This window comes from Nocardia flavorosea (genome assembly GCF_015477805.1).
GTDB lineage: Bacteria > Actinomycetota > Actinomycetes > Mycobacteriales > Mycobacteriaceae > Nocardia > Nocardia flavorosea_A.
The window spans coordinates 169,484-227,154 of sequence record NZ_JADLQL010000005.1 but is presented as its reverse complement, the minus strand read 5'-3'; the positions used below and the strand labels follow the sequence as shown (position 1 = coordinate 227,154).

General features: G+C 68.5%; 47 protein-coding genes (2 of these 47 running past the window's edge). 35 read left to right on the top strand and 12 right to left on the bottom strand.

Translation table 11 applies throughout. The annotated features are described in order from the left end of the window. The 18 genes from IU448_RS22635 to IU448_RS22550 form a co-directional block, all read left to right on the top strand. A protein-coding gene (locus IU448_RS22635) for a UDP-N-acetylmuramoyl-L-alanyl-D-glutamate--2,6-diaminopimelate ligase (protein ID WP_195057677.1) crosses the window boundary here: on the top strand, positions 1-1,197 show its 3' portion. It extends 399 nt beyond the left edge of the window; 1,197 of the gene's 1,596 nt are visible here — the last part of the coding sequence; the start codon falls outside the window, past its left edge; its stop codon occupies positions 1,195-1,197. A gap of 235 nt (positions 1,198-1,432) precedes the next feature. Beyond that, positions 1,433-2,965, top strand: a complete 1,533-nt coding sequence (locus IU448_RS22630) for a UDP-N-acetylmuramoyl-tripeptide--D-alanyl-D-alanine ligase (RefSeq protein WP_228814063.1) — start codon at positions 1,433-1,435, stop codon at positions 2,963-2,965. Continuing rightward, positions 2,962-4,038, top strand: a complete 1,077-nt coding sequence (gene mraY, locus IU448_RS22625; RefSeq protein WP_195057676.1) for a phospho-N-acetylmuramoyl-pentapeptide-transferase — start codon at positions 2,962-2,964, stop codon at positions 4,036-4,038. Before IU448_RS22630 ends, mraY begins: the two co-directional genes overlap by 4 nt. 49 nt (positions 4,039-4,087) lie before the next feature. Then, positions 4,088-5,554: a UDP-N-acetylmuramoyl-L-alanine--D-glutamate ligase gene (murD, locus tag IU448_RS22620; protein ID WP_195057934.1), complete on the top strand. Its 1,467-nt coding sequence runs from the start codon at positions 4,088-4,090 to the stop codon at positions 5,552-5,554. Further along, positions 5,551-6,984, top strand: coding sequence for a putative lipid II flippase FtsW (gene ftsW / locus IU448_RS22615; RefSeq protein ID WP_195057675.1), 1,434 nt, complete (start codon positions 5,551-5,553; stop codon positions 6,982-6,984). The genes murD and ftsW overlap by 4 nt, the downstream gene beginning before the upstream one ends. Positions 6,985-7,061: 77 nt before the next feature. Continuing rightward, on the top strand, positions 7,062-8,156 hold the full coding sequence (gene murG / locus IU448_RS22610) for an undecaprenyldiphospho-muramoylpentapeptide beta-N-acetylglucosaminyltransferase (RefSeq protein ID WP_324188697.1): 1,095 nt from the start codon (positions 7,062-7,064) through the stop codon (positions 8,154-8,156). A 68-nt stretch (positions 8,157-8,224) separates the two neighbouring features. Beyond that, entirely contained in the window at positions 8,225-9,664 is a 1,440-nt protein-coding gene (gene murC / locus IU448_RS22605; protein WP_228814060.1) for a UDP-N-acetylmuramate--L-alanine ligase, read from the top strand. Positions 9,665-9,730: 66 nt separating this feature from the next. Further along, positions 9,731-10,363: a cell division protein FtsQ/DivIB gene (locus IU448_RS22600; protein WP_280457869.1), complete on the top strand. Its 633-nt coding sequence runs from the start codon at positions 9,731-9,733 to the stop codon at positions 10,361-10,363. 385 nt (positions 10,364-10,748) lie between these two features. Beyond that, positions 10,749-12,041, top strand: coding sequence for a cell division protein FtsZ (gene ftsZ, locus IU448_RS22595; RefSeq protein ID WP_195057671.1), 1,293 nt, complete (start codon positions 10,749-10,751; stop codon positions 12,039-12,041). Between the two features lie 267 nt (positions 12,042-12,308). Continuing rightward, a complete protein-coding gene (gene pgeF, locus IU448_RS22590) occupies positions 12,309-13,037 on the top strand; it encodes a peptidoglycan editing factor PgeF (RefSeq protein ID WP_195057670.1) in 729 nt (242 codons plus the stop codon). 131 nt (positions 13,038-13,168) lie between these two features. Beyond that, positions 13,169-14,041 carry a YggS family pyridoxal phosphate-dependent enzyme gene (locus IU448_RS22585; protein WP_228813928.1) on the top strand — a complete coding sequence of 291 codons (873 nt, stop codon included), beginning with the start codon at positions 13,169-13,171 and terminating at the stop codon, positions 14,039-14,041. A 349-nt stretch (positions 14,042-14,390) separates the two neighbouring features. Beyond that, positions 14,391-15,167, top strand: coding sequence for a cell division protein SepF (locus IU448_RS22580; protein ID WP_195057669.1), 777 nt, complete (start codon positions 14,391-14,393; stop codon positions 15,165-15,167). A gap of 92 nt (positions 15,168-15,259) precedes the next feature. Further along, positions 15,260-15,562: a YggT family protein gene (locus IU448_RS22575; protein WP_068038887.1), complete on the top strand. Its 303-nt coding sequence runs from the start codon at positions 15,260-15,262 to the stop codon at positions 15,560-15,562. A gap of 63 nt (positions 15,563-15,625) precedes the next feature. After that, positions 15,626-16,471, top strand: coding sequence for a DivIVA domain-containing protein (locus IU448_RS22570; protein ID WP_195057668.1), 846 nt, complete (start codon positions 15,626-15,628; stop codon positions 16,469-16,471). A 56-nt stretch (positions 16,472-16,527) separates the two neighbouring features. Then, positions 16,528-16,725, top strand: a complete 198-nt coding sequence (locus IU448_RS22565) for a hypothetical protein (protein WP_062978654.1) — start codon at positions 16,528-16,530, stop codon at positions 16,723-16,725. Positions 16,726-17,083: 358 nt separating this feature from the next. Beyond that, the gene (ileS, locus tag IU448_RS22560) at positions 17,084-20,242 is read left to right on the top strand and encodes an isoleucine--tRNA ligase (protein ID WP_195057667.1); all 3,159 of its coding nucleotides are present in this window, start codon (positions 17,084-17,086) and stop codon (positions 20,240-20,242) included. Positions 20,243-20,632: 390 nt separating this feature from the next. After that, positions 20,633-21,565, top strand: a complete 933-nt coding sequence (locus tag IU448_RS22555) for a hypothetical protein (protein WP_195057666.1) — start codon at positions 20,633-20,635, stop codon at positions 21,563-21,565. Between the two features lie 280 nt (positions 21,566-21,845). Next, positions 21,846-22,361, top strand: coding sequence for a C40 family peptidase (locus tag IU448_RS22550; protein WP_280456501.1), 516 nt, complete (start codon positions 21,846-21,848; stop codon positions 22,359-22,361). 12 nt (positions 22,362-22,373) lie between these two features. On the opposite strand, the gene IU448_RS22545 is transcribed toward IU448_RS22550, so the two are convergent. Next, positions 22,374-23,249: a UTP--glucose-1-phosphate uridylyltransferase gene (locus IU448_RS22545; RefSeq protein WP_195057665.1), complete on the bottom strand. Its 876-nt coding sequence runs from the start codon at positions 23,247-23,249 to the stop codon at positions 22,374-22,376. A gap of 374 nt (positions 23,250-23,623) precedes the next feature. On the opposite strand from IU448_RS22545, the gene IU448_RS22540 reads away from it, so the two are divergent. The 6 genes from IU448_RS22540 to IU448_RS22515 all read left to right on the top strand — a co-directional run bounded on the left by IU448_RS22540 (position 23,624) and on the right by IU448_RS22515 (position 33,628). After that, on the top strand, positions 23,624-25,216 hold the full coding sequence (locus IU448_RS22540; RefSeq protein WP_195057931.1) for a DNA polymerase IV: 1,593 nt from the start codon (positions 23,624-23,626) through the stop codon (positions 25,214-25,216). 94 nt (positions 25,217-25,310) lie between these two features. Beyond that, a complete protein-coding gene (locus IU448_RS22535) occupies positions 25,311-25,817 on the top strand; it encodes a hypothetical protein (protein WP_195057664.1) in 507 nt (168 codons plus the stop codon). A gap of 231 nt (positions 25,818-26,048) precedes the next feature. Then, entirely contained in the window at positions 26,049-29,270 is a 3,222-nt protein-coding gene (locus tag IU448_RS22530) for an arabinosyltransferase domain-containing protein (protein ID WP_280456818.1), read from the top strand. A 34-nt stretch (positions 29,271-29,304) separates the two neighbouring features. Further along, complete coding sequence (locus IU448_RS22525) at positions 29,305-31,731, top strand: HAD-IC family P-type ATPase (RefSeq protein ID WP_195057663.1); 2,427 nt, start codon at positions 29,305-29,307, stop codon at positions 31,729-31,731. Between the two features lie 170 nt (positions 31,732-31,901). Continuing rightward, positions 31,902-32,516 carry a GNAT family N-acetyltransferase gene (locus IU448_RS22520; RefSeq protein WP_195057929.1) on the top strand — a complete coding sequence of 205 codons (615 nt, stop codon included), beginning with the start codon at positions 31,902-31,904 and terminating at the stop codon, positions 32,514-32,516. A 293-nt stretch (positions 32,517-32,809) separates the two neighbouring features. Next, a complete protein-coding gene (locus tag IU448_RS22515) occupies positions 32,810-33,628 on the top strand; it encodes a PhzF family phenazine biosynthesis protein (RefSeq protein ID WP_195057662.1) in 819 nt (272 codons plus the stop codon). Position 33,629: 1 nt separating this feature from the next. Here IU448_RS22515 and IU448_RS22510 read toward each other — a convergent pair whose 3' ends face one another. From IU448_RS22510 to lspA, 3 genes are read right to left on the bottom strand one after another with little or no spacing between them, the layout of a single operon-like run. Then, positions 33,630-34,367, bottom strand: a complete 738-nt coding sequence (locus tag IU448_RS22510; protein WP_280456819.1) for a hypothetical protein — start codon at positions 34,365-34,367, stop codon at positions 33,630-33,632. Between the two features lie 6 nt (positions 34,368-34,373). Next, positions 34,374-35,300 carry an RluA family pseudouridine synthase gene (locus IU448_RS22505; protein ID WP_195057661.1) on the bottom strand — a complete coding sequence of 309 codons (927 nt, stop codon included), beginning with the start codon at positions 35,298-35,300 and terminating at the stop codon, positions 34,374-34,376. After that, the gene (lspA, locus tag IU448_RS22500) at positions 35,297-36,037 is read right to left on the bottom strand and encodes a signal peptidase II (protein ID WP_416383038.1); all 741 of its coding nucleotides are present in this window, start codon (positions 36,035-36,037) and stop codon (positions 35,297-35,299) included. The genes IU448_RS22505 and lspA overlap by 4 nt, the downstream gene beginning before the upstream one ends. 133 nt (positions 36,038-36,170) lie before the next feature. Here lspA and IU448_RS22495 point away from each other — a divergent pair, with 133 nt between their 5' ends. From IU448_RS22495 to IU448_RS22465, 7 genes are all read left to right on the top strand, one after another. Next, positions 36,171-37,118, top strand: a complete 948-nt coding sequence (locus IU448_RS22495; protein WP_324188676.1) for a hypothetical protein — start codon at positions 36,171-36,173, stop codon at positions 37,116-37,118. Between the two features lie 93 nt (positions 37,119-37,211). Continuing rightward, positions 37,212-37,673 (top strand): VOC family protein, encoded by a 462-nt coding sequence (locus tag IU448_RS22490; protein ID WP_195057660.1) that lies wholly within the window; start codon positions 37,212-37,214, stop codon positions 37,671-37,673. A gap of 113 nt (positions 37,674-37,786) precedes the next feature. After that, on the top strand, positions 37,787-38,527 hold the full coding sequence (locus IU448_RS22485) for a LytR/AlgR family response regulator transcription factor (RefSeq protein ID WP_195057659.1): 741 nt from the start codon (positions 37,787-37,789) through the stop codon (positions 38,525-38,527). Further along, positions 38,524-38,892, top strand: coding sequence for a hypothetical protein (locus IU448_RS22480; RefSeq protein ID WP_195057658.1), 369 nt, complete (start codon positions 38,524-38,526; stop codon positions 38,890-38,892). Before IU448_RS22485 ends, IU448_RS22480 begins: the two co-directional genes overlap by 4 nt. 703 nt (positions 38,893-39,595) lie before the next feature. Continuing rightward, positions 39,596-41,347, top strand: a complete 1,752-nt coding sequence (locus tag IU448_RS22475) for a cation acetate symporter (protein ID WP_195057657.1) — start codon at positions 39,596-39,598, stop codon at positions 41,345-41,347. A gap of 173 nt (positions 41,348-41,520) precedes the next feature. Beyond that, positions 41,521-41,874 (top strand): DUF485 domain-containing protein, encoded by a 354-nt coding sequence (locus IU448_RS22470; RefSeq protein WP_195057656.1) that lies wholly within the window; start codon positions 41,521-41,523, stop codon positions 41,872-41,874. Next, positions 41,871-43,499 carry a cation acetate symporter gene (locus IU448_RS22465; RefSeq protein ID WP_195057655.1) on the top strand — a complete coding sequence of 543 codons (1,629 nt, stop codon included), beginning with the start codon at positions 41,871-41,873 and terminating at the stop codon, positions 43,497-43,499. The genes IU448_RS22470 and IU448_RS22465 overlap by 4 nt, the downstream gene beginning before the upstream one ends. Before the next feature lie 107 nt (positions 43,500-43,606). On the opposite strand, the gene IU448_RS22460 is transcribed toward IU448_RS22465, so the two are convergent. The 3 genes from IU448_RS22460 to IU448_RS22450 all read right to left on the bottom strand — a co-directional run bounded on the left by IU448_RS22460 (position 43,607) and on the right by IU448_RS22450 (position 45,641). Then, entirely contained in the window at positions 43,607-44,785 is a 1,179-nt protein-coding gene (locus IU448_RS22460) for a sensor histidine kinase (RefSeq protein ID WP_195057654.1), read from the bottom strand. A gap of 236 nt (positions 44,786-45,021) precedes the next feature. Further along, positions 45,022-45,195, bottom strand: a complete 174-nt coding sequence (locus IU448_RS22455) for a hypothetical protein (RefSeq protein WP_195057653.1) — start codon at positions 45,193-45,195, stop codon at positions 45,022-45,024. Next, positions 45,192-45,641, bottom strand: coding sequence for a hypothetical protein (locus IU448_RS22450; RefSeq protein WP_195057652.1), 450 nt, complete (start codon positions 45,639-45,641; stop codon positions 45,192-45,194). Before IU448_RS22450 ends, IU448_RS22455 begins: the two co-directional genes overlap by 4 nt. A 287-nt stretch (positions 45,642-45,928) precedes the next feature. On the opposite strand from IU448_RS22450, the gene dnaE reads away from it, so the two are divergent. Beyond that, on the top strand, positions 45,929-49,474 hold the full coding sequence (gene dnaE / locus IU448_RS22445) for a DNA polymerase III subunit alpha (RefSeq protein WP_267467226.1): 3,546 nt from the start codon (positions 45,929-45,931) through the stop codon (positions 49,472-49,474). Positions 49,475-49,628: 154 nt separating this feature from the next. On the opposite strand, the gene IU448_RS22440 is transcribed toward dnaE, so the two are convergent. Next, entirely contained in the window at positions 49,629-50,243 is a 615-nt protein-coding gene (locus tag IU448_RS22440) for a class I SAM-dependent methyltransferase (RefSeq protein WP_195057651.1), read from the bottom strand. 87 nt (positions 50,244-50,330) lie between these two features. Between IU448_RS22440 and IU448_RS22435 the strand changes: the two genes are divergently transcribed. Beyond that, positions 50,331-50,498, top strand: coding sequence for a DUF4236 domain-containing protein (locus IU448_RS22435; protein ID WP_081595447.1), 168 nt, complete (start codon positions 50,331-50,333; stop codon positions 50,496-50,498). A gap of 114 nt (positions 50,499-50,612) precedes the next feature. On the opposite strand, the gene IU448_RS22430 is transcribed toward IU448_RS22435, so the two are convergent. After that, entirely contained in the window at positions 50,613-51,338 is a 726-nt protein-coding gene (locus IU448_RS22430) for an amino acid ABC transporter ATP-binding protein (RefSeq protein WP_195057650.1), read from the bottom strand. A gap of 3 nt (positions 51,339-51,341) precedes the next feature. Beyond that, positions 51,342-53,135 carry an ABC transporter substrate-binding protein/permease gene (locus IU448_RS22425; protein WP_195057649.1) on the bottom strand — a complete coding sequence of 598 codons (1,794 nt, stop codon included), beginning with the start codon at positions 53,133-53,135 and terminating at the stop codon, positions 51,342-51,344. Positions 53,136-54,008: 873 nt separating this feature from the next. Here IU448_RS22425 and IU448_RS22420 point away from each other — a divergent pair. After that, positions 54,009-54,461, top strand: a complete 453-nt coding sequence (locus IU448_RS22420) for a hypothetical protein (RefSeq protein ID WP_195057648.1) — start codon at positions 54,009-54,011, stop codon at positions 54,459-54,461. Positions 54,462-54,479: 18 nt separating this feature from the next. Here the strand turns inward: IU448_RS22420 and IU448_RS22415 are convergent, their stop codons facing one another. Further along, complete coding sequence (locus IU448_RS22415; protein ID WP_195057647.1) at positions 54,480-55,340, bottom strand: helix-turn-helix domain-containing GNAT family N-acetyltransferase; 861 nt, start codon at positions 55,338-55,340, stop codon at positions 54,480-54,482. A 340-nt stretch (positions 55,341-55,680) separates the two neighbouring features. Between IU448_RS22415 and IU448_RS22410 the strand changes: the two genes are divergently transcribed. Beyond that, positions 55,681-56,904, top strand: a complete 1,224-nt coding sequence (locus tag IU448_RS22410) for a serine hydrolase domain-containing protein (protein ID WP_195057646.1) — start codon at positions 55,681-55,683, stop codon at positions 56,902-56,904. A 25-nt stretch (positions 56,905-56,929) separates the two neighbouring features. Here IU448_RS22410 and ilvA read toward each other — a convergent pair whose 3' ends face one another. After that, positions 56,930-57,671: the 3' portion of a threonine ammonia-lyase IlvA gene (ilvA, locus tag IU448_RS22405; protein WP_195057924.1), read on the bottom strand. Its footprint extends 614 nt past the window's final position; the window shows 742 of its 1,356 coding nt (coding positions 615-1,356); its start codon lies beyond the right edge, outside the window — the gene reads right to left on this strand; it ends in the stop codon at positions 56,930-56,932.

Here is a 57,671-nt window from a genome sequence, read left to right as displayed (position 1 = left end):
GGTAAGACCACCACCTCCTATCTGGTGGAGGCCGGACTTGCCGCCGCGGGCCGCGCCACGGCGCTGATCGGCACCATCGAGACCCGGATCGGCGGCCGTCGGGTACCCAGTGCGCTCACCACGCCCGAAGCGCCGCAATTGCACGCCATCTTCGCGCTGATGGTCGAACAGGGCGTGGACGCCGTGGTGATGGAGGTGTCCAGTCACGCGCTGGCGCTGGGCCGGGTGGACGGTGTGCGATTCGCGGTGGGCGCGTTCACGAACCTGTCGCAGGACCACCTGGATTTCCACGCCGATTTCGAAGACTATTTCGCCGCCAAACGCCGGTTGTTCGAACCGGATTCGCCGGTGGCGGCGCGTACCGCGGTGGTGAACATCGACGATGCGTGGGGGCGCCGGCTCGCCGACGGCCTGGCCGCACCGGTGCGGGTTTGTACGACCGGCCCGGCGGACTGGTCGCTGGCCGGGCCCGCGCGCATGCACGGCGGTGAACAGGAGTTCACCGCGGCCGGGCCCGCCGGGGAGACGACGGTGCGGTTGCGGCTGCCGGGTGACTACAACGTCGCCAACGGACTGCTCGCCCTCGCGGTATGCGCGGCGGCCGGGGTCGATCCGGCCACCGCCGCCCCCGCGCTGGCCACCGTGGACGTACCGGGCCGGATGCAGCGGGTGGATCGGGGGCAGGACTTCCTGGCCCTGGTGGATTACGCGCATAAACCGGCCGCCGTGGAATCGGTGATCGCGACCCTGCGTGCCCATCTGGCCGCCGCGGGCGGCGCGGGCCGGCTGGCGGTGGTAGTGGGCGCCGGCGGCGATCGCGATACCGGCAAACGTGGACTGATGGGCGCGGCCGCGGCGCGGGGCGCAGACCTGCTGATCGTCACCGACGACAATCCGCGCAGCGAGGATCCGGCCGCGATCCGCGCGGCTCTGGTGGCGGGGACACAGAGTGTGCCCGCCGAACAGCGCGGTGAGGTGCGCGATATCGGCGACCGGACGGCGGCGATAGAGGCCGCTGTGGCCTGGGCGCGCGCCGGGGACGTGGTGCTGGTGGCTGGTAAAGGACATGAGGTTGGACAGGAGATCCAGGGCGTGAAATATCCGTTCGACGACCGGGAGGCGCTCACCGCGGCGATCGCGTCGACCCGGCCGGACCGTCCGCAGGGTGCGAATGCGGAGGACATGACGATTCCATGATCGACATCATCTCGAGGCGCGGTATACGCGGAGCAGGGTCCGGCGCGGTCGAAGCGCGGGCGGGGCGGTCGTCGCTGCCGGAGCGTGGTCATGGTCGTGGCTGGGCCGGCGGAGTCGGCTACCGGTGCAGACCGCGTACGGACGGGATCATTTCTGGCGGTGGTCGGTGAACCAGGAACCCACCGAGACACCGGACCCCGGCACGGCCGCGGGTCCGGTCCCGGCCGGATTCACCTTGCGGGAGGTCGCCGAGATCGTGGGCGGCCGGCTGTACGATGTCGGCGATCCCGAGGTGACGGTCACCGGTACGGTCGAATTCGATTCGCGCCGTATCGGTCCCGGCGGTCTTTTCGTCGCGCTGCCCGGAGAACGGGTCGACGGCCATGATTTCGCGGCGACCGCGCTGGCGGCGGGGGCTGTGGCGGTATTGGCCGCCCGGCCGGTCGGTGTTGCGGCCGTCGTCGTCCCGCCGGTACCGGCCGGGTCGTCGAATGCGCTTGCTCTCGAACACGATTCCGACGGTTCCGGTGCCGCGGTTTTGGCGGCGCTGGCCGCGCTGGCCCGGGCGAGCGTACAGCGACTGGTCGCCGCGGGCGGACTGACCGTTATCGGTGTCACCGGTTCCTCCGGGAAGACCTCGACGAAGGATCTGCTGGCGGCGGTCCTGGCTCCGCTCGGTCCGGTCGTGGCCCCGCCGGGATCGTTCAACAACGAACTCGGGCATCCGTGGACTGCGCTGCGCGCCGGTCCGGACACCCGGTTCCTGGTGCTGGAGATGTCGGCCCGCGGCCCGGGCCATATCGCCGCGCTCGCCCGGGTGGCGCCCCCGAGTATCGGTGTGGTGCTCAACGTCGGCACCGCCCATCTCGGCGAATTCGGCAGCCGGGAGGCGATCGCCAAGACAAAGGGCGAGCTGGTGGAGGCGCTGCCCGGAACCGGGCTGGCCGTTCTCAACGCCGACGATTCACAGGTCAGTGCGATGGCCGCGCGGACGTCGGCGCGGGTGGTGATGGTCGGTCAGGGCCCCGCGGCACAGATCCGAGCCGAAGCCATCACGCTCGACGAGCAGGCCCGCGCCTCGTTCACCCTGCGCACCCCGCACGGCGACCGCGACATCACCCTGGCCGTCCACGGCGAACACCAGGTGGGCAACGCGCTGTCGGCGGCCGCGGTGGCGCTCGAATGCGGCGCCGATCTCGACACGCTCGCCGCCGCACTCGCCGGGGCCCGTGCGGCCTCGGCCCGCCGGATGGACGTGCGCACCGGTGCCACCGGGGTCACGGTGATCAACGATTCGTACAACGCCAACCCCGATTCCATGCGCGCCGCGCTCAAAGCGCTGGTCACCATGGCCCGGTCGGGTGACACACCGCGCCGCAGCTGGGCGGTGCTGGGGGAGATGGCCGAACTGGGCCCGGAATCGGTGGTCGAACACGACGGTATCGGCCGGCTGGCGGTCCGCCTGGATGTGGACCGGCTCATCGTGGTCGGCACCGGACGGCCCTCCCGGGGCATGCACCAGGGAGCGGTCATGGAAGGCTCATGGGGTGAGGAGTCGGTGCTCGTCCCGGATATCGAAGCGGCCGTACGGTTGCTCGACGCCGAAGTCGAAGCAGGTGATGTGGTGCTGGTGAAAGCATCGCAGTCGGTCGGACTGTGGGCGGTGGCCGAGAAGCTGCTGGCCGCGGGAAGCAAGAACACGGGTGCCGGTACGTCGGCGCCGGGCGGCTCGGCCGCCGATGGGGCAGGCACGGAGGCAGTGCGTTGAGACAGATCTTGTTCGCGGCGGCGATCGCACTGACGGTGTCGATCCTGTTGACCCCGCTGCTGATCCGGATATTCGCCCGGCGCGGTTTCGGGCAGGAGATCCGGGTCGACGGACCGGCCAGCCACCAGTCCAAGCGCGGCACCCCCACGATGGGTGGGGTCGCGATCATCATCGGTATGTGGGCCGGGTACCTCGGCTCGCATCTGATCGGTATCGGCTACGACGCCGAAGGGCCCACCGCCTCCGCGCTGTTGGTGCTCGGCCTGGCCACGGCGCTGGGCGTGGTCGGCTTCATCGACGATTTCATCAAGATCCGCAAGGGCCGCAACCTCGGGCTCACGGCCGCGGGTAAGTACCTGGGACAGGTCACCGCCGCGGTCGTGTTCGGTGTGCTGGCCCTCCAGTTCCCGGGTGGTAACGGGCTGACCCCGGCCGGCCGGCAACTGTCGTATGTGCGCGATATCAACACCGTCACCATGAGCGTGGTGGTGTTCCTGGCCTTCATCTGCTTCATCGTCGTGGCCTGGTCGAACGCGGTGAACCTCACCGACGGCCTGGACGGTCTGGCCGCCGGGTCGATGAGCCTGGTGCTGGGCGGCTATGTGGTCATCACGTTCTGGCAGTACTACCACTCGTGCGAGACCAAACCCGAAACCGGCTGCTACAACGTGCGCGACCCGCTGGATCTGGCGCTGGTCTGCGCGGCGGGGACCGCGGCGTGTATCGGATTCCTCTGGTGGAACGCCGCGCCCGCCAAGATCTTCATGGGCGATACCGGTTCGCTGGCGCTGGGCGGTCTGCTCGCCGGAATTTCCGTCACCACCCGCACCGAACTGCTGATGGTCGTCATCGGCGCGCTGTTCGTCGCCGAGGCGGCGTCGGTGGCGCTGCAGGTCGCGGTTTTCCGCACCACTCGCAACCGGTTGTTCAAGATGGCCCCGTTCCATCATCATTTCGAACTGAGCAAATGGGCAGAGACCACGGTGATCATCAGGTTCTGGTTGCTGGCCGCAATGGCCTCGGCAGCCGGGCTCGCCTTGTTCTACAGCGAATATCTCTCGGCGGTCGGGTGAGCTGACGATGGAGGATCATGCACCGCGGGCCCTGCGTTCGCCGGGGCCCATGCTGGAATTCTTACGCGGCCGGGAGGTCCTGGTCGCCGGCTGGGGAGTGTCGGGCCGATCGCTGATCGCGCCGCTGCGCGATATCGGCGCCCGCCCGGTGGTCACCGACAACGGGGCGAACGCGCTGGCCGAGGCGGCCGAACTGGGGCTCGATATCGCCCCGGCACCCGAACTGGAGAGCACCGACTGGTCACGGTTCGCGCTGGTGATCACCAGCCCGGGCTGGCGGCCGGATTCGCCCGTACTCGCCTCGGCGGTGGCCGAGGGCATCCCGGTCTGGGGCGATGTGGAGTTCGCCTGGTGGGTGGATCAGGCCCGGCTCTACGGTCCGGTCCGGAAATGGCTGGTGGTCACCGGAACCAACGGTAAGACCACCACCACCGCGATGACCCATTCCATCCTGCGGGCCGCCGGTATCCCGAGCGTGGCCTGCGGGAATATCGGCCTGCCCATTCTCGACGCGTTGCGCCGCAACCCCGGTCCGCAGGTACTGGCGGTGGAATTGTCCTCGTTCCAGTTGCACTGGGCGCCCTCGGTGCGCCCGGAGGCCGGTGTGGTGCTCAACGTGGCCGAGGACCATCTGGACTGGCACGGCGGCCTCGACGCCTACGCCGCGGCCAAGGCGCGGGCTCTGCTGGGCCGGATCGGGATCGTCGGACTCGACGATCCCATCGCGGCGGGCCTGGCCCGCCGGTCCAAGGCACGCCGCACCGTGGGTTTCCGAATCGGTGTGCCCGCCGACGGCGAACTCGGCGTCGTCGACGGCAAACTCCTCGACCGCGCGTTCACCAAGGCGGCGATCCTGGCCGAGGCCAAAGAGATCAGCCCACCCGGTCCGGCCGGAATCGCCGACGCCCTGGCCGCGTCCGCGCTCACGCGGGCGATCGACGTCGCACCGCAGTTCGTCCGGGAAGGGCTGGTGGAGCACAAGGTCGGCCCGCATCGGTCGGCGCTGGTGCGGGAACTGGGCGGGGTCGAGTTCGTCGACGATTCCAAGGCCACGAACCCGCATGCCGCGCGTTCGTCGATCCTGGGCCATCAGCATGTGGTCTGGCTGGCCGGTGGTCAGCTGAAGGGCGCCGGTGTCGAGGATCTGGTGGAGGAGGTGGCCGAGCGCCTGGTCGCCGTGGTGTTGTTCGGTGTGGACGCCCCCGTGCTCGCGGCCGCGCTGGCGCGACACGCGCCGGAAGTCCCCGTCGTGGAGTTGGATACGCGAGACCATTCCGGCATGGGTCGGACCCTCAGGAACGAAGCGATCACCGGCACGCGGGATACCGATATCGCCGACGCGGTCATGGCCCGCGCGGTGCGGGAGGCGGCGGCGTTCGCCGGACCGGGCGATACCGTGCTGCTGGCACCGGCCGCGGCGTCGCTGGATATGTTCACCGATTACACCCACCGGGGCCGCAGTTTCGCCGGCGCGGTCGAGGAGCTGAAGGACGAGGACCTCGGGCGGCGGTTATGAGACCGCGCGGTACGCGACAGGTGCAGGCCGGCCGGTTCGGCGCCTGGCTGGCGCGACCGCTCGCCTCGTTCCACCTGGTGCTCACCATCGCAACCCTGCTCACCGTGCTGGGACTGGTGATGGTGCTGTCGGCGTCGAGCGTCGAATCCTACGCGGACGGTGGATCGGCGTACGCGCTGTTCGTACAGCAAGCCATGTACGCGGTGATCGGCGCCGTGCTGTTCTATCTGGCACTGCGGATCCCGCTGCGCTGGTTGCGGCAGGTGTCCTTTCCGCTGTTCGCCGTATCGGTGCTGTTACTGGTGCTGGTGCTGATTCCCGGAGTGGGCAGTACGGTCAACGGCGCGCGCCGCTGGATCGACCTCGGCCTGTTCTCGATCCAGCCCTCCGAGGTCGTGAAGGTGACCTTCGTGGTCTGGGGCGCCCACCTGCTGGTCTCGCGGCGCGCGGCGGCGCGCGCCGCGAACGATCCGGGCGGGCTCAAGAACATCCTGGTCCCGCTGGTGCCTGCCGGGCTGCTGGTCTGCTTGCTGATCGTGCTGCAGCCGAACCTTTCCACCACCATCGCGATGGGTATCGTGCTCTTGGCGCTGCTGTGGTTCGGCGGTCTGCCGCTGCGGCTGTTCCTCGCCATTCTCACCTCCGGGGCCGTCGCCGCCCTGGTACTGGCGCTGTCGGCCGGATACCGTTCCGACCGGATGCGGGCCTTCTTCAATCCCGGCGACGATCCACAGGGCATCAACTATCAGGCCCGTCAGGCTTTGTACTCGCTCGCCGACGGCGGGCTGTGGGGACGCGGACTGGGCCAGAGCCGCGCCAAATGGAGCTATCTGCCCAACTCGCACAACGATTTCATCTTCGCCATCATCGGTGAGGAGCTGGGATTTCTGGGTTGTGCGCTGGTATTGGGGCTGTTCGCGCTGTTCGTCTACACCGGTTTGCGGATCGCGGCACGCTCGGTGGACCCCTTCCTGCGGTTGCTCACCGCCACCGCCACCACCTGGATCACGGGGCAGGCACTCATCAATATCGGATACGTGGTCGGCCTGCTGCCGGTTACCGGGCTGCAGTTGCCCCTGGTCTCGGCCGGTGGTTCGTCGCTGGCGCTGACCCTGCTGATGTTCGGCATCATCGCCAACGCCGCCCGGCACGAACCCGAGGCGGTGGCGGCCCTGCATGCCGGGCAGGACGGCCGGGTCAGCCGGCTGCTGCGCCTGCCCAAACCGGAGATCTACCATCCGCCCCGGTCGCGTTCGGGTACGCCGGCCGCGGGCGACAGATCACCCGCCCGCGCGACCCCGCGCGACGGTGACCGGCCGCGTACCCGCACCCGGGCCAACAGTCGCGGTACCGATACGCTGCGGGCGACGCGGGCCTGGGAACCCAGCTATTCGGTGACACACGGACGAGAACGGGGAAAGTACAGGTGAGCGCAGCTCAGTCCGCCCACGAGGATTCGACCCGGCCGGAAGCGGGCCGGGACGGTTCGGCGCCGCGCGCGGACGGGATATCGGTGATCGTCGCCGGCGGCGGCACCGCGGGACATATCGAACCGGCCCTGGCCGTGGCCGATGCCCTGCGCCGGCTGGCCCCGGGCACCCGGGTGACCGCGCTGGGTACCCAGCGCGGTCTGGAAACGACCCTGGTCCCCGAGCGCGGCTATCCACTGGAGCTGATTCCGCCGGTGCCGCTGCCGCGGAAACCGAGTATGGATCTGCTGCGGTTGCCGGGCCGGGTGCGGGCTTCCGTGGCGCGTACCCGGGAGATCATCGACGCGGTCGACGCCGACGTGATCGTGGGTTTCGGCGGTTACGTCGCATTGCCGGCGTATCTCGCCGCCGGTCCCGGTGTGCTGCGCCGCCGGCGTGCGGTACCGGTCGTGGTGCACGAGGCCAATGCCAAAGCCGGTATTGCGAACAAGGTCGGCGCCCGCCGCGCGACCCGGGTTCTCGCGGCGGTACCGGATTCTGGACTGGCCGCGGACGTCGTCGGGATCCCGGTGCGTTCGGCGATCACCTCACTGGACCGGGCCGGGCTGCGGGCGCAGGCCCGCGACCATTTCGGGCTACCTGCCGAGGGGCCGGTGCTGCTGGTGTTCGGCGGGTCGCAGGGCGCGCGGTCGATCAACGACGCGATTTCCGGCGCCGCGCCGCAACTGGCCGCGGCCGGTATCTCGGTGCTGCACGCGCACGGTCCCAAGAACACCCTCGAGGTGCCGTCCCCGGACCCCCGCGCCCCCTACGTCGCGGTGCCCTATCTTTCGCGGATGGATCTGGCCTATGCGGCCGCCGACGCGGCCGTCTGCCGCAGCGGCGCGATGACCGTCGCCGAAGTATCGGCGGTGGGCCTACCTGCCGTGTATGTGCCGCTTCCACACGGAAACGGCGAACAGGAACTCAACGCCCGGCCCGTTGTCGCCGCCGGTGGTGGCAGAATCGTCGGTGACCCGGAACTGTCCGCGAAATATGTGATCGACGAGGTGATACCGCTGCTCACGGATCCTGCACGCATTGCCGAGATGGGCCGCGCCGCGGCCGGCGCCGGCCACCGCGATGCCGCCGACGAGGTCGCGCGGATCGTGTTGCGGGCGGCGGGCCGGTGAGCGAGGACCAGGTGGCGGCGGCTCCCGCCGGACCGGGCACACTTCCGCCGGAACTGCTCCGGGTGCATATGGTCGGAATCGGTGGCGCCGGGATGTCGGGGATCGCCCGGATCCTGTTGTCGCGCGGGGGTGCGGTCTCCGGCTCCGATGCCAAGGAGAGCCGCGGTGTGCTGGCGTTACGGGCCCGCGGGGCACAGGTGCGTATCGGTCACGACGCCGGCGCCCTGGATCTGCTGCCGGGCGGTCCCACGGTGGTGGTGACGACCTACGCCGCCATTCCCAAAACCAATCCCGAACTGGTCGAGGCCCGGCGCCGCGATATTCCGGTGCTGTTGCGGCCGGCCGTCCTGGCCGCCTTGATGAACGGTCATCGCACCCTGCTCGTCTCGGGAACCCACGGTAAGACCTCCACTACGTCGATGCTCATCGTCGCGTTGCAGCACTGCGGGCTGGACCCGTCGTTCGCGGTGGGGGGTGAACTCAACGAGGCGGGCACCAACGCCCATCACGGCAGCGGTGCCACCTTCGTCGCCGAGGCCGACGAGAGCGACGGTTCGCTGCTGCAGTACGACCCGGATGTCGCCGTGGTCACCAATATCGAATCCGACCATCTCGACTTCTTCGGCTCCGACGAAGCCTATGTGCAGGTATTCGACGATTTCACCGACCGGCTCACCACGGGCGGCCTGCTGGTGGTGTGCCTGGACGATCCCGGCGCGCGGGCACTGGCCGAACGGGTCGGGCCGCGGCTGGCCGAACGCGGTGTCGGGGTGCTCGGTTACGGGTCCGGTGATCTGCCCGATGCGCCGGTCCCGGTCGGGGTCCGGCTGCACAGCTGGGAACCGCGGGATGTGGGCGGTATCGCCCAGTTCCAGCTCACCGGCGAACCCGCGCCGCGTACTCTGCGACTGTCGGTGCCGGGCCGCCATATGGCGCTCAACGCCTTGGCGGCGCTGCTGGCGGCGCGGGCCGCGGGCGCCGATATCGACGAGATCATCCAGGGGCTGGAGGGTTTCGGCGGGGTGCATCGCCGTTTCCAGTTCGTGGGCCGGGAGAACGGTGTCCGCGTCTTCGACGATTACGCCCACCATCCCACCGAGGTCCGCGCCGTGCTCGGCGCCGCCGCGGAACTGGTGGACCAGGAGGCCCGCGACGGCGCGCGGTCGCGCCGCGGCCGGGTGATCGTGGTCTTCCAGCCGCACCTGTACAGCCGCACCGCGACTTTCGCCGCCGAATTCGGGTCCGCCCTCGACCTGGCCGACGAGGTCGTGGTCCTCGATGTGTATGGGGCGCGGGAGGAGCCGTTACCCGGTGTCAACGGTGCGCTGGTCGCCCAGGCGGTCGGCAAACCCGTGCACTACCAACCGGATATGTCGCGGGTGGGCCGGCAGGTGGCCGGGCTGGCCCAGCCCGGCGATGTGGTGATCACGATGGGCGCCGGAGATGTCACCATGCTCGGCAGCCAGATCCTGGACGGACTACGCGCACGTCCGCAGTACGGGCGGTGACGCGGAGTGCGATCCGGGACGCGGCGATTCGGGATGTTCCGGTCACGGCGTTTCCGGTTGTGGGCGGTGCCCGCGGTAGCACTGGTGATCACCTTCGCCGCGTTGGCGTGGTTCTCACCGATGCTGTCGGTACGCGAGGTGCGGATCGAGGGGGCGGGCGCGATCCCGGAGGATCGTATCCGGGAACTGCTGCAGATCCCGGACCAGGGATCGATTCTGCGGATCGATACCGCCGCAATGGCCCAGCGCGTGGCCACTATTCCGAAGGTGCGCAGTGTCCGCGTGCAACGGGTGCTGCCCTCGACGGTGCGGGTGCGGATCGAACCGCGAACTCCGGTGCTGTATTACGACACCGCCGAGGGCGCGCATCTACTGGACGCGGACGGGATCGAGTACGCCATCGAACCGGCGCCGATCGGGGTGCCGGAACTGGTGACCGAGAAGCCGGGCAGTGCCGATGTACTGACCCGGGCGGCGGTTGCCGTGGCGAGAGCGCTGCCGCCGGAATTGACGGTGCAGGTGGACACCGTGCATGCCGAAACCGTCTCGGATATTTCGCTGACACTGCGCGACGGTCGCACGGTACTGTGGGGCAGCAGCGAGGACGGCGAACGCAAATCGGCGGTGGTGCTACCGCTGCTGACGCGTCCGGGAACCGTGTTCGACGTCTCGAGTCCCAGTCTGGTCACGGTAAGATGAACTCCAGCAATCTTGTTCGGTTCGGCCCTGTCCGGTCCGCCGCCTCGCGGCGTCCCCGGACGATCGCGCGGCGATTACCTGCCGCGGGTGCCGGGGGCGTACCACGATGTGGGCGCGGGCCGTACGGCAACCGTTCACGATACGACGGGCACCGCCGGGTCGGCGGCGAGTTCGCCGAAGAAACTGCTGATCGTCTCGGCGCGCCTGCGAGCGGATCGAGACGGCGGCGAATAGCGTTCGGCACCAGTCGGATACTTGACATAACTCCAACCCTATGGTTGAGGTTCAGGGTTCGCCCGGACCGCGGTTCGCGGATTGCGATCACACGGACCGGTACGGGGTATCCGGAAACGACAGACTTTGGATCGAAGGAAGGCGAGAGCTCATGACGCCCCCGCACAACTACCTTGCCGTGATCAAGGTCGTCGGTATCGGCGGCGGCGGCGTGAACGCCGTCAACCGAATGATCGAGCAGGGCCTGAAGGGCGTGGAGTTCATCGCGGTGAACACCGACGCCCAGGCACTGCTGATGAGCGATGCCGACGTGAAGCTCGATGTCGGGCGTGAGCTCACCCGGGGACTCGGCGCGGGCGCCGACCCGGAAGTCGGCCGCAAGGCCGCCGAGGATCACAAGGACGAGATCGAAGAGGTGCTCAAGGGCGCCGATATGGTATTCGTGACCGCCGGCGAAGGTGGCGGTACCGGTACCGGCGGGGCCCCCGTGGTCGCGAGCATCGCGCGCAAACTGGGTGCGCTGACCATCGGTGTGGTCACCCGGCCGTTCTCGTTCGAGGGCAAACGCCGCGGTAACCAGGCCGAGGTCGGCATCAATATGCTGCGCGAATCCTGCGATACGCTGATCGTGATCCCCAACGATCGGCTGCTGCAGCTCGGCGATGCGGCAGTGAGTCTGATGGACGCCTTCCGTTCCGCCGACGAAGTACTCCTCAACGGTGTGCAGGGCATCACCGATCTCATCACCACCCCCGGTCTGATCAACGTCGACTTCGCCGACGTCAAGAGCGTGATGTCGGGCGCCGGAAGCGCGTTGATGGGTATCGGTTCCTCCCGCGGCGAGGGCAGATCGGTGAAAGCGGCCGAGGCGGCGATCAACTCGCCGCTGCTGGAGGCTTCGATGGACGGTGCGCACGGCGTACTGCTCTCGATCGCCGGCGGCTCGGATCTCGGATTGTTCGAGATCAACGAGGCTGCGTCGCTGGTGCAGGAAGCCGCTCATATCGAGGCCAACATCATTTTCGGTACGGTGATCGACGATTCACTCGGCGACGAGGTCCGGGTGACCGTTATCGCCGCGGGATTCGACGGCGGCGGCCCGACCAGACGCACATTCGATACGGCGAGCAGCCGGGGATCGCTCGGTTCCGGGCGGACGGCGGAGATCTCCGCGCAGTCCGCACGCAGTGCCGAACTCGGCCATTCCCGTACTGCCGAACTCGGCGCGGCCCGCGGTCACTCCGAGGAGTCCGCGTCCATCCGGTCGTCCGATACCGGTTCGTCGATCGCGCGCGGCCCGGCGCCGAGTTACCGCGATACCGAACGCAGCCGCCCGCCGGTGGACCCGACCCTCGCACACAACACCCGGTCGCATATCCAGCCGTCGTCGGATCTCCCCGACGATGACGACGACGTCGATGTACCGGATTTCATGCGCCGCTGACCCGGCGCGGCCGGGCCGGCGGGCGAAGTGACCGATCGCGGCGCCGGAATGCCGCCGGGCGCCCGCGGCGCATCGGTAACGTCCGGTCACATCTCCCGGATGCCGGTTCTCGGCCGCCGGGGTGATAATTCCGGGCGTGCCCCGGAGCCCTGTCGGTCTCTTCGGGTCCGGGCACTCGCCGACGGGCCCGTGGTACCCCCGTCACGTTCCGTGCCGGTGCGCTGTCGGTGAACGGGAACCCCCGCTGCGCCTACTAGGCTCGACATCATGACTGCGCCACCGGTACTCACCGTTCGACGGGTAGTGACCACGCGCGCGGGGGGTTTCTCCGCGCCGCCCTACGATTCGTTCAACCTCGGCGACCATGTCGGTGACGATCCGGAAGCGGTGCGGCGCAACCGCGCCCGCCTGGCCGCCTCCCTGGACCTGCCGGCCGATCACCTGATCTGGATGGACCAGATCCACGGGCGCACCGTGGCTACGGTCGACGGTCCGCGCACCGAACCGGTACCGGGCACCGACGCACTGGTCACCACGCGGCCCGGGCTGGCCCTGGTGGTGCTGACCGCCGATTGTGTACCGATCCTGCTCTCCGACGACGAAGCCGGGGTGATCGCGGCGGTCCACGCGGGCCGGGTCGGGGCGCGGATCGGGATCGTGCCACGCGTACTGGAGGCGATGACCGCCGCCGGGGCGCGGCCCGAGCGGATCGGGGCGTTGCTGGGGCCCGCGGCGAGCGGCCGCCGGTACGAGGTGCCCGCCGAGATGCGTGCCGATGTCGAGGCGCACCTGCCCGGCAGTGCCACAACAACGGTACGGGGTACGCCCGGACTGGATCTGCGCGCCGGGATCCGGCGTCAGCTCACCGCGGCCGGCGTCGGCGCCATCGCCGAGGATCCGCGCTGCACCATCGAGGACACCACCTTGTTCAGCCATCGCCGCGGCGCACCCACGGGCCGCCTGGGCAGCGTTATCTGGATGGAGCCCGCGACCTGAGCGCTCTGACGCCCGGGATGTGAATCGGCGGGCACCCGGTACCGCACGGGTCGCGACGCCGGGGACCGCAAGGCCGGTAGCCGAGTGCGGAGAAGGAGATTCATGATCACAGCGATACGCGGTGACAGTCGATGAACGGCATGGGGCGTGCGGGGCAGCGCGACCGTATCGGGTTCCCGGCGGATTCGGCGGGTGGTATGCCCCGTAGCGGACCGGCGGAGACGACCGGGGCCGGGGCGGTCACCGGCCGTGCTGTCCCGGACAGCGGCCGGACGGAATCGGGAAGCGCATCCCGCGCCGATGTGCTGGCTCGCCGGCTCACCGGTCTGCTTGCCCGCATCGATGCTGCGTGTGCGGCTGCGGGCCGCGATTCCGGCGAGGTACGCCTGCTGCCGGTGACAAAATATTTTCCGGCCTCGGATATCGCCGTGCTGCATCGTCTGGGCCGCCACGACTTCGGCGAAAACCGGCCCCAGGAGGCCGGTGCCAAAGCGGACGAACTACGCGATCTGCAGCCCCTGCGCTGGCATCTGATCGGCCGGTTGCAGCGGAACAAGGCGCGGCAGGTGGCGCGTTGGGCCCAGGCCGTCCATTCGGTGGACAGCGAACGTCTGGCGACCGCATTGGAAACGGCCGTCGCCGCGGCGCTGGACGCCGGTGAGCGGCAGGGGCCTTTGGAGGTGTTGATCCAGGTGAGCCTTGACTCCGATCCTGCTCGCGGCGGCGTGGCGCCGGCCGGTGTTGCGGCGCTGGCGGACCGGATCGCGGCATCCGCGGAACTGCGGCTGGCCGGAATCATGGCAATTCCGCCGCTGGCCACGGACCCGGACGCGGAATTCGCGCGACTGGCCGAGGTCCATACCCGGTTGCGGGCCGTGCATCCCGAGGCCACGGAACTGTCCGCCGGAATGTCCAATGATCTTGAAAGAGCTATTGCCCATGGATCGACCTGTGTGCGTGTCGGTACCGCCCTCATGGGCGAGCGACCGATAACCTCGGCGTAGCAAACAAACCTCATCAGTCACATTCGACACATATGCTGGGACACGACGAGGGCTGAGCAAGACTTCAACACCCGGCCGCCACCGGGGCCGAAGGAAGGTCGACCAGAATGAGCGAGCGCAGCGAGCGTATAAACGACGCAGCCACGAGTGTGCTCGTGACGGAGCCGAGCGGCAGCGAGGCGCAGTCACCGAGTGAGCGCAGCGAGCGAGTTATGGGCGCAGCCACGAGTGTGCTCGTGACGGAGCCGAGCGGCAGCGAGGCGCAGTCACCGAGTGAGCGCAGCGAGCGAGTTATGGGCGCAGCCACGAGTGTGCTCGTGACGGAGCCGAGCGGCAGCGAGGCGCAGTCATGAGCACACTGCACAAGTTCAAGGCGTACTTCGGCATGGTTCCGCTCGAGGATTACGAGGACGACTACGTCGACGACCACACCCCCCGCGGGGTCGAGGATCGTGGCGGACGCCGGCCGCGTGACTACTCCGACCGCGCTCCCCGCGACTACGACGACCGTCCGGATTACGACCGGTACGCCGAGGACCGCTACGACGGTCCCGACTACCGCGAGGCTCCGTACAAGTCCTCGTACCAGCCCAGCTATCCGTCGCCGCGGCGGGACGACTACCCGGGCGACGCCTACGCCGACGACTACGAGGGCCCGCGCCGCCCCACCCGGATCGACGCCGCCGCCTCCGGCCGGTATCGTCCGGGCGGCGGCGCCTCCCTGCGCGGCGCGACCAGGGGGGCGCTGGCAGTCGATCCCGACGCCGAGGAGCGACGGCTGGCCGAACGGGTTCGTCCCGAACCGGCCGCCGCCCGCCGTCCCGCGATCTTCGAGGACGGAGGTCCCTTGTCCAAGATCACCACGCTGCGCCCGCGTGACTACAGCGAGGCGGCGATCATCGGCGAACGGTTCCGGGAGGGCAACCCGGTGATCATGGATCTGGTCGATCTCAGCAACGCCGACGCCAAACGCCTGGTCGATTTCGCCGCCGGGCTGGCGTTCGCCCTGCGTGGTTCGTTCGACAAGGTGGCCACCAAGGTGTTCCTGCTCTCTCCGGCCGATGTCGACGTATCGGCCGAGGAACGCCGCCGGATTGCCGAAACCGGTTTCTACAACCAGAAATAGCGGCTGTCGCGCCCGCGGCGGGCGCGACCCGGGCGGGAACGAAGTCGGCGCGGGCATTTTGCACCGCGCCGATTTTGCGGCAGAGTGAGACCGTGGCCTTGTTCGCGGTGCTGTACTTCGTACTGTTCATCTTCTGGCTGTTGCTGATCAGCCGGGTGATCGTCGAGTTCATCCGTAGTTTCGCCCGCGACTGGCGTCCCACCGGGGTGATCGTCGTGATACTCGAGGTGATCTTCACGATCACCGATCCCCCCGTGAAGCTGCTGCGACGGCTGATACCACCGGTCTCGCTGGGCGGAATTCGACTGGATTTGTCGATTATGGTCCTGCTGTTCCTGGTGTTCATCCTGATGTCCGTCGTCAGCGGCCTCGGCGGGTCGGTAGCTCCGGTGTGACAGAATGGTCCGAGAAGACTTGCCAGAGCCGCTAGATCTGACAACGCGCGAAGGGATCCTTCCATGCCGCTGACCCCAGCCGATGTGCACAACGTCGCGTTCAGCAAACCGCCTATCGGGAAACGCGGCTACAACGAGGACGAGGTCGATGCCTTCCTGGATCTGGTCGAGCAGGAACTTTCCCGGCTGATCGAGGAGAACGCAGATCTTCGCCAGCGGGTTGCCGAACTCGATGCGGAGCTGGCCGATGCCAAGAGCAGCCGTGGTCCGGCCGGTGCCGGGCTCGGTAAACCGGTGCAGCAGGCACCGCCGCCGGAACCGGTGAAACCGCCGGTCCAGGCACCGCCGTCGGTTCCCATACCGGTGGTTCCGGCAGCGCCCGCCGCGGCGGATGCCGGTGCCGACGCGAATATGCAGGCCGCGAAGGTGCTGAGCCTGGCGCAGGAAATGGCCGACCGGCTCACCAGTGACGCGAAGAGCGAAGCCGAGAATTTGCTGGCCAATGCGCGCACCAATTCCGAGCGGCTGGTCAACGATGCGCGGGCCCGGTCGGAAGAGATGATCGCCGACGCCCGGCACAAATCCGATGCCATGCTCTCCGATGCGCAGACCCGGTCCGACAGCCAGCTGCGGCAGGCCAAGGAGAAGGCCGATGCGCTGCAGGCCGATGCCGAGCGTAAGCACACCGAGATCATGGGCACCATCACCCAGCAGCGCAATGTTCTCGAGAGCCGGATCCAGACCCTGAAAACCTTCGAACGCGAGTATCGGGTGCGGTTGAAATCGTATCTGGAATCGCAGCTCGAGGAGCTGGAGAACCGCGGGTCGGCCGTACCGGTGGACGAGGGTGACACCTTCGATACCGGGGCCAACCAGCTCGCTCCCGCATCGTTCGGCCAGGGCGAGTAAGCGCTCGATACCGCTGGGCGCGAACGGGCACCCGGCTTGCTGTCCTGGGGGTCATCATGCTTGTCTTGACACTGGCGCTCGCCGCGATCGGGCTGGTTCTACTGATCCTGTCACTGACCACCGGCTCGGTGGTCTGGGCCTGGGGCTGCATCGTGGTGTGCGGTCTCGGTGCTGTGGTGTTGCTGGTGAGCGCGCTGTCGATGCGCGCGCCCGAGGAGGAGTTGCCGCCGCGGGACCAGCACGCGAAACACTGACGAGGACTTGCTACGAGCGAGAACCGAACTGTCCTTCCGTGGTGTGCGGCGGGGCGGGCTGTATTAGTGGTTGACCGCCACGGCTAGAATCAAACCTGACAGGCGACGATCCGGCCATCACCGGGGAGCCTTCGGAAGAACGGCGCAGTGCGGCGGATAGGGTGCGCTGTCGTACACGCTCAGTAGAACCGAACGGGGTCAGCCCGTTACAGCTGGTAACGAGTGGTCCGCCCGGCCTGCCGGGCCGGCGGACAAGCGGGGTGGTACCGCGGTACCGGAGCACCGATTGCGCCGGTCGTCGTCCCCGTGCCGACATTGGAGCGCTGCGGCGCCGGGCACGAGGAGATGTGAATCCGCGATGGCGGACGAGAATTCCAGCAGCAGCGCATATCCGCGCGTCGATCTCGGCGGTGGATCGGGCGTGACCTTCCCCGAGTTGGAACGGGCCGTCCTGGACGTATGGGCCGCCGACGGAACCTTCCGCGCCAGCATCGACAACCGTGCCGTCGCGCCGGATGCGGCCGGCGCCGGCGAGTTCGTCTTCTACGACGGCCCGCCGTTTGCCAACGGTCTGCCGCATTACGGTCATTTGCTGACCGGATACGTCAAAGATGTCATCCCACGTTTTCAGACCATGCTCGGGAAACGGGTCGAACGGCGCTTCGGCTGGGACTGTCACGGGCTGCCCGCGGAAATAGAAGCGGAGAAGCAACTCGGTATCACGGACAAATCACAGATCGACTCGATGGGCCTCGCGGAATTCAATGCGGCGTGCAAGAGTTCGGTCCTGCGCTATACCGGGGAATGGCGCGACTATGTGACCCGCCAGGCGCGCTGGGTGGACTTCGACAACGATTACAAGACCCTCGATCTCGACTTCATGGAGTCGGTGATGTGGGCGTTCAAATCGCTGTACGAGAAGGGCCTCATCTACCAGGGGTTTCGGGTGCTGCCCTACAGCTGGTACGAGCAGACGCCGCTGTCCAATCAGGAGACCCGGCTCGACGACGCCTACAAGATGCGCCAGGACCCGGCGGTCACCGTCGATATGGTGCTGCGGGTACCGGCCGAGCATCCACTCGCCGACCTCGACGGTGTGGCGGCGCTGATCTGGACCACCACCCCCTGGACCCTGCCGTCGAACCTGGCGATCGCGGTGCATCCGGATGTGCGCTACGTGCAAGTGCGCGGCGTCGACGGTAAGCGATATCTGCTCGCCGCCGAACGCCTCGGCCACTACGCCCGCGAACTCGGCGAGGAACCGGCGGTGCTCGGTGAGTACGACGGCGCGGCGCTGGTGGGCCTCGAGTACCGGCCGCCGTTCGATTTCTTCGCCGGCCATCCCCGGGCGCATCGCGTGCTGTCGGCCGACTATGTCGCCACCGACTCCGGTACCGGCCTGGTGCATCTGGCGCCCGCGTTCGGTGAGGAGGATATGGAGGTGTGCCGCGCCAACGGGATCGAACTGGTGCAGCCGCTCGACCCAGGCGGGAAGTTCACCTCGATGGTGCCTCCGTACGAGGGGATGATGGTCTTCGACGCCAACCCGGTGATAATCAAGGACCTCAAGGCCGCCGGGAAACTACTGCGGCACGAGACCATCGAGCACTCGTATCCGCACAGCTGGCGGTCGGGGCAGCCGCTGATCTATATGGCGGTGCCGTCCTGGTTCGTCGCGGTGACCGAGTTCCGCGATCGGATGGTGGAACTGAACAAACGAGTGAACTGGGTGCCGGAGCATATCCGCGACGGTCAGTTCGGCAAATGGCTCGAGGGGGCGCGAGACTGGAACATCAGCCGCAACCGCTACTGGGGCAGCCCGATCCCGGTGTGGACCTCCGACGATCCCGCCTACCCCCGGATCGACGTCTACGGTTCGCTCGACGAACTGGAACGCGATTTCGGGGTGCGGCCCACCGATCTGCACCGGCCGATGATCGACGAGCTGACCCGGCCCAACCCCGACGATCCGACCGGGCGCTCCACCATGCGCCGGGTGCCGGAGGTGCTGGACTGCTGGTTCGAATCGGGTTCCATGCCCTTCGCCCAGGTGCACTACCCGTTCGAGAACAAAGACTGGTTCGACTCGCATTTCCCGGGCGATTTCATCGTCGAGTACAACGGGCAGACCCGCGGCTGGTTCTACACCCTGCACGTACTGGCCACCGCGCTGTTCGACAGCCCCGCGTTCTCGAACGTGGTCGCGCACGGCATCGTGCTGGGCGACGACGGCCTGAAGATGAGCAAGTCCAAGGGCAACTACCCGGATGTCAACGAGGTGTTCGAGCGCGACGGCTCCGACGCCATGCGCTGGTTCCTGATGAGTTCGCCGGTCTTGCGGGGCGGCAACCTCATCGTGACCGAACGCGGTATCCGGGAGGGCGCGAGTCATGCGCTGCGGCCCCTGTGGAACGCGTGGACGTTCCTGCAGCTGTACGCATCCGAAGCCGGTACCTGGCGGACGGATTCGGCGAATGTGCTGGATCGCTACATCCTGGCGAAGCTGGCGCAGACCCGCGACGTGATGACCGCGGCGCTGACGGAGTTCGATATCGCCGGGGCCTGTGAGGAGCTGCGCACCTTCGCCGATGCGCTCACCAACTGGTATGTGCGCCGGTCGCGTTCGCGCTTCTGGGCCGAGGACCGGGACGCGGTCGATACTCTGCATACGGTGCTGGAGGTCGCGAGCAGGTTGGCGGCGCCGCTGCTGCCACTGGTGACCGAGGTGATCTGGCGCGGTCTCACGGGCGGGCGGTCGGTGCATCTGGCCGACTGGCCGGCCGCCGATACGCTGCCCGCCGACCCGGAACTGGTCGCGGCGATGGATGAAGCGCGCACCGTGTGCTCGACTGTGCTGAGCCTGCGCAAGGCGCAGCAGCTGCGGGTCCGGCTGCCGCTGGCGGAGGTGACCATTGCCGCCGCGGACGCGGATCGGCTGGCGCCCTACGCCGATATCATCGCCGACGAGGTGAACGTCCGAAAGGTGGATCTGACCACCGACGTCGCCGCGCACGGCCGGTTCGAGCTGGCGGTCAACGCGCGGGCGGCGGGGCCGCGGCTGGGTCGCGATGTCCAGCGGGTGATCAAGGCGGTCAAGGCCGGGGAGTGGTCGGAGAGCGCCGACGGTGTGGTCACCGCGGCCGGAATCGAGTTGCTGCCCGAGGAATACACGCAGCGCCTGGTGGCCGCCGAACCGGATTCCACCGCGGCGCTACCGGGCAATGCCGGGCTGGTGGTGCTCGATTCGGTGGTCACCGAGGAACTGGAGGCGGAGGGCTGGGCTCGCGATATCATTCGCGACCTGCAGGAAACCCGGAAATCGTTGGGCCTGGACGTCTCCGACCGGATCACTGCGACACTCGAAGTACCGGCCGACCGGCAGCAGTGGGCGCGGACGCACCGGGATCTCATCGCCGGTGAGATCCTCGCGGTGGAACTGGAATTCGGTCCGGTCGGGTCGGACGGCGCCGAACTGACGGGCGGGTCGCGGGCCCGGATTGCGAAGGCGAGCCGGTAGACGGGGCCGGGCCCTTCCGGTGATCGGCGGTGTGCGAGTACACCACGGCACACCGCCGATCCACCTGTGTTCCTCGAATGAGAGAGTCCGGGGGCCCGGTGACCAGCCTTTACGCCGCCAACCCGTACCGCGTGCACCCCGCCGATACCGAAGCCCTGCGCTACGTGCGGTGGTTCACCTTACGGCGAGGAGAAGCCGAAGCGTCGGTGAGGACCGTGTTCCGGGGCACCGGACGCCCTGCGCCCGTCTACCGGAACCGGCTGTGCCCGGGCTTGTACGCATGGCCGGCGACGGTGCTCCGGCGCTTCGCGTGATTGTCCCCGGAGGGTGCGGGTGCCCGCGAGGTTGTGGCCATGACCGGGATCGGGTGGCGCACTAGGGTATGCACCTATGACTTCGGACAATCCCGACGAGTGGTGGCAGCACGCGCCCGAAGGGCAACAGAAGAGGGACTCCCCGTCGGGGCAGTGGCAACAGGGTTATCAGGCGCAGGGCGGCCAGCCCGGGGTGCAGTGGGGACAGACCGCAGGGCAGGTCCCGCAAGCTGTTCCGCAGTCGGGCGCTTGGGAGGTACCGCCGCTGGGCTCCGGTGGGCAGGGAGGCCCGCCGCGGAACAACAACGCCACGCTCATCGCGGTGCTGGCCGTGGTGGTGGTACTGGTGCTGGCCGGTGTGGCCGGGTTGGTGATCCTACGGTCGGGGGGATCGGAGGAGAACACCGCGGCGGGGACGAGCACCACCACGGAAACGACCCGTGCGACAACGACTACGGCCACATCGACCACCACCACGAGCGCGGCCCCGCCGGCCGCGGGCACACCGGCGTGGAAGGAGGGGCTGTCGCCGGTGGTGCTGTTCGGCCCCACCTTCGCGGACGGCGAAGACACCTACACCATGGCTTTCAAGGATTGGCCGTTCGCGTTCCGGACGCCGGGATCCTGGGGCTGTATGAAGGGTTCGATCGATACGATCCCGGATGCCCAGGCGTGGGGATGTATCGATGAGGGGGATTCCTCGGCCGGTCAGCGCGTGAACCTGATCCTGCGTAAATGCCCAACTACCTGTGATGCGGCCACCCGGACCCGGTTCGATGCGGATTGGTTCGACAACGAAGGTGCGGCCGAGCAGTTCGACCCCAGCACCTCGTACGTGGAAACGCCCACGAACGACAAGGGCAAGTACACCATCGATCTCAGCCGCTACTTCGCCGCCGAACCGGGCGGTGAACCGGTCTGGCAGGTGGGTGTCTACGTGGAGTCGCCGTCGGCCACCAAGGACGCGGTCCTGAAGACCTTGAACGACATCCTGACGCAAACGCAATAAACATTTTTGTGATTTAGATCACATGCTAGATGTTTGCCAGGTTGCTTGGTGAACGCCCTTCTGCCGGGCACAATCATCGCGATGCCGCTGCGACCGTCCTCTTGGGAACAGCGGAAACGGTGATCATTTCGTTCGGTTCTACCTGAGTGGAGTCACCTCGGCGCGAGTTCGCTCCGATGTAGCTCCAATGGTCCGCGGTAGCCACCTGCTCGGCGGATGCCGCGCGTAAACCGGGGCGCCGCACGGTGTCTCGCGCATCGACCGGCAGAAGGGTGGGCACGTGATCGGAATTGCACTGCGGCGAGGTATCGCCGGTTTACTCCTCACCACGGCCGTCACCGCGATCGCGGCCGCACCGGGGTGGGCACAGCCCTCCGGCAGCGCCAGCGGGTCGGCCTCCGGATCCAGTTCGCTCAGCGCCAGCGGATCGGCCGGACTCCCGGTATCGACCCTCACCGGCCTCGGCGCCCTCGCCGCCGCCACCACACAAACCGGGAAGATGTACGAATGGGGCGCCACCGGACCGGACACCTGGGACTGCTCAGCCCTGGTGCAGTGGGCATTCCGCCAGGTCGGAGTGCTGTTGCCGCGCACCACCTGGGAACAGGCGGAGGTCGGTGCGGCCGTACCCCCGTACGCGCTGGCTCCCGGTGACGTGGTGATCATCAACCGCGATGCGTCCCATGTCGGCATCTACGCCGGATCCGGGCAAGTTCTCAACGCCTACGGCGCCGGTGTTCCGGTCGGGCTCACGCCGCTCGAACACTTCTATGTGCACAGCATCCGGCGATTCTGAGGCCGGCTCCGCTCACTCCACCTGACGCCGCAGCAGCGGACCGTAATCGGGATGGGCCAGCGCGGAGGCGAACTGCGCGACGAGGTAGTCGCCCGGGTTGCCGGTGTCGTACCAGCGGCCCTGGATGACCTGCCCGTATACGGCGTGGTCGGCGGCGTAGGCGTTGATCGAATCGGTCAGGTACACCTCACCCGTGCGATGGGTGTACCAGTTCTCGGTCTGGGCGCGCAGTTCGTCGATGATGCCGGGCGTGACGACGTAGCCGCCGATCGCCGCGTAGGCCGAGGGCGCATCGGCAGGTTTGGGCTTCTCCACCAGACCGGAAATGCGCAGCAACCCGTCGTCCAGATCCTCCCGCACCACCGGGACGCCGTAGCGCTGGGATTCGTTCGGGTTCATCGGCATCAACGCCAGCACCGGACAGCCCGTGGCCTCGTAGGCGCGGATGAGCTGCTGGGCACGCGGAACCTCGGCCACGAACACATCGTCGGGCCACAGCACCAGCATCGGCTCGTCTCCGGCGGCGCGGGCCGCATTCAGCACGGGAGTGCCGTTGCCGTACGGGCCGTGCTGGTCCAGGTAGGTGATATGCCCGAGCCGTGACAGTTCACCGACCTCCTCCACCGCGTCGGCGTAGGCGGTCTTACCATCGGCGCGCAACTGGGCGACCAGCGCCGGGTTCGGCCGGAAATGGTCCTGAATCAACGATTTTCCGCCACTGACCACGATGGTGATATCGGTGATACCGGAAGCCACCAGCTCGCGCACCGTATGCTCGATCACCGGCTTGTCGCCGACCGGCAGCATCTCCTTGGGGATCGCCTTCGTCAGCGGCAGCAGCCGGGAGCCGATACCGGCGGCGGGAATGACAGCCTTGCGGATCATCATGGGCCGAGTTTATGGCGCGCCCGGGTCGCGCGGGGGTTCCGGCCCCGAGCTCGCGCGTCTCCGCTCGGGGATGTCCCGCCTGACCTCGCCGAACGCGCTGTCGATTATGCGGTCCGAATCGGCGGGGACCGGCGGAGCGGTCGCCGCTGCGGCTCGGCACGGCCCCGCGGGACCGGGATCCGGCTGCCTGTCGGTGCGCGCGCGTAGATTGCGCGGTATGAGCCGACAGGGTCGTGACCAGTGGTGTGAGTGAGGTGGAACCAGGTGTGGCGGACTCTCCGGTGGTGAGTGAGGCCCGCTCCGAACCCGGGGCCGGAGCAGCTCCGCAGGCGTTCGCCGGGGAAACAGCGCGGCGCTGGGTGCTGCATATCGATATGGACGCGTTCTTTGCCTCCTGTGAGCAGCTCACCCGGCCTACATTGCGGGGCCGGCCGGTGCTCGTCGGCGGGACCGGGGCGCGCGGAGTGGTGGCGGGGGCCAGTTATGAGGCGCGGGTGTTCGGGGCGCGGTCGGCCATGCCCATGCATCAGGCACGGCGGTTGGTGGGGGTGACGGCGGTGGTGGTGCCGCCGCGCGGAGCGTTGTACGGCGTGCTGAGCGGACGGGTGTTCGATACCTTGCGGGAGCGGATCCCGGTGCTCGAAACCCTGTCGTTCGACGAGGCGTTCGGTGAACCGGTGGAACTGGCCGGGGCGCGGGTGTCCACGGTGATGGATTTCTGCGCGGAGTTACGGGCGGCGGTACGGGAAAGCACCGGGCTGGTGGCTTCGGTGGGCGCGGGGACGGGCAAACAGCTCGCCAAGATCGCGTCGGGAATGGCCAAACCGGACGGGATCAGGGTGATCGCTCCCGGTGAGCAGCAGGAGTTGCTGGCCGGGTTGCCGGTGCGCAAACTATGGGGGATCGGGCCGGTGGCGGAGAGCCGGTTGCGGGCACTGGGGATCGAAACGGTCGGGGCGTTCGCGGCCCTGCCCGAAGTGGAGGCCGTATCGATCCTGGGCGGAAGTATCGGCGCCGCGCTGCACCGGCTGGCCCGCGGTATCGATGACCGGCCGGTCGCCGAGCGCGCCGAGGCGAAACAGATCAGTGCCGAAACCACATACGAGACCGATATCGTCACGCTGGAACGGTTGCGGCCGGCGATCGCCGAGATGGCCGCGGCCGCGCACCGGCGGCTGGTGCGCGACGGGCGGGCCGCGCGCACCGTGGTGCTGAAACTCAAACGCGCCGATATGAGTATCACCACGCGTTCCAGCACCCTGCCCTATGCGACCGAAGACCTTGCCACGCTCACCGCCGCGGCCCAGCGCGCGGCGCTGGACCCGCGGGAACTGGGACCGGTGCGGCTGGTGGGAGTGGGGTACGCGGGATTGTCTGCGATCCGGCAGGAATCGTTGTTTCCCGAATTGGATCGGATGGGCGCGGATCCCGCGGACCCCGGCACGGATGTCGCAGGCCACGGTGAAACGACAGCGGCGGCGCGTGATCTCGCGACGGGAGCACCGGACGCGGACACGAGTGGACCGGCCGGCCCCGACTTCCCGGCGGCGCCATCGGTTGCGGGCCCGGCAGAGCGCGATTCCGGTCCGGCCGGTGAGCGCCGGCCGGTGATCGCGCCCGAATTCGTGGCACCGGAGCAAGAGAGCTCTGTGGATTCCGTGAGATCTACTGTGGGCGGTTCTTCGTCCGCTGCCGCGGCCGGGCCTGCCGCCGGGCCGCGCGCCGAGGCCGCCGAAACCCTCGGCGCGGCGCGGGATTCGGGAGTAACCGCTGGTGACGTCGTGAATTGGCCGGCCGGATCGGATGTCGTGCATCCCGGGTTCGGCTTCGGCTGGGTGCAGGGATCGGGGCACGGGCGGGTGACCGTGCGATTCGAGTCCCGCTCGACAGGACCGGGGATCGCGCGTACTTTCGCTGCCGACAACACCGAGTTGCGCCCTGCGGACCCGCTCGGCAGCCTGTCCTGAACCCCGCCGGGTAGGTTGGTGCCGGGCAGCGTCGCCGGTCCGGTGGGGCTGCCGCAGCGCACGACACCGAACCCCGAACGCAAAGGACGAGCAGTTGAAGCTTCGCAAAACCGGACGTATCGCGATCGCCGGCCTGGCCGCCGCGGCCGCGCTGACCATGACGGCGTGTGGTAGCGATGATTCCGACTCGGACACCGCCGCGGCGACGAGCACCACGGCCGCGGCCGAGACCACCGAGGCGGAGGCCGATACGCCGCCCGTCCCGACCCCGGCCGACCTGAACACCCAGCTCCAGCGCGCACTCGATCCGAACGTTCCGAACGAGGAAAAGCTGGAGATGGTGCAGGGCGCCGAGGCGGACCCGGAGCTGCCGTCGAAGCTGAGCCAGTTCTACGCCCAGTCGGGTGCCACGATCGAGGTCACCGAGGTGCAGGATTTCGGGACCGAGATCCAGGCGAAGGCCAATCTCACCCTGAACGGCCAGACCAGTGTGGCGGATGTTCCGTTCGTGGCCGAGGACGGGGTGTGGAAGGTCCAGCAGCAGTGGACCTGCACGATGCTCGCGAACGCGCAGATCCAGTCGCCGGCCTGCGCGGCCTGAGACAAGTAGGGTGCCGAATCGGCCGGTCCGCACAGTGCGGACCGGCCGATTCGTTTTCTGTGGGTCTCCGCGCCGCCCCGTAGGGACCCGGGTGGGCGGTCTATCCCGGTGGGCTCCCGTCTGCGGATGCGCTGGTCCCGGCCCCGCGCCGGTGCGCCGCGCAGGCGTCGCTCGTATCCCGGGTATCTGTGGGTGAGCTCGCCGTGATCGGGCCCGATAGGATGGCGCTCCGTGGCTGACACGATGGTGGTGGCGGCGCCCGAGCCGGCAGAGATCTCCGAAAGTCCGCGACCCCGAATGCGGGGCGGCTGGGCACGGCCGGTGGCCCTGGTGTCGGCACTGATCGGGGCGTTGCTCGCGGTGGCGGTTCCGTTTCTGCCGGTACGGGTGGACGCCGCGGCACTGTCCTGGCCGCAGGCCGGTTCCGCCGAGTCGATCGAGGCGCCGCTGGTCGCCTACGCGCCGCTGAGTTTCGAGGCCACCGTGCCCTGCGCGGCGATCCAGCAGTTGCCCGCCGGCGGGGTGCTGACCGCCACCGCGCCCTACGGCGCTCCCGATCTGGAGCGGTACGGGTTCCTTGCGCAGGTGCGGCCGCCCACCCCCGAATCCGGACCCGTGCTCGATGTGGTGCTGCGCAACCAGTCGCTGTTCAGTGTGCCGGTGGCCGAACTGGCGCCCGGATGCGAACTCACCGTGGGTGCGGGGATGACCGAATCCGTGGCCACGCTCACCGGACACGAACCCGTTGTCCTGGGCGGGGATTACCGGCCGCAGATGGTGGGGGTGTTCAGCGATCTCGCCGACCCGGCCGGCGCCACCGTCACCGCGGAGGTGGACAGCCGGTACAGCTCCACCCCGACGCTGATGAAACGCCTCGCGATCTGGGGGGCCGTGCTGGCGACCGTGATCGCGCTGGTGGCTCTGCATCGCCTGGACAACCTCGACGGCCGCCGTGCCCGCCGTTTCCTGCCCGCCCGCTGGTGGACTTTCCGGCCGGTGGATTTCGTGGTGCTCGGCACATTGGTGCTCTGGCATTTCATCGGCGCCACCACCTCCGACGACGGCTATCAGTTCGGGATGGGCCGGACCTCGCAGGTCGCCGGCTATATGGCGAACTACTTCCGGTACTTCGGCGTGCCGGAGAATCCGATCGGCACCCCGTATTACGACCTCATCGGTCTGATGGCGGATGTGAGTACCGCCAGCCCGTGGGTGCGGTTGCCGACCTTGCTGGCGGGGATCGTGGCCTGGCTGGTGATCAGCCGGGAGGTGGTGCCCCGGCTCGGGGCCGCGCTGCACCGCAACCGGTTCGTGCCGTGGACCGGTGCGCTGGTCTTCCTGGCGGTCTGGTTGCCGTACAACAACGGTCTGCGCCCGGAACCGATGGTCGCGCTGGGTGTGCTGCTGACCTGGTGTTCGGTGGAGCGTGGGATCGCGACCCGGCGGCTGCTGCCGTTCGCGGTCGCCATTCTGATCGCGGCGTTCAGCTGTACGGCCGGTCCGCACGGACTCATCTGTCTTGCCGCGCTACTGGCCGGGTTGCGCCCGCTGATCAAGATCATTATGGCGCGGGCGCGGCGGGTCGGCTGGTTCGCGCAGTTGCTCCCGCTCGGGGCCGCGGGCGTGCTGGTGCTCGTCGTCGCCTTCGCGGACCAGACCTTCAGCGCCATGATGGAAATGCGCCGGGTGCACGAACTGGCCGGGCCGAACGTGCTGTGGTTCGACGAATACCTGCGATACCAATACCTGTTCATGGGCACGGTGGACGGTTCGCTGGCCCGCCGGTTCGGCATCTTCGTGATGGTCGCCGGGCTGGCGGTATGCCTGCTGACGCTGCTGCACAAGGGCGGCCGGATCCCGACCGCCGCGGTAGGACCGTCGCGCCGGATCCTCGGGGTCACCATCGGCGCCATGGTGCTCATGATGACGACGCCGACCAAATGGACCCATCACCTCGGGGTTTTCGCCGGGCTGGCGGGTGCGGTCGCGGTGCTCACCGCGGTGGCGGTCGGGCCGCGGGTCATGCGCGGGCCGCGTAACCGGGCATTGTTCGCCGCCGGGGTGGCGTTCCTGATGGCGCTGGTGTTCTCCGGGCCCAACGGCTGGTGGTACGTCTCGGCCTTCGGTATTCCGTGGTGGGACAAGCAGCCCTCGATCGCCGGGATCGCATTCAACAAGGTTTTCCTGCTGGGCGCGCTGGTGCTGCTGGTGCTGGCCGCGTGGTGGCATGTGCGGGCACCCGATACCGGACATCACCGGATCTCGCGCTGGGGCTGGCGCTTCGCGAAGATACCGCCGCTCACGGTGGCGGCGGCGTTCATGTTGCTGTTCGAGGTCGCCTCGTTCGCCAAGGGGGCGGTCGCCCAGTATCCGGCGTTCTCACTGGCCAGTTCGAATCTGGGTGCGTTCGCCGGGAATACGTGCGGGCTGGCCCCGCACGTCCTGGTGGAAACCGATCCGAACCGCGGCATGCTCGCCCCGCTGACCGGTGACCCGGCCACCACCCTGGCCGGTAACGGCACCGGTTTCACCCCGACCGGTGTGGCGGCGGATCTGAGCGCCGACGCCGAACAGGGCGCCGATGCCGCCATCGCCGATTCGGTGGGGGATGGCAGCGGTGCGACCGGGGTCGCGACCGAAACCGCAGGCCCCGCCCTGCCGTTCGGGCTCGACCCCGCCACCCCGGTACTGGGCAGTTTCCGGGCCGACGGTCCGGCGGAACTGACCAGCGGCTGGTTCCGGTTGCCGCCCGTCGCCGAACGCGCCGATATCCTGGCGGTGAGCGCCGCCGGCCGGATTTGGTCGCGCAATGCCGACGGGGTTGTCACGCACGGCCAGTCGTTCGAACTCGAATTCGGGTCGACCACCGCCCCCGGCGCCTCCGCCGGTGAGCCGGTGGCGCTGCGGCGGGTGAATCCGATCGATATCGGTCCTGCGCCGTCCTGGCGTAACCTGCGGGTTCCGCTGGAGCCGTACGCCGATGCGGATACCGTGCGTATCGTCGCCCATGACCGGGACCGCGATCCACGGCAGTGGCTCGCGTTCACCCCGCCGCGGATGCCGCAGACCCAGGATCTGAACACGGTGGTCGGTTCCACCGATCCGGTGCTGCTCGACTGGGCCGTCGGCCTGCAGTTCCCGTGCCAGCGGCCGTTCGACCACCGCATCGGTATCGCCGAGGTGCCGAAGTACCGCATCCTGCCGGACCGGGTCGGCGCCCACGACACCAGCCTGTGGCAGAACCACGACGGCGGCGGACCGCTCGGCTGGACCGAACTGCTACTGCACGCCCGCACCCTGCCGACGTACCTGAACCACGACTGGGACCGCGATTGGGGCCAGCTCCAGCAGTTCCTGCCGCGGGATCCGGACGCTGTTCCCGCCCGTCCGCAGGTCACCCAGGAGGAACATCCGGGCACCTGGACACCCGGTCCGATCAACGTCGCCTGGTGAGCCGTCGCATGCCGCGCTGGTTACGCTGACCGTCATGTCGACAACTGTGGAGGCTGTCGGGTCGTCCGGGCTCACCGCCGCGGAAGTGGACCGACGGCGCCGGGACGGTCACACCAACGATGTACCGGACCGGGCCGGCCGTTCGGTCCGCGATATCGTGCGCGCGAACGTGTTCACCCGGATCAACGCGATCCTGGGCGTGCTGTTCGTCCTGGTCATGTCCACCGGTTCGGTGATCGACGCAATGTTCGGGCTGCTGATCGTGGCCAACAGCGCGATCGGCATCATCCAGGAGGTCCGGGCGAAGCGGACGCTGGACCGGCTGGCCATTGTGGGGCAGGCCCGGCCCACGGTGCGCCGCGACGGCCGCGCCGAGCAGATCGCGCCCAAGGATGTGGTGCTCGACGATCTGATCGAACTCGGTCCCGGCGATCAGATCGTGGTCGACGGTGTGATCGCCGAGGCCGAACTGCTCGAGGTCGACGAATCGCTGCTCACCGGCGAATCCGACGATGTGTCCAAAGAAGTGGGCGCACAGGTGCTCTCGGGCAGCTACGTGGTGTCCGGTTCGGGCGCCTACCGCGCCACCAAGGTCGGCAAGGACGCCTACGCGGCGAAACTGGCCGACGAGGCCAGCAAGTTCACGCTGGTGAATTCGGAGCTGCGCAACGGGATCGACACGATTCTGAAGGTCATCACCTACCTGCTCATTCCGGCCGGTGCGCTGAGCATCTACAACCAGCTGGTATCCAGTGGGGAGTCCTGGCGGCCCGCGGTCACCGGGATGGTGGCGGCGCTGGTGCCGATGGTGCCGGAGGGCCTGGTGCTGATGACCTCGATCGCGTTCGCGGTCGGCGTGGTGCGGCTGGGGCAGCGCAAATGCCTGGTGCAGGAACTGCCCGCGATCGAGGGCCTGGCGCGGGTGGACGTGGTGTGCGCGGACAAGACCGGCACACTGACAGAGAACGGGATGCGCCTGGCCGAACTTCGTATGCTCGACGACAGCGCGGGCGCGGAAGCCGCCGCCCGGCAGGCGCTGGCGGCGATGGCGGCCGACGATCCGCGGCCGAATGCCAGCGTGCAGGCGATCGCGGAGGCGCTGGCGGAGACCCCCGGCTGGAAATACACCTCGGTGGCGCCGTTCTCGTCGGCGAAGAAATGGAGCGGTTTCTCCTACGGGGAACACGGTGACTGGCTGCTCGGCGCACCCGATGTGCTGCTGGACGCAGGGTCGGCCGACGCCCGCGCCGCCGAAGAACTGGGTGCCACCGGTCTGCGAGTGCTGCTGCTCGCCCGCGGGGACCGGGCTGTGGACGCACCCGATGCGCCGGGGACGATAACCCCCGTGGCGCTGGTGGTGCTGGAGCAGAAGGTCCGGCCCGATGCCCGCGACACGCTGGACTACTTCGCGAGCCAGGACGTTTCCATCAAGGTCATCTCCGGGGACAACGCCGTCTCGGTCGGCGCCGTCGCCTCCTCGCTCGACCTGCCCGGCGGCGAGCACGCCGTCGACGCGCGAACCCTGCCCGAGGACCGGGACGAACTGGCCGGGGTACTGGCGGAACAGACCACCTTCGGCCGGGTGCGGCCCGATCAGAAACGCGCCATGGTCGGCGCGCTGCAGTCACGCGGGCACACCGTCGCGATGACCGGTGACGGAGTCAACGATGTGCTGGCGCTGAAGGACGCCGATATCGGTGTCGCCATGGGAGCCGGCAGCCCGGCGACCCGCGCGGTCGCGCAGATCGTCCTGCTGGACAACAAATTCGCCACCCTCCCGTACGTGGTGGGCGAGGGCCGGCGGGTGATCGGCAATATCGAGCGGGTCTCGAATCTGTTCCTCACCAAAACCGTGTACTCGGTCCTGCTGGCATTCCTGGTGGGGGCGGCGGGAGTGGGCTCGCAGATCTTCGGCTACGACCCGATCGGCTATCCGTTCCTGCCGCGGCACGTCACGATCGCGGCCTGGTTCACCATCGGTATTCCCGCCTTCATCCTGTCGCTGGCTCCGAACAACGAACGCGCCCGGTCCGGTTTCGTCGGCCGAGTGATGCGGCTGGCGATCCCGTCGGGGGTGGTGATCGGCACGATGACCTTCATCGCCTATCTGATCGCCTACGCCGGGCCCGAGGCCGGCGACGCACAGCGGATGCAAGCCGGTACCACCGCGCTCATCACCCTGATCATGATCGCGGTCTGGGTGCTGGCGATCGTGGCCCGGCCGTACAACTGGTGGAAGATCGTGCTGCTGGCGGTTTCGGTGATCGCGTACCTGCTGCTGTTCACGGTGCCGTTCACGCGCGAGTTCTTCGCCCTCGATCCGTCGAATATCGCCCTCACCGCCGCCGCTTTCGGCTGCGGCGCCGTCGGGATCGTCCTGGTCGAAATCGCCTGGTGGGTGAGCGCGACGCTACGCGGTGAATCCCGCAAACTGGTTCCCGCGGCGCCGGGCGAATCCTGAATCGCCGCCGGTGGATACATCGTGCGCCGGAAGCGATGTCTGTCACCGTGCCCGGCTACTGTCACACAGGTCTGCGCCGGCGGCCGGCGCCGCTGCGCGCCGAGCCGTGAGTGCCCGGCCGGCACGGCGCAGGCAACACTTCGACGAGAGATAGGACACCGCAGATGCCGATGGAGCCCGATGTCCGGGCGGCACGTCGTGACGAGATCGCGGCGCTGGCACGCACGCTGGCCGCCGCTTTCCAGGACGATCCGGTGATGGCATGGATGCTGCCCGATCCACGACGGCGGGCGAAGGGCCTGGTGCGGCTGTTCGACGCCCAGACCAGACACCAGCATTTCGCGTCGTCGGGGGTGGATATCGCCGTGGATTCCGCGGGGGCGATCGCCGGCGCCGCGCTGTGGGATCCACCCGGTCGCTGGAAAACCTCGCCGCGCACCGAGTTGCGGATGCTCCCGCAAATGGTGCGGGCGTTCGGCAGCCGGATGCGTGCCGGAAAACAACTGGTGGACCTCATGACCGCCGCCCATCCGGAGGAACCGCACTGGTACCTGGCGACCATCGGCACCGACCCGGCGCAACGCGGCGGCGGATACGGGCGGGCCCTGATTAACAGACGGCTCGAGCATTGCGATCGCGAAGGCATACCGGCCTACCTCGAATCGAGTAAAGAGGTGAACATCGGCTACTATGAGCGGTTCGGGTTCGAGGTGACCGGCACGATCACGATCCCGGCCGGGCCGAATCTGTGGTCCATGTGGCGCACGCCGCGGGCCGGGATCTGAACCGGATCACCGTCGTCCGGTATTCGCGGTATGCCCGCCCCGTGGAGTTCGCCGGTGGGCAGGGGCGGCCGCGGGTCCGGAGGGGTTGCGCGCGGAAAACCGCGAGGCATAGTCCGCGCCGCCTCGTTCGATCGAGGGCGCGGTGCCGCCGAAATCGCGGTGGCGAGCCGGGATTGATCGCGACACCCCGACCCGACCGGCGATCCGTCGCCTGAGCGGGGCGGGAGCGGTATCCGTAGAGGCCCAGATGGCTTGTGCAGAGCGCTTATTCACCGCTGGAGTACCTTCATGGCATGGAGGTTCTGCTGCACCAGATCGACGCGTTCGCCGACGCACCGTTCTCCGGGAATCCGGCCGCGGTCATGCCGTTACCGGATTGGTTACCCGATAGCGTGCTGCAACAGCTGGCCGAGGAGAACAACCTCGCCGAAACCGCGTTCTACACCTCCCGGCTGCCTCCGGAAGCCGGGGCGCCCCCCGTGGACGGGCCCGCCTATCACCTGCGCTGGTTCACCCCGATGACGGAGGTCGCGATGTGCGGGCACGCGACACTGGCCAGTGCAGCGCAGATCCTCACCGATATCGCCCCCGGCGTCGACCGGGTCGGTTTCTTCACGCACAGCGGCTGGTTGCGGGTGGACCGCACCGACGACGATGTCTACATCTTGGACCTGCCGGCCGTGCCATCCTCGCCGGCCGACCCCGCTCCGGCGCTGGTGGCCGCGCTCGGGGTCGAACCGGTACGGGCGTTCACGGGAACCGATGTGGTGTTCGTGGTGGAGTCCGAGCGGCAGGTCCGGGACCTGGCTCCGGCACTCGGCGCGTTCCCGCCGCTGGCGCGCGGTGTGATCGTGACCGCGCCGGGTGACGAGGTGGACTTCGTTTCGCGGTTCTTCGCACCCGGTGTCGGCGTACCGGAAGATCCGGTGACCGGGTCCGCGCATGCGCAGCTCGCGCCGTTGTGGAGCGCCGAACTGGGGCGGCCGCACCTGATGGCCCGGCAGCTGTCCCGGCGGGGCGGCACGCTGGGGGTGGAGCTGGCCGGTGACCGGGTGCTGCTGAGCGGCCGGTGCCGCCGGTACCTCGACGGTGTGGTGAACCTGGATTTCTGAATCAACCAGCAGGTACGGGACCGTCGTCGGGCGGCGGGGCGACCGGGTCCGCGCTGTCGGGGAGCAGGGGCGCCACGGCGAACCGTCCGGCGACGGCATCGGCCGGGAGGGCCTGGATCGCACGGATACCGGGCCGTTCGGCCAGTTCGCGCAGCCGGGACAGCGGTGCCCGCACGACCAGGCCGGGCGAGCAGGCGCAGCCGGCCCGGAGCCGGGCGATCGACACGTCCAGGACCTGCGCCCCGCGCGTGCCGTCGGCGGTGTAGCGACGGCGGTCGGTCAACTGCCAGGCCGCATCCGTGCCGGACCGGGACAGCGCGGTCGCCCCGGCGGGAACCTGGACGGCCACCAGCGGGGTAGCCACACGAGGGAGCGGTACCTGATACAGCGCCTGGCTCACCCGTACACCGTCCGGCAGGCCGGTGAGAGCGGCGGCGGTCCGGTAATCGGTGAACGAGACCAGCGCCCAGCGGTCACCCGTATCGGCGCCGGTCAGCGAATCGCGGGCGCGGTCGAGGTAGTGCGCGATCGGTTCACCCGTTTCGGGTCCGAGCCGATCGGTGGAGATACTGTCCGGGACGGGCGGGTTCGCAATGCCCAATGCGACGACGGTAGCCGCGAATACCGCGGCCGCGGCAGCGAAACCGAGCGCGCGCAGCCGGTCACGCCGGGCTGCGGACCCCGGTCCGGCGCGCCCCTCAGCGGGCGGCCGCGCCGCGGGATCGTGGTCGGCGGGCACGGCGGGTCAGGCCTCGCGCAGGATGCGCAACGCCCCGGCGAGGTCGTCCGGGTAGTCGCTGGTGATCTCCAGGTAGCGGCCGTCGGCCGGATGCTGGAAGCCCAATGAACGGGCGTGCAGCCATTGGCGTTGCAGCCCGAGCCGTTCGGCCAGCCGCGGGTCCGCACCGTAGGTCAGATCCCCGCAGCAGGGGTGCCGGATCGCCGAGAAATGCACCCGGATCTGGTGCGTACGACCCGTTTCCAGGTGGATATCGAGCAGGCTGGCGGCCTGGAACGCCTCCACCGTGTCGTAGTGGGTGATGCTGGGCCGGCCGTCGGAGGTCACCGCGAATTTCCAGTCGCCGCCCCGGGCGCGGCCGATCGGCGCGTCGATGGTGCCGCTGCTGGGATCGGGATGGCCCTGCACCAGCGCGTGATAGCGCTTGTCCACGGTGCGCTGTTTGAAGGCGCGTTTGAGCACGGTGTAGGCATGCTCGGACTGCGCCACCACCATGACCCCGGAGGTGCCGACATCGAGGCGGTGCACGATGCCCTGCCGCTCGTGCGCGCCGGAGGTGGAGATCCGGTACCCGGCCGCGGCCAGGCCGCCCACCACAGTGGGTCCGCTCCAGCCGACGCCGGCGTGCGCGGCCACGCCGACCGGTTTGTCGACGGCGACGATATCGTCGTCGGCGTAGAGGATTTTCATCCCCTTCACGGGCTCGGCCTCGATGGTCAGCTCGCGGCGGGGTTCGGGGAACACCACCTCGAGCCACGCACCGGCGGTGAGCCGATCGGATTTTCCGGCGGCCACACCGTCGAGCTGGACCGACCCCTCCTCGGCGAGTGCGGCCACGGCCGTCCGGGAGAGGCCGAGCAACCGCGCCAGTCCGGCGTCCACTCGCATTCCGTCGAGCCCGTCGGGGACGGGCATGGTCCTGGTTTCCCTCATGCGGCGGTGTCCTTGCCGGTGCGGGCGGCCGCGGGGTCACCGGCTCCGCCCGTGGGCTCACCACGATCGGGCTCGGGCGATTCGCCGGTCTCGCCGCTCCCGGGGCCGGGATCATCGGGCGGATCGGCCTGCGTGGTCGCGGACGGTGCCGCTTCGGAAACGGTGGAGTCCTCGGCGGCGGGGTCGCGGTGGTAGCGGGTGCCGTCGGGTTCGAAACCGAACACCGTCAGCACCACCAGCAGGATCGCGCCGCAGACGATCGACGAATCGGCCACGTTGAACACCGGAAATGAGCCGACCGAGAAGAAATCGACCACATGCCCCTGCATCGGGCCCGGCGCCCGGAACAGCCGGTCCATCAGGTTGCCGAACGCCCCGCCGAGTACTCCGCCGAGGCCGATCGCCCACAGCGGCGAACGCAGGGTGCGGCCGATCCGCAGGACACCGATCACGACCGCGGCCGCGATGAGCGTGAGCAGCCAGGTCATCCCGGTGGCCATCGAGAACGCGGCCCCCGGATTACGTACCAGGACGAGCTGCACGAAATCGCCGATCAGCGAAATCCGTTCACCGGGCTGGATCTGCTCGACGACCACGATCTTCGTGACCAGATCCAGCGTGAACAGGGTCACCGCGATCGTCAGCAGGAGCGGCAGCCGTTGGCGGGGCTGTGGTCCGTCCCCACTCGGGCGGTCGGGGTCCTGCTCGCGCGTACGGTCCTTGTTCACGCCGACCATCATCTCTCGAGGCAGCCCGGCCCGGCACGTGGGCACCCGCACCGGTGCGCACAGTGCCCGCATCGGTGTTCCTCAGTATGGTCGCCCCGAATGTCCCAGCCCTTCCTCAGGAACGCCTCGTAGGCTGTCGGGCGTGACGGTGTTGTGTTCGCTTTCTTCGGCCCGCCAAGCGCGGTCCAGAGTGCTGATGCTGGTTCTCGCGCTGGGACTGACCACCTTCGGGGCCGGGTGCAGTGACACCGGGGAATCGGCAGCCGAGGCGGACGGGACCGAACCCCTCGGTATCGGTAACGAGGTGACGGTGCCGATCGCCGCGGCGGAGGTGAGCGTGGTGGATCCCGGTAGCGAACCCCGGACGCTCCTGCGCCCCTCCTACTACGAGGGCACGATCCAGGCGGTTACCCTGCGCACCGACCACCACATCCAGCAGCAGATCGATTCCCAGCAGGTCCGCGACTTCTCCAGTCCCGCGCTCACCATCCCGATGACCGCCACCGCGGATTCCGAGGGAGTGGAGCTGACCCTCGGCGAGGTCACCACCCCCGATCCGGCGCTGTCGGAGGCGCTCACCGCGGCCGACGGTTCGCATGCCGGGCTGGAGATGAGCGAACTCGGCGGGATCACCGCGCTGCGGCTGGCGCCCTCGCCGGAAACCTCCAACTCGGCGCGGGTCGCGCTCGAACAGGCTTTCTACCAGGCGGTATACCGGTCGATCACGTTCCCCGACGAGCCGGTGGGGGTGGGGGCGGTCTGGCAGGTGCGCCAGACGGTCCGCGGCGGGGTGGACCTGGACCAGGTCACCACCGCCACGCTCGTGGCCCGGGACGGCGGCCGGCTGTCCATCCGGCTCGACGTCACCCAGACGCCGAAATCCAGTACCTGGGATCTGCCGAACGCGGCCGGTACGCTCGATATCGAGGACTACACGATGCGGGGCAGCGGTGAGATCACCGTCGACCTGGGGCTGCCGCTTCCGGTCGCCGGGTCGATCAGCATCGGCGGGCACCAGTTCTACCGGAACCCGCGCAACGCCACCGAGCTGCGGCAGGTCATCGAGACCAACGTGAGCTGGGGCGACTGATACCGGCCGGTTGTGTCGGTCACCGGCAATCGCTGTGGTGCGGGCCTAGGCTCGCAGTGTCCGACAATCCGATCCGAGACCGGAGGTCTTGCGATGTCCGATGTCCCCCCGATTCCCGAAGGTTATCCGACCATTTCACCCGGTCTGGCGATCGCCGGCGCCGCCGACGCGGTCGAGTTCTACAAACGCGTCTTCGGGGCCACCGAGCGGATGCGCATCCCCGGACCCGACGGCACGGTGATGCACTGCGAGCTGCTCATCGGCAACTCCGTATTGATGCTCGGCGATCCGGCACCCGATATGGCCTTCCGCGATCCGCATTCGGTCGGCGGTACACCGGTCAACCTGTACGTCTACGTCGCGGATATGGATACCGCCTACACCACCGCGCTGGCGGGCGGGGCCACCGAGATCAGCGCCCCGGAAACCCAGTTCTACGGCGACCGCACCGGATCGTTCGTCGACCCGTGGGGGCATCAGTGGACGGTGGCCACCCATGTGGAAGATATCGAACCGGAGGAAATGCAGCGGCGAATGGACCAGCTCGGGTCCTGACCCGGCCCGGTCCGCCCGCGGCGCCGTGCGCGCCCGGATACCCGGACCGGCCCCCGCTGCCCGGTGTCGATGATTACCATGATCGGGTCGATGTAGCAGGAAAGGTCGGGCGGATGCGGGTGCTGGCCGTGGACGACGAGCCGCCGGCGCTGGACGAGCTGCTGTATCTCCTCCGCGCCGAACCCGCGGTGACCGAACTGCACGGCGCCGCCGACGCGACCGGCGCGCTGCGGATACTGCGCGCCCACGGCGCCGACGTGGTTTTCCTCGATATCAATATGCCGGGCCTGGACGGAATGGAACTGGCGGGGGTGCTCGCCGAATTCGCCGATCCGCCGGCGATCGTTTTCGTCACCGCCCACGAAGACCACGCGGTGGCGGCGTTCGACCTCGGCGCGGTGGACTACCTGCTCAAACCGGTGCGGCAGGAACGGCTGGGCGCCGCATTGCGGCGGGTCGCGGACCGGCGCGCCCGCAGCGGACCGGAGCCGGCGCCCGCCGGGAACAACGAGGTGATCCCGGTGGAACTCGGCGGGGTCACCACGCTGGTGCATCGATCACAGGTGAGCTGGGTGGAGGCCGAAGGCGATTATGCGCGCCTGCACACCGATACCGGTTCGCATCTGGTCCGGATCCCGCTGTCGGCACTGCAGGAACGCTGGCGGGACGGGTTCCTGCGGGTGCACCGGTCGTATCTGGTGGCCCTGGACCGGGTCACCGGTCTGCGCACGGTCGGCGCGGCGACCCGGGTCTGCCTGCGCGGCGCCGCAATGGTGGAGCTACCGGTGAGCCGGCGCCAGGTCCGCGAGCTCAAACAGCGGCTGGTGCAGGGCCCGCATCCGGACCGGCGATGATCGGCCCGCCCCCCAGAGGCCCGCGTGAGCGGGTGGTACTCGCCGAACGCCGCGGCGCGCGGCGGGTACGCACGCGGGTGGAGGTCGCCGAGCAGACCGAGATCGGGGCGGCGCTGATCGGCGGTCTGATCCGCGCGCAACTCGGGCTGGCGTTGAGCTGTGCACTGGTGACGGCCCTGCTGCTCGCGGCGCTGCCGCTGCTGTTCCGGGTGACCACGATCGCCGAGACGGTGATCCTCGGGATCCGGCTGCCGTGGCTTCTGCTGGGCGGTGCGGCATACCCGCTGCTGTGGCTCACCGGCCGGATCTATGTGCGGCTCGCCGAACGCAACGAGCACGATTTCCTCGAGCTCACGAGAGATTGACCGTGAAACGTAGCGCGCAGGCTCTGTCCTTCAGGGCCGGGATAGCGCATCAACCGCTTCGTGATCAGGGGCTCGAGGGTTTGTATCGTTGGTCGTCGTCACTGTGCGCGGGTGGTGTACAACGACAATCTCCGCGCCCGCGAAGCTGCGCACCTACCCGGGTGAACCTATCCGATGCCGAGCTCCAGCGGCGGGTGGTCACCGAGGCCGAACGCACCCCCGAGCGGGCGTGGCTGTCGCAGGTGTCGTCGGTGGTGCTGGTGCGAGCCTGTCAGGACGCCCGAGCGGCGTATCGGAACGGGTTCGACTCCCTGTCCGGTAAACGTCAAGGCCCGAAACCGGGCAAACCGCAAGCTGTGCGTGGCCAAGGTCGGCGGACTGGGGTGCTGCCGTGGTCAGCCCGGATATACAGACTTCGGCGGGGGTGTGCGGTGCGGGCACCAGGGGGAAGTCGCCGCCGGTTGGGTGAGGCCCGTGGCCGGGGTTCGGCGCGCGGGCTCCGGTCCGGTGACTGTGCCATGACGGCACTCTGGGAGTGGCGCCGATCGCGTGTGGTCCGCGGGCTCCGCGGTCGCGGGCGTCGGCCGGTCGCTTCGACCGGCGTGTCCGGCGGTGTCTGCCAGTACCGTGTGGCGCGGATGTCGGACCTCGGCAAGCGGCGGTATCCGGCCCGGCCCGGATATCCCAGTGTGGCGGGTACACGGTGAACGCGTCCGGGCTCACCGTGGCCGCATTGCTGGCGGCGGCGGTCGCGACGGTGTTCCTCGGTGTGTACGGGGTCCGCTGGGCGCGCACCACCTCCGATTTCCTGGTGGCCTCGCGCAGTGTCGGTCCGCGGTGGAACGCCGCCGCGGTATCGGGCGAGTACCTGTCGGCCGCGTCGTTTCTCGGTGTGGCGGGGCTGATCGCCAAATACGGCGCCGACGCCCTGTGGTATCCGGTGGGATTCACTGCGGGCTATCTGGCGTTGCTACTGTTCGTGGCGGCGCCGCTGCGGCGCTCCGGCGCCTATACCGTCCCCGATTTCGCCGAGTTCCGGCTGGGTTCGGCGCGGGCGCGCCGGTTCGCGGCGCTGGTGGTGGTGCTGGTGTGCGCGGTGTATGTGATCCCGCAGTTCCAGGGCGCCGGCCTGACCCTGCGTATTCTGCTCGGGGTGCCCGGCTGGGTCGGGGCGGTGGCGGTCGCCGCGATCGTGGTGGCGAATGTGGTCGGTGGCGGGATGCGGTCGATCACCCTTGTCCAGGCTTTCCAGTACTGGTTGAAGCTGACCGCGGTGGCGTTGCCCGCCCTTGTCCTGCTGATGCATTTCTTCGGAAGCGGTGCGACGGAACGGGAGATCGGCGCGGCGGCCCCGCCGACGGTCGATGAACGTACGACCGTGGAAGTGACGACCCCGGTGCTGGTGCAGCTACCGGCGCCGCAGTGGGTTTCGGTGCACGGAGAACTCGACGACCGCCCGGTGGACGGGCGGGTGCTGCTCACCGCGGGTAGCCACGAGCTGGCGCGCGATACCCGGCTGGTCCTCGAAGCAGGTTCGGCGGTTCCGGTGGTGGCGGGTGCGCCGGCCGACGGGGCGCACTGGTTGCGGCCGGGCGGCGGTTTCGCGGGGCCCCATCCGCAGTACCAGGTGTACTCGCTGATGATCGCGACCTTCCTGGGCACCATGGGTCTCCCGCACGTCCTGGTCCGCTTCTACACCAACCGGGACGGCCGGGCCGCGCGCACCACCGCGCTGACGGTGATCGCGATGGTCGGCGTGTTCTACCTGTTCCCGGTTCTGCTCGGGGTTTTCGCGCGTCTCTACGTACCGCAGCTGCTGATCACCGGGACCTCCGATGCCGCGGTCCTGCTGCTGCCGTCCTCGGCGCTGGCCGGCTTGCCGGGACAGTTGCTGGCAGCACTGGTCGCGGCGGGGGCGATGGCCGCGTTCCTGTCGACCTCCTCGGGGCTGGTGGTGAGTATCGCGGGCGTGCTGAGCACGGATGTGCTGCGCGGGCGGATCCGGGATTTCCGGCTGGCGGCACTGGCCGCGGGCGCGGTTCCGCTGGCGTTGTCACTGTCGGTGGTCTCACTCGATCTGTCGCGCACCGTGGGTCTGGCCTTCTCGCTCGCCGCGTCCACCCTGTGCCCGCTGCTGGTACTGGGGATCTGGTGGCGTGGGCTCACCGCGGCGGGCGCGGTGGCGGGACTGGTAGCCGGCGGGGTCGTGGCGGGCGGCGCGACCGTGGTCTCGGTATTCGGCGGTGTCCCCGCGGATTTGGCCGGTGGCTGGCCGGCGGCGGTACTCGGCTATCCCGCGGCCGTCGCGGTACCGCTGTCGTTCGCGACAATGGTGCTGGTCAGCCGGTTCACCGCGAAACCTCCCGAGGTGGGACGGGTTTTCGTCGGTATGCACGCGCCGGAACGTCTCGGCATGGGCGCCGACCGGGAACCGGGAACGCGATCGGATCGCTGAAGCCGTCGCCCGGGCTCTTTGCGCGATCCGGCCCCGACCGCTCACCGCATCACAGCGACCATTCACCGCACAGTCGCATACCTTCACCGAGTGACCATCATCACATCTGTTCTCGCCGTACCGGGCTGGCTAGCTTCAGTTCAGGTAACACACATCACATTGCGAGGACCGGCATGACCGACACGGATCTCGACGACAGCGGCGGGCAGCCCACGACGCCCCCCGATTTCGTCGCAGCACAAGCCAGCCCGGAGTTCACCGAACTCCGCAATCGGCTGCGCCGCTTCATTTTCCCGATGACCGCCCTGTTCCTGCTCTGGTATCTCGGCTATGTGCTGCTGGGCGCCTACGCGCACGATTTCATGGGCACCGAGGTATTCGGCGAGGTCAATATCGGGCTGCTGCTCGGCCTGGGACAGTTCGTCTCGACTTTCCTCATCACCGGTCTCTATGTCCGGTTCGCCAACCGGGAACTGGACCCGCGCGCCGCCGCGCTGCGCGCCGAACTGGAAGGAAGCGGGTCGTGACCACGCTGTACGCCGCAGAAGGCACGGTCGGCAATCCCGCGGCCAATATCGGCATCTTCGCCCTGTTCGTCGTCGTCACGATGGTGGTGGTGTTCTGGGCCGGCCGCAACACCTCCGGCGCCACCGACTATTTCACCGGCGGCCGCGGATTCACCGGGCCGCAGAACGGGATCGCCATCGCCGGCGACTATCTGTCCGCCGCGAGCTTCCTGGGTATCGCCGGTGCTATCGCGGTCTACGGTTACGACGGGTTCCTGTACTCGATCGGTTTCCTGGTGGCCTGGCTGGTGGCGCTGCTACTGGTGGCCGAAATGCTGCGCAACACCGGCAAATTCACGATGGCCGATGTGCTGAGCTTCCGGTTGCAGCAGCGCCCGGTGCGGACCGCGGCCGCGATCACGACGCTGGCGGTATCGCTGTTCTACCTGCTCGCGCAGATGGCCGGGGCCGGCGGTCTGGTGGCGCTGCTGCTGAACGTATCGAGTGAGGCCGGGCAGGCCCTGGTGATCGCCGTCGTCGGCGTGCTGATGATCGTCTACGTGCTGGTCGGCGGGATGAAGGGCACCACCTGGGTGCAGATCATCAAGGCAGTCCTGCTCATCGCGGGCGCGGCCGTGATGACGGTGATGGTGCTGGCGAAGTTCGGGTTCGACCTGTCCGGGATCCTGAGCGGCGCACAGAGCGCCATCACCGGATCCACGGATCCGAAGGTCGCCGCCCGCGACGTACTGGCGCCCGGCGCCCAATACGGCGGCAGCGAGATGTCGAAACTGAACTTTCTGTCGCTGGGGCTGGCCCTGGTGCTCGGAACCGCGGGTCTGCCGCATGTGCTGATGCGCTTCTACACGGTGCCGACCGCGAAAGAAGCCCGCCGCTCGGTGGTCTGGGCGATCGGCTTGATCGGCGCCTTCTACCTGTTCACCCTGGTTCTGGGCTACGGCGCGGCGGCCCTGGTCGGACCCGACCGCATCCTTTCCGCGGCCGGTGGGCAGAACTCGGCCGCCCCGCTGCTGGCCTTCGAACTGGGCGGGGTGATCCTGCTCGGGGTCATCTCCGCGGTGGCCTTCGCGACCATCCTGGCGGTGGTTGCCGGGCTCACCATCACCGCCTCGGCGTCGTTCGCGCACGATATCTACGCCAATGTGATCCGCCGCGGCAAGGTGGACGAGAACGCCCAGGTGCGGGTTTCCCGGATCACCGCCGTGGTGATCGGCGTCTTGGCCATCGCGCTGGGCATCCTGGCCAACGGGCAGAACATCGCGTTCCTGGTGGCGCTGGCCTTCGCGGTCGCCGCCTCGGCCAATCTGCCGACCATCCTGTACTCGCTGTTCTGGCGCCGCTTCAACACCCGGGGCGCACTGTTCAGCATGTACGGCGGTTTGATCTCCACGATCGTGCTCATCGTGTTCTCCCCGGCGGTATCCGGATCGGCGAGCGCCATGCTGCCGAGTATGGATTTCGACTGGTTCCCGCTGTCGAACCCGGGCATCGTCTCGATCCCGCTGGCTTTCGTGCTCGGTGTGGTGGGTACCTATCTCGGCGGTGACGAGGATCCGGCCAAGGCCGCGGAAATGGAGGTCAGGGCACTGACCGGTGTGGGCGCGGAGAAAGCCGTCGTGCACTGAGCCCGGGGCCCGGATGCCGGGCCGGCGGCATCCGGGCGGATGATTCCCGGCACCGAGGGCCGGACCCCGTTCTGTGAGGGTGAACGGGGCCCGGTCCTTTCTCGCGCTCAGGGCCGGATTCCGGCCCGGAACTTCGGCACTCGCATACTTACTTTGGTGCCCGCGCCCGGCGCCGTATCCACCACCAGTCCGTAGTCGTTGCCGAAGGCGGCGCGTAACCGATCGTCCACATTGGCCAGCCCGATATGCGGTGCCTCGCCGGCGTCTCCGGCAGCGTCCAGTGTCCCCGAGCGCAGCACCTCCGGGTCCATTCCGGCGCCGTCGTCCTCCACGCTGATCAGGCAGTCGGTGCCGGCGTCGAGTGCTTCGATGGTCACCGTGCCGCCACCCGGCCGGCCCGCCAATCCGTGCCGGACCGCGTTCTCGACCAGCGGCTGCAAAGCGAGGAACGGCAGCGTCACCCCCAGCACCTCCGGTGCGATCCGCAACCGCACCTGCAGCGCCGGCCCGAACCGGGCGCGTTCCAGGTCCAGATACCGTTCGATATTGCTGAGTTCGTCGGCGAGCACGGTGTATTCACCGGCCACCCGGAACGAATAGCGCGTGAAATCGGCGAAATCCAGGATGAGCTCGCGGGCCCGCGCGGGATCGGTACGGACGAACGAGGCGATGGTATTGAGGGCGTTGTAGATGAAATGCGGGCTGATCTGCGCCCGCAGCGCTCGTACCTCGGCCCGGTCCAGCCGGGCCCGGGACGCATCGAGTTCGGCCAATTCCAGTTGACCGCACGCGTAGCGGGCCACTTCGGCCAGCGCGCCGAGGGTGCCGGGCCCCGGCCGGGCCGAGGTGACCATACCCAGTGCCCCCGCCACCGCGTCGCTGTCGGTGAGCAGCGGCTGCGCGACCAGGGTGCGGCCCGGATGCTCGGTGTCGGGCAGATGGACGAGCACCGGTCGCCGCCCGGCGACGGCTTCCCGGGCCGCCGTGGTGAATTCATCCGGCGATACCCGATGCGCGCCGTCCCAGGCCAGGAGTTCACCGTCGGGGCCGGCCACCCCGAGCCCCTCGGCCCCGACCAGCGCCCGCAGATGCGGGGCGGCGTCGAAGGCCGAATCGGCGGTGAGCCCGCGGCGCAGCGACCGGGCCGCGAGCGACGCGGTGTGCAGGGCCGCGTGTACGGCGCGCTCCGCGGGCGTGGTGACCATCCGGCGTGGCCGGGCCCAGATCAGCAGCGCCGCCGCGAGCAGAGCCGCGGAGGTACAGATCGCCACGACGGTCGCCGCCATTCGGCCATCCTTTTCTCGTATGGGTCCGGCAGCCGCATGATGCACGAAATGCGACGGCTCGGCATACCCATACTCACCGACCGGGCCCGAAAGCGTATTGCCCGGCGCGGTCGCGCCCCCGACCCGCCGGATCGGCTCCGGTGCGCGTTCGACGATATCGGCCGGCACACAGCAGGGCCCGGCGGTTGCGGCCGGGGCCGGACCGACCGGCTCGCCGGCCGGGGCCGGTCATCGTCTCACGCTTCCCGCAGCAACCGCCATTGCTGCGGGAAACCTTCTCCGGAGGCGATAACCGGCCCGAGCCGGCGAGCCGGTGGATCGGTGTGCGGGGGCGCGGCCTGGCCGGGCCACAGCGGATGCGCCGAACTGTTCGCGACAAGCCCTTCGCGCTGTTGCGGGCTGCCGCTCACCCCCGGTACTCGGTCACGGTGAAGTCCACCGAACCCGGTTCTGGTATGTGCGCGGCGCCGACCGTGACGGTCGCGGTGAACCGGCCCACGCCGGGACGGAACAGTGCGGAGCGCCCGTCGTTCATCCAGTGCCCGGGCCCGTTCGCCGTCTGCGTGACCGATCCGGTGGCGCCGGTATCGAGATTGCGCCAGTTCAGGGTGACCGGCAGGCTGCACGGGCCGATGCCGAACATGATGGTCGAAACGGTGAATGCCGCGTGCTCCGGGTAGGCGTCGCCGGTGACCGACGTGTCGAGTTGGGCGACGCAGGCGCCCTGCGCGAGCGAATAGACGGGCTGGAACGAGCCGCCGTCCGCCGCCGCGGGCGCCGCGGTGACCGTGAGCGCCCCCACCGTCAGCGCCGCCGCGGCGGCCGGGAGAGCGAACGCCGTCGTACGTGCTGTCATCGTTCACCTCGCTGGTCGTTCGTGGGCTTTGCGGGGTCGGTCCTCGGACGGTCCGGGCCGGTGTGGTGCAGTCGAACCTCCGAATGCCGATGGATCCGATCGTGACGCGGCCCGACCCTACCAGCGTCCGGCCCGGCCGGTGGCCGATTCGGCGGTGCCGCAAGGTCACCGGGGAGGCGACACGCCGGGGCCCGCCCGGCAGGCCGATCCGGCGGCGAAGCTGTCGGTGCGTACGCATAAACTCGCTACACCAACCCCCGCCGAGCCACTGGGAGGAAGGACAGATCTTGGCCTCGTCCGGATTCGTTCATCTGCACAACCACACCGAGTACTCGATGCTCGACGGTGCCGCCAAGATCTCACCGCTGTTCGCCGAGGCCCAACGCCTCGGGATGTCCGCGGTCGGGATGACCGACCACGGCAACATGTACGGCGCCGCGGAGTTCTACAACTCGGCGAAGAAGGCCGGGATCAAACCGATCATCGGGATCGAGGCCTATATCGCGCCCGGCTCCCGGTTCGACACCAAACGTATCCAGTGGGGCGATCCGAGCCAGAAGGGCGACGATGTCTCGGGTTCGGGTGCCTACACCCATATGACCATGGTCGCCGAGAACGCGACCGGCCTGCGCAATCTGTTCAAGCTGTCGTCGCTGGCCAGTATCGAGGGCCAGCTCGGCAAATGGGCGCGGATGGACGAGGAGCTCATCGCCGCGCATGCCGAAGGCATCATCGCCACCACCGGCTGCCCGTCCGGCGAGGTGCAGACCCGGTTGCGGCTGGGGCACGAGCGCGAGGCGCTCGAGGCCGCCGCGAAGTGGCAGGAGATCTTCGGCAAGGAGAACTTCTTCCTCGAGCTGATGGACCACGGCCTGTCCATCGAGACGCGGGTTCGTTCCGGCCTGATCGAGATCGGCAAGCGGCTGGGTATCCCGCCGCTGGCCACCAACGACTGCCATTACGTGCACGAATCCGATTCGACCAATCACGAAGCGCTGCTGTGTATCCAGACCGGTAAGACGCTGTCGGATCCGAACCGGTTCAAATTCGGTGGTAGCGGCTATTTCCTGAAGTCGGCCGCGGAGATGCGGGAACTCTGGGATGCCGAGGTGCCCGGCGCCTGCGACAACACGGTGCTGATCGGCGAACGCGTCGAGTCCTACGAGGAAATCTGGACCCACCGCGACCGGATGCCCAAATTTCCGGTCCCCGAAGGGGAGACCGAGGCGTCGTGGCTGCGCAAGGAGGTCGCGCGCGGGCTGGAATACCGCTTCCCGGACGGTGTCCCGCAGAAGTACCTCGACCAGGCCGATTACGAGATCGGCGTTATCCTGGAGATGGGTTTCCCGGCCTACTTCCTGGTCGTCGGTGACCTGATCAACTATGCCCGCGAGGTCGGTATCCGGGTCGGTCCGGGTCGTGGTTCGGCGGCCGGTTCGCTGGTCGCCTACGCGCTCAAGATCACCAATATCGACCCGCTGCCGCACGGTCTGCTGTTCGAGCGCTTCCTCAACCCCGAGCGCGTATCGATGCCCGATATCGATATCGACTTCGACGATCGCCGCCGCGGTGAGATGGTCCGCTACGCCACCGAGAAGTGGGGTAGCGACCGGGTCGCCCAGGTGATCACCTTCGGCACCATCAAGACCAAGGCGGCCATCAAGGATTCCGCCCGGGTACTCTTCGGGCAGCCGGGTTTCGCGATCGCCGACCAGATCACCAAGGCGCTGCCGCCGCCGATCATGGCCAAGGACATCTCGGTTGCGGGGATCACCGATCCGCAACACGAGCGCTACAAAGAGGCCGCCGAGGTCCGCACGCTCATCGAGTCCAACCCGGATATCGCCAAGATCTACGACACGGCGAAGGGCCTGGAGGGCCTGATCCGCAACGCGGGCGTGCACGCTTGCGCAGTGATCATGTCGTCGGAGCCGCTCACCGACGCAATCCCGGTGTGGAAGCGGGCTCAGGACGGCGCCATCATCACCGGCTGGGACTATCCGTCCTGTGAGGCCATCGGCCTGCTGAAGATGGACTTCCTGGGCCTGCGCAACCTCACGGTGCTCGGCGACGCGATCGACAACGCCAAATCCAACCGCGGTGTCGACGTCGACCTGGATTCGCTGCCGCTGGACGATCCGAAGACCTTCGAACTGCTCGCCCGCGGCGACACCCTGGGCGTGTTCCAGCTCGACGGTGGGCCGATGCGCGATCTGCTGCGCCGGATGCAGCCCACCGCCTTCGAGGACATCGTGGCCGTCGGCGCGCTGTATCGCCCCGGTCCGATGGGCATGAACGCGCACAACGACTACGCCGACCGCAAGAACAAGCGCCAAGAGGTCAAACCGATCCACCCGGAGCTCGAGGAACCGCTGAGCGAAATCCTCGGCGAAACCTACGGCCTGATCGTCTACCAAGAGCAGATCATGCACGTCGCCCAGAAAGTGGCCGGATACTCGCTCGGACGAGCCGATATCCTGCGCCGCGCGATGGGTAAGAAGAAGGCCGAGGTCCTCGAGCAGGAGTTCGAGGGTTTCGAGAAGGGGATGCAGGAGAACGGTTTCTCCAAGGCCGCCATCAAGGCGCTGTGGGACACCATCCTCCCGTTCGCCGGATACGCGTTCAACAAATCCCATGCCGCCGCCTACGGCCTGGTGTCGTACTGGACCGCCTACTTCAAGGCCAACTATCCCGCGGAGTACATGGCCGCGCTGCTCACCAGTGTCGGTGACGACAAGGACAAGGCCGCGGTCTATCTGGCGGATTGCCGGCGCCTCGGGATCACGGTACTGCCGCCGGATGTCAACGAGTCCGAGCACAACTTCACTTCGGTCGGCAAGGACATCCGCTTCGGCATGGGCGCGGTCCGCAATGTCGGTACCAACGTGGTGTCGTCGATCATCGCGGCGCGGGCCGAGAAATCGAAGTTCACCGATTTCTCCGATTACCTGAACAAGATCGATACGGTCGCCTGCACCAAGAAGGTCACCGAATCACTGATCAAGGCCGGTGCCTTCGACGATCTGGGCCATCCCCGCAAGGGGCTCATGCTGGTGCACTCCGATGCCATCGACGCGGTGATGTCCACCAAGAAGGCCGAGGCCATCGGCCAGTTCGACCTTTTCGGTGGAATGGGCGAAGAGGGCGAGGAATCCATGTCCTCGGTGTTCGATGTGAAGGTCCCCGACGAGGAATGGGATAGCAAACATCGCCTCGCGCTGGAACGGGAGATGCTCGGCCTCTACGTTTCCGGCCATCCCCTCAACGGAATCGACCATGTGCTCGCCGCCGCGGCCGACACCCAGATCCCGGCGATTCTCGAGGGCGATATCAAAGACGGTACCCAGGTGACCGTCGGCGGCATCCTGGCCTCGGTGAACCGCCGGATCAACAAAAACGGTCTGGCGTGGGCCTCGGCGCAGCTCGAGGATCTCACCGGCGGTATCGAGGTGCTGTTCTTCCCGCAGGCCTACTCCGTCTACGGGATGGATGTGGTGGAGGACGCGGTGGTGCTGGTGAAGGCCCGGGTCTCGATGCGTGACGATCGGATCTCGCTCATCGCCAACGATCTCGCGGTCCCGGACCTCTCCGCGATCGGGGTGGCGAAACCGCTGGCGGTGACGATCTCCACCCGGATGTGCACCAGGGACAAGATCAGCGAGCTGAAACGGGTGCTCTCCCGGCATCCCGGAACCTCGGACGTGCACGTGCGGCATGTCGGCGCCCGGGAAAAGACCACCCTGCTCAAACTCGACGACAGTCTCCGGGTGGAACCGTCGTCGGCCCTCATGGGCGATCTGAAGGCCCTGCTGGGGCCCGGCTGCCTGACCTGAGCCGATACCGGTGGGCGGCAGCTCTGGTCCATGGGTTGCCCCGCTCGCCGGTGGTCGAGCCCAGGAGGAGCGCGGTGGCCGCGCGATCCTCATTACCCCGGGCGCAGCGTTCGCTGGCCCGGCGACCGTACCCACCGGGGCCGCGGCAGCCGGTTCACGGTGCCGCGGCGACGCCGAGCGACTGGGAATCGATGAACGCGGGCCCCTGCCCCTTGAAGACGTCCAGTTCGCGGATCTCGAAACCACTGGCCCGGATGATGGCCGCGATATCGCGGTTCAGATGGCAGCCGCCCGCGATCCGCTGCTGGAGCGGGTCGAGCCGGTGCTGCCAGCGCTGGACCGACGGATCCGGTGCGAGACCGTGCTCGACGAAATGCAAGGTACCGCCGGGCACCAGGACACGGCGCACTTCGGCGAGGGCGGCATCGATATCGGGAATGGTGCACATGGTCCAGGTCGACAGCGCGCTGTCGAAGCTGTTCGCGGGGAACGGTAACCGCTGCCCGTCCAGACCTGCACGTTCGACCGGTACCCGGCTCGCGGCCAGCCGCCCGGCCGCGAGCTTCCAGCCCAGATCGGCCGGTTCGACCGCGCTCACCGAGGCGACGGCCGGCGGATAGAACGGCACGTTCAACCCGGACCCGAAACCCAGCTCGAGCACCCGGCCCGACAATCCAGAGCACACCCGCTCGCGTAGCGGCTCGTTCGCCTTCATCCCGCAGGCCACATTCACCAGGCGGGGTACGAAACGATCGCGGTAGATTCCCACATCTTCCACTCTGGCACCCGGCGTGCTCGAAGGCCATGGGGGAATACCCCGAACCGCTATCCTGGGGCCGAGTCAGGGAGGTCGATCATGCCCATCAGGTTCCGTAAACGCACATCCTTCGGACCGCTGAAGTTCAATTTCACCCAGTCGGGTATGTCGTCCTGGGGAATCAAGATCGGCCCGTGGTCGTGGAACTCCCGGACGAAGAAGAACAGTGTGGATCTGCCCGGCCCGCTGAGCTGGCGGCAACGCTGAGCACCGGACGCGCACGGCGCCCGCCGAGCCGGTATCGGGCGAGCGGGGTGTTCGCCCCACCGGCGCCGCCTGCCGACCCGACCGGGCGAGGCATCCGGTGATTTGCGCCGAGCCTCAGAGCACCTGATCGAGGAAGCGGCGCAGCCGAGGTGTCTCGGCATTGTCGAACAGGGCATCGGGCCGGCCCGATTCCACCACCTGGCCGGCGTCCATGAATACGACATGGTCGGAAACGCTGCGTGCGAAACCCATTTCGTGGGTCACGACGATCATCGACATACCGCCCGCGGCCAGCTCCGACATCACGGCCAGGATGCCTTTGACCAGCTCCGGGTCCAGTGCGGAGGTGGCTTCGTCGAAGAACATGATGTCGGGTTTCATGGCCAGCGCCCGCGCGATCGCCACCCGCTGCTGCTGGCCGCCGGAGAGGTTGGCGGGCCGGGAATCGGCTTTACCGGCCAAACCCACCACCTCGAGCTGTTCCAGCGCCAGCGCGCGCGATTCCTCCTTGCTCAGTCCGCGCAGTTTGCGCGGTCCCAGCGCGATATTGTCGGCGACCGTCCGATGCGGGAACAGGTTGAACTGCTGGAACACCATTCCGATGCGCTGGCGTAGCCGGTCGGGATGCTCGGCGAGCACCGATTCGCCGTCGAGCAGGATATCGCCGGAATCCGGTTCGTAGAGCCGGTTGAGGACCCGCAGCAGGGTGGACTTACCGGACCCGGACGGCCCGATGACGGTGGTGGTCCGGCCGGCTTCCACATGGATGTCCACGCCGCGCAGGATCTGGTTGTTACCCAGCCGCAGATGTAATCCGGTACCGGTCAACGAGGAACTCATCGGCTACCCCCGCCCTTCCGTGATGGTCTGCTGTTCGGCCGGGTCGATCGGCTGGTCGGGGCGGCCGGTGCGCATCCGGTGGTCGATGTAGTTCACCAGATGCGTCAGCGGAATGGTCAGCAGGAGATAGACGAGCCCGGCGGCGACCAGCGGGGACAGGTTCCCGGTCTGCGCGTTCAGATCCCGGCCCACGGCGAACAGTTCGCGCTGGGTGGCGAGCAGGCCCAGGAAGTAGATCAGCGAGGAATCCTTGATCAGGGCGATGAACTGGTTCATCAGGGCCGGCAGTACCCGGCGCACGCCCTGTGGGATCACCACCAGCGTCATCGCCTGCCGGTAACCGAAGCCGATCGCGCGCGCCGCCTCCAGTTGGCCTGGCTCCACCGATTGGATCCCGGACCGAAAGATCTCACCGATATAGGCCGAGGCGAGCAGGGCCAGCGCCACCGCGCCCAGCCAGTAGGGGTTGTTGCCGGTGATCCCGGCGGCCACCGGCCCGATGCCGAGACCGATGATCAAGATGATCACCACCGCGGGCAGTCCCCGGAAGATATCGGTGTAGATCCGGGCGGGCCAGCGCAGCCAGCGGGTCCGTGATATGCCCGCCACCGCCAGCAGCATGCCGAGCGCGGTGCCCAGGATCGCGGAGACCACCGCCAGGATCAGGGTGTTGGGCAGCCCGGTCTTGAACAGCTCCGGGAACGCCTGCTTGTACAGCGACCAGTCGAAGAAGGTGTCACGCAACTGTTCCAGCGTCGATTTCGGCGCCTGCCGGGTGTGCTCCTGCGGTTCGCGTTCGGCGGCCAGCGCCGCGAAATCCGGAAGGTCCGGAGCGGGCGCGGCCTTGGACCCGGGCTTCCAGCCGGGCGGTAGTTCCCGGGGCACCCAGTCGGTGTAGAGGCGGGCGTAGGTTCCGTCGGCGATCACCGCGTCCAAGCCCGCGTTGAGCGCGTCGATCAGCGGCTGGTTGTTCTTCGCGACCGCCCAGGCCGCGAAATTTTCCAGGCTGAACGAATTCTCCACCACCGAGGTGCCATCGCCCGGTGCGATCGCGCCGTCGGCCTGCGCGGACGGGGCGATCCAGGCATCCACCTGGCCGGTTTTCACATTCGCGTAGGCCGTGTTGTAGTCGGGGAACTTGACCGGGTCCAGACCCAGTTCGTTCACCACGTACTCGTCCTGAACAGTGCCCTGCACCACCGCGACCCGCGAACCCGGACCCAGATCGTCGAATCCCTGGACCGGGCTCCCGTCCCGCACCACCAGCGAGTGGTAGCCGAAATCGTAGCCGTTGGTGAAACCGACCTGCTCGCGCCGGGCATCGGTGGTAGTGATGTTGGACGAGCCGACATCGAAGCGTTTACCGGCGACCTGGGCCAGCAGACCGGCGAACTCGGTTCCGGCGAACTTCACCTGCAAGCCCAGTTCCGCCGCCACCGCCCGCAGCAGTTCGTTGTCGAAACCGGTGAACGAACCGGCCGAGTTCACGCAGATACTCGGCGGCGCGTCCGAGAGCGTGCCCACGCTCAGCACACCGGGCTCGATCAGGCCCAGCCGGGAGATATCCACCGATTCGACCGGGACGGTGGACGGTGTGGTGAACCGATCCGCAGACCCGCCGCCGGGCGCGCTCAGTTTCTCCGGCGCCGCCGACGCCGCCTCGGGTCCGGGTGGCGCGCACAGATCACGGGCGGCGGCCTCCTCACCACCTCCGGTATCGCCGCCACCGCATGCCGTCGCGAGCAGCGCGACGGCGAGCAGCAGCGCCGCGAGCAGCGCACGGGACAGTCTGGCCATGATCGACAACCCTAAACCCCGGTCTACCGAGCGCCGGACACCCCTGGTCGGATGTCCACGACCGTGCCTGCGCTCGCCTTACCCGCACGAACAGGCATTTCCGGGCCCCGCCGGCGAATTCGGCTCAGCCCGAGCGAAATAGCGGCCGTCCGGTGTTCTCACCCGCCGCTGCCTGCCACTCGTGCGCTACGTGCCCCTTGGGTCGCGCCGGCACCCGATTCCACCGGTACTCCGTGGCGTTCTGATCTGCTCCGCCCGGGATTGTGCTTCGAGTAGGTGCCGGATGCGGGCCCGTAGGCTGTCCCGCCCGCCCGGGAGCGGGTTGTGCTGGTATCTGTTCCAGTGGTGTCCTGCGGGACCGGCGTGGTGCCCGTCGCGTTGGATTTCGTCCTGACCGGGGTAGTGCATCGGGTAGGTGCCGGATACGGGTCCGCGGGTAGGTCCCGCCGGTGACGCGATCGCGCCGATATCCGGTTCCGGCGGCCCGGGCGGGACTGGTACCGCGAGGCCGATCCGTGCGCGTCCGCACCATGCTCGGGGTGCGCACCGAGGTCGGGAGGGTCTGCGGGGCCGGGCCGTCGGGGCAGGTCCGGCATCGGCGCGCCCAGGCCGATCCCGGATTTCGCGGAGGTGGTTCGCGCCGCCTCGCGGCCGGGTATCGCGGAAGGTTCCGCGGGGCGGGTCCGGCGGATAGGGTCGGCGGACAGGCGGAGACCGGATACCGGGCGGTAAGCGGCACCGTCGTAACACGATCGATTCGTACGGGGCAGTTCTATGAGGATTTCGGCGGGTGCGCCCGGGTGGTATGACGCGTGCACGCGGGATGAGCGCGCCGATACGGTCGTTTTGGCGGCGTCGCGGTGGAAATGGTCGGTGGTGTGGTCGGGGGGCGCGGCGGCCGGGGTAGTGCTCGCCGTGTGCGGGCTGGTGAGCGGTGTGCTGCCGGTGGCGTGGCCGGTGACCGCTGTTCCGCGCGCGGCGCTCGGTATCGCGCTGGCGGCCCTGCTGATCGATCTGGCCGTGCTCGTCCCGAACTGTGTGGCCTGGTTTCGGGTGGAGCAGGTGTTCTCCGGCCGGGCGCCGGACGAGGCGGTGCGGCCGTTCCGCTGGATGCGCTGGGTGCCGACTTCCCTGGTGTCGCTGTTCGGCACCGTCGCCATGCTGGCTACGGGTGTCCATCCGCTCGCCGTCCTGGGCGATCACGGAATCGGCGGGTTGTCGTTTCTCGACTGGGTGACCGCGGTGGTGGCGGTGTTGTGTGTGCTGTGCGGTCTGTCGACCATGTGGTTGAAGGTGATCCTGCGACCGGTGCGCACCGGCCGGTGATCCGCGGGCGGGCCGGGTTCAGTTGAGCGGACTGCGGCGTTCGAGCAGCACGGCATCGCGCCAGCGCCCTTCGAATCGGCCGATCCGCTCCCGGATCCCGACCGTGCGGAACCCTGCCGCGTGATGGACCGAGATACCGGTCCGGTCCTCCGGGTACAGGGTTGTCTGCAGTGTGCGCAGTCCGGCGTCCTCGGCGGCCATCACCTGCCGGCGCAGCAGTGCGGTACCGATACCCCGGCCCTCCAGATCGTCGGCGACCATTACGCAACTATCGGCGATATCGCGATAGAACTCCTGTCCGGAAACCGGAGTGAGGGCGGCCCAGCCGGCGATCCGGCCGCCGGTTTCGGCGACCCAGCGGTGGCCCGGCAGCCACTGCCGGTCCAGATCCGCGCGCTCGGGTGCTTCGGTGGCGAAGACCGCCGGATAGGTGGTGCCGCGGCTGGCGTAGATGGCCCGGACCGCGGGCCAGTCGGCACCGCCCAGCTCGCGCACCGTGACGTCCGGGGGGAGATCGGCGGGGCACAGCGGTTGGGGGGTCAAGATGCCCATGACGGCGTCGGCGGTATGGGGAAGTTCCGTACAGCGGCCGGGATTGACCGTGACGAGTGTGGCGGTGCCCTCTTTGTGTACCGTGACGAATCCGGCGTCGATGAGTTTGCGGACATGGTGGGAGACGGTCGGCTGGCCGATTCCGAGGGCTTCGGCGATTTCGCCGATATGAATTCCGGCGGGGCTCGTGGCGACCTGGTGCAACAACCGGACCCGGGTCGGGTCGGCCAGGCAGGAAAACCAGCCGGCATAGAGGGTCGCGTCGGCGACCGGGAGCGCATCGTCGCGCACCTGGTCCCGCACGATCGGCGGTTCCAAGGAGGTCATGCGGCCCACTATATCCACCCGAATATTCGTTTCGAGAATTTTGCCGTTCCGAATGTTTATCGAGTGTCTTCGATAGTTTGCACAGGGAATATTCCGGAATCATTTCGAATCCCGGAGGTGACGAATTCGTATCTTCGGCCCGGAATTATCTCGCCCGATTCCACGCCTTGCGGTCGGAGGCTGTCCGGGACGATGGCATTCGGGTACCGGGCCGGGCGGACGCTGTCAACGCTGTCCGATCTCGCCGCATCCGGCTTCTACCGGTGCGATGGGTCGACGCGCTGTATACCGTCCGGGACGGGCGTTGCCGGAACGCGCCGAATGACCTTACTGTGTAAGGATGAGCAGCGTCGCTTATTCCGGCACCGCCGGAGCAGGATTCCGGCGGCTGACGTCCGCATTCACCCGGGTCTACGGTGGCCGGAAGGGTGTCGGAGCGGCGCTGGCGGTCTATCGGCACGGGGAACCGATTCTGGATATCTGGACGGGGGAATCCGCGCCCGGCCGGCCGTGGACCCGCGATACCGGGGCCATGGTCTTCTCGGCGACCAAGGCGATCGCCTCGACCGTCGTGCACCGGCTCGCCGACCGTGGACTGATCGACTACGACGCCCCCGTGGCCGAATACTGGCCGGAGTTCGGCTGCAACAAGAAAGACTGCATCACCGTCCGGCAGGTGCTCACCCATTCGGCGGGGTTGTCCGGGGTGGGCACGCTGGCCGCGCACGGTTCCGAACTGCTCGACCACGAGCTCATGGCGCAACGGCTGGCCGCCGCCACTCCCGACCGATTGCTCGGCGTACCCGCCTACCACGCGATGACCTACGGCTGGCTGCTCGCCGGGCTGGCGCGGGCGGTGACCGGGTCGAGTATGAAACAGCTGTTCCAGCAGGAAGTCGCGCAGCCGCTGGGGATCGAAGGTATCCATCTGGGCCGTCCGCCCGCGGGGTCGGTGACCATGGCCGCGGAAAGTTTCGGGACCGGCTTCGCCTTCGCCGGTACCCCGCACGGCTCGCGCCTGGTCACCCTGCTGCAGAGTATTCCCGGCGTCCTGGGCGTGAGCAGCCGTTCCCTGTTCATCCCGGGGGCGGAGGCCATTCTCGCCGGGCCCAACCCGCCGGTGCTGGACAGCGAAATGCCCGCGGCCAACGGGGTCTGCACGGCCAACGGGCTGGCCGCCATGTACGAGCCGCTGGCCTGTGACGGGATGGCCGGGGGCCGGCGGTACCTGTCCGGGGCCACCATGCAGGCGATTCGCCGGATCGAACGATACCGCCCGGATACGGGACTGTTCCTGTACATGGGACCGCTGTGGCATCTGGGCTACCACGCGATGCCGACCGTCGGCGCGCCGCGCGGCTTCGGCCATATCGGGCTCGGCGGATCCTTCGGCTGGGCCGATCCGGACAGCGGGCTCTCGGTCGGGTTCGCCCACAACCGGTTGTCGCTGGAAATGCTCGCCGTGGACCAGCCGGCTTTCGCCTGGCTGCTGCCCCTGGTGGTCGGTGGTGCGCGCTCGGCCCGCCGGATCGCCCGCCGCGCGCCCCGGGAAGCCGCCGCCTGACCCGTGGGCAGCGGGCCCGGTGGGGTCAGGTCAGGTAGCGGTAGGCCGGTGAACCCGGTTCCAGCCGTTCACACTGGATCGGCGAGCGGGCGATCCGGTCCAGCAGCGGCTGCAGCCCACCGCGTTCGCCCAGTTCCACACCCACCAGGGCGGCCCCGGTCTCCCGGTTGTTGCGTTTGACGTACTCGAACAGGGTGATGTCGTCGTCGGGGCCGAGCACTTCGTCCAGGAAGCGGCGCAGCGCACCGGGTTCCTGCGGGAAATCCACCAGGAAGTAGTGCTTGAGGCCCTGATGCACCAGGGACCGTTCGATCACCTCGCCGTAGCGGGAGACATCGTTGTTACCGCCGGACACCAGGCAGACGACCGTCGAACCGGGTTCCGGGGCGGCCTCGAGCAATGCAGTCACCGCGAGGGCGCCCGCCGGTTCGGCGATGATCCCCTCGTTCTGGTAGAGGTCCAGCATGGCCGTGCAGAGGGCGCCCTCGTCGACCCGCAGTACGCGGAACGCGCCCGTGCCGGGCGGATTCTCGGTGCCGGTGAGCAGGGGCAGCGATGTATGCGCGGCAACGCTGCCGCCGAAACCCGAGACCGCGTCGAAAGGCACCTTGCCGATCCGGCGCACCGCGGCACCGTCGACGAACGGGTCGATCTCCGGCAGGGTGACCGGTGTCCCCGCGAGCAACGCCGCGGTGAGGGACGCGGCGCCGGCCGGTTCGACCCCCAGGATGCCGGTCTGCGGTGCGCGGTCCCGCAGGTAGGTGCCG

What these genes read in the sequence shown, in the direction of transcription:
- pgeF (WP_195057670.1), top strand. Translation starts at nt 12,309, where the DNA reads ATGACTGCGCCACCGGTACTCACCGTTCGACGGGTAGTGACCACGCGC.
- IU448_RS22545 (WP_195057665.1), bottom strand. Translation starts at nt 23,249, where the DNA reads ATGATGATCCGCAAGGCTGTCATTCCCGCCGCCGGTATCGGCTCCCGG.
- IU448_RS22540 (WP_195057931.1), top strand. Translation starts at nt 23,624, where the DNA reads ATGGACGCGTTCTTTGCCTCCTGTGAGCAGCTCACCCGGCCTACATTG.
- IU448_RS22435 (WP_081595447.1), top strand. Translation starts at nt 50,331, where the DNA reads ATGCCCATCAGGTTCCGTAAACGCACATCCTTCGGACCGCTGAAGTTC.
- IU448_RS22570 (WP_195057668.1), top strand. Translation starts at nt 15,626, where the DNA reads ATGCCGCTGACCCCAGCCGATGTGCACAACGTCGCGTTCAGCAAACCG.
- murD (WP_195057934.1), top strand. Translation starts at nt 4,088, where the DNA reads ATGCTGGAATTCTTACGCGGCCGGGAGGTCCTGGTCGCCGGCTGGGGA.
- ftsW (WP_195057675.1), top strand. Translation starts at nt 5,551, where the DNA reads ATGAGACCGCGCGGTACGCGACAGGTGCAGGCCGGCCGGTTCGGCGCC.
- IU448_RS22480 (WP_195057658.1), top strand. Translation starts at nt 38,524, where the DNA reads ATGATCGGCCCGCCCCCCAGAGGCCCGCGTGAGCGGGTGGTACTCGCC.
- IU448_RS22460 (WP_195057654.1), bottom strand. Translation starts at nt 44,785, where the DNA reads ATGGCGGCGACCGTCGTGGCGATCTGTACCTCCGCGGCTCTGCTCGCG.
- IU448_RS22515 (WP_195057662.1), top strand. Translation starts at nt 32,810, where the DNA reads ATGGAGGTTCTGCTGCACCAGATCGACGCGTTCGCCGACGCACCGTTC.
- ileS (WP_195057667.1), top strand. Translation starts at nt 17,084, where the DNA reads ATGGCGGACGAGAATTCCAGCAGCAGCGCATATCCGCGCGTCGATCTC.
- lspA (WP_416383038.1), bottom strand. Translation starts at nt 36,037, where the DNA reads ATGGTCGGCGTGAACAAGGACCGTACGCGCGAGCAGGACCCCGACCGC.
- IU448_RS22410 (WP_195057646.1), top strand. Translation starts at nt 55,681, where the DNA reads ATGAGCAGCGTCGCTTATTCCGGCACCGCCGGAGCAGGATTCCGGCGG.
- IU448_RS22565 (WP_062978654.1), top strand. Translation starts at nt 16,528, where the DNA reads ATGCTTGTCTTGACACTGGCGCTCGCCGCGATCGGGCTGGTTCTACTG.
- IU448_RS22450 (WP_195057652.1), bottom strand. Translation starts at nt 45,641, where the DNA reads ATGACAGCACGTACGACGGCGTTCGCTCTCCCGGCCGCCGCGGCGGCG.
- IU448_RS22520 (WP_195057929.1), top strand. Translation starts at nt 31,902, where the DNA reads ATGGAGCCCGATGTCCGGGCGGCACGTCGTGACGAGATCGCGGCGCTG.
- IU448_RS22415 (WP_195057647.1), bottom strand. Translation starts at nt 55,340, where the DNA reads ATGACCTCCTTGGAACCGCCGATCGTGCGGGACCAGGTGCGCGACGAT.
- IU448_RS22525 (WP_195057663.1), top strand. Translation starts at nt 29,305, where the DNA reads ATGTCGACAACTGTGGAGGCTGTCGGGTCGTCCGGGCTCACCGCCGCG.
- IU448_RS22485 (WP_195057659.1), top strand. Translation starts at nt 37,787, where the DNA reads ATGCGGGTGCTGGCCGTGGACGACGAGCCGCCGGCGCTGGACGAGCTG.
- IU448_RS22585 (WP_228813928.1), top strand. Translation starts at nt 13,169, where the DNA reads ATGAACGGCATGGGGCGTGCGGGGCAGCGCGACCGTATCGGGTTCCCG.
- IU448_RS22470 (WP_195057656.1), top strand. Translation starts at nt 41,521, where the DNA reads ATGACCGACACGGATCTCGACGACAGCGGCGGGCAGCCCACGACGCCC.
- ftsZ (WP_195057671.1), top strand. Translation starts at nt 10,749, where the DNA reads ATGACGCCCCCGCACAACTACCTTGCCGTGATCAAGGTCGTCGGTATC.
- IU448_RS22425 (WP_195057649.1), bottom strand. Translation starts at nt 53,135, where the DNA reads ATGGCCAGACTGTCCCGTGCGCTGCTCGCGGCGCTGCTGCTCGCCGTC.
- IU448_RS22505 (WP_195057661.1), bottom strand. Translation starts at nt 35,300, where the DNA reads ATGAGGGAAACCAGGACCATGCCCGTCCCCGACGGGCTCGACGGAATG.
- IU448_RS22490 (WP_195057660.1), top strand. Translation starts at nt 37,212, where the DNA reads ATGTCCGATGTCCCCCCGATTCCCGAAGGTTATCCGACCATTTCACCC.
- IU448_RS22555 (WP_195057666.1), top strand. Translation starts at nt 20,633, where the DNA reads ATGACTTCGGACAATCCCGACGAGTGGTGGCAGCACGCGCCCGAAGGG.
- murC (WP_228814060.1), top strand. Translation starts at nt 8,225, where the DNA reads ATGGTCGGAATCGGTGGCGCCGGGATGTCGGGGATCGCCCGGATCCTG.
- IU448_RS22580 (WP_195057669.1), top strand. Translation starts at nt 14,391, where the DNA reads ATGAGCACACTGCACAAGTTCAAGGCGTACTTCGGCATGGTTCCGCTC.
- IU448_RS22430 (WP_195057650.1), bottom strand. Translation starts at nt 51,338, where the DNA reads ATGAGTTCCTCGTTGACCGGTACCGGATTACATCTGCGGCTGGGTAAC.